This window comes from Brevundimonas sp. SS2672 (genome assembly GCF_059579685.1).
The window spans coordinates 3,134,291-3,188,373 of record NZ_CM184201.1 but is presented as its reverse complement, the minus strand read 5'-3'; the positions used below and the strand labels follow the sequence as shown (position 1 = coordinate 3,188,373).

At 69.1% G+C, this 54,083-nt stretch carries 57 protein-coding genes (2 of these 57 running past the window's edge); 22 read left to right on the top strand and 35 right to left on the bottom strand.

Annotation, left to right across the window (positions count from 1 at the left end; all coding sequences use genetic code 11):
* From dapB to dnaK, 3 genes are all read right to left on the bottom strand, one after another.
* Positions 1 to 172, bottom strand: the start of a protein-coding gene (dapB, locus tag AC52GN_RS16005) for a 4-hydroxy-tetrahydrodipicolinate reductase (RefSeq protein WP_291780125.1). 578 nt of this gene lie to the left of the window's left edge; 172 of the gene's 750 nt are visible here — the first part of the coding sequence; its start codon is at positions 170 to 172; its stop codon lies beyond the left edge, outside the window.
* Positions 169 to 1,377 (bottom strand): molecular chaperone DnaJ, encoded by a 1,209-nt coding sequence (dnaJ, locus tag AC52GN_RS16000; protein ID WP_291780128.1) that lies wholly within the window; start codon positions 1,375 to 1,377, stop codon positions 169 to 171. Before dnaJ ends, dapB begins: the two co-directional genes overlap by 4 nt.
* Positions 1,378 to 1,556: 179 nt before the next feature.
* A complete protein-coding gene (gene dnaK / locus AC52GN_RS15995; RefSeq protein WP_291780131.1) occupies positions 1,557 to 3,461 on the bottom strand; it encodes a molecular chaperone DnaK in 1,905 nt (634 codons plus the stop codon).
* A gap of 286 nt (positions 3,462 to 3,747) precedes the next feature.
* Between dnaK and AC52GN_RS15990 the strand changes: the two genes are divergently transcribed.
* Together AC52GN_RS15990 and AC52GN_RS15985 are read left to right on the top strand one after the other, a co-directional pair.
* Positions 3,748 to 4,395, top strand: a complete 648-nt coding sequence (locus AC52GN_RS15990; RefSeq protein ID WP_346519161.1) for an alpha-ketoglutarate-dependent dioxygenase AlkB — start codon at positions 3,748 to 3,750, stop codon at positions 4,393 to 4,395.
* 88 nt (positions 4,396 to 4,483) lie between these two features.
* A complete protein-coding gene (locus AC52GN_RS15985) occupies positions 4,484 to 5,389 on the top strand; it encodes a dienelactone hydrolase family protein (RefSeq protein WP_496527725.1) in 906 nt (301 codons plus the stop codon).
* Between the two features lie 173 nt (positions 5,390 to 5,562).
* Here AC52GN_RS15985 and grpE read toward each other — a convergent pair whose 3' ends face one another.
* Genes grpE through AC52GN_RS15970 form a run of 3 tightly spaced genes read right to left on the bottom strand, consistent with a single transcriptional unit; the run spans position 5,563 to position 7,819 of the window.
* Entirely contained in the window at positions 5,563 to 6,177 is a 615-nt protein-coding gene (grpE, locus tag AC52GN_RS15980) for a nucleotide exchange factor GrpE (RefSeq protein WP_430818925.1), read from the bottom strand.
* Positions 6,174 to 7,268, bottom strand: a complete 1,095-nt coding sequence (hrcA, locus tag AC52GN_RS15975; protein ID WP_496527724.1) for a heat-inducible transcriptional repressor HrcA — start codon at positions 7,266 to 7,268, stop codon at positions 6,174 to 6,176. Before hrcA ends, grpE begins: the two co-directional genes overlap by 4 nt.
* Positions 7,265 to 7,819, bottom strand: coding sequence for a GNAT family N-acetyltransferase (locus AC52GN_RS15970; RefSeq protein WP_496527723.1), 555 nt, complete (start codon positions 7,817 to 7,819; stop codon positions 7,265 to 7,267). Before AC52GN_RS15970 ends, hrcA begins: the two co-directional genes overlap by 4 nt.
* A gap of 44 nt (positions 7,820 to 7,863) precedes the next feature.
* On the opposite strand from AC52GN_RS15970, the gene rph reads away from it, so the two are divergent.
* Together rph and AC52GN_RS15960 are read left to right on the top strand one after the other, a co-directional pair.
* Complete coding sequence (rph, locus tag AC52GN_RS15965; protein WP_253120809.1) at positions 7,864 to 8,589, top strand: ribonuclease PH; 726 nt, start codon at positions 7,864 to 7,866, stop codon at positions 8,587 to 8,589.
* Between the two features lie 66 nt (positions 8,590 to 8,655).
* Positions 8,656 to 9,030, top strand: a complete 375-nt coding sequence (locus AC52GN_RS15960) for a hypothetical protein (RefSeq protein ID WP_496527722.1) — start codon at positions 8,656 to 8,658, stop codon at positions 9,028 to 9,030.
* A 283-nt stretch (positions 9,031 to 9,313) separates the two neighbouring features.
* Here AC52GN_RS15960 and pnp read toward each other — a convergent pair whose 3' ends face one another.
* The 6 genes from pnp to AC52GN_RS15930 all read right to left on the bottom strand — a co-directional run bounded on the left by pnp (position 9,314) and on the right by AC52GN_RS15930 (position 14,817).
* On the bottom strand, positions 9,314 to 11,542 hold the full coding sequence (pnp, locus tag AC52GN_RS15955; RefSeq protein WP_496527721.1) for a polyribonucleotide nucleotidyltransferase: 2,229 nt from the start codon (positions 11,540 to 11,542) through the stop codon (positions 9,314 to 9,316).
* 256 nt (positions 11,543 to 11,798) lie between these two features.
* Positions 11,799 to 12,068: a 30S ribosomal protein S15 gene (gene rpsO, locus AC52GN_RS15950; RefSeq protein ID WP_003166644.1), complete on the bottom strand. Its 270-nt coding sequence runs from the start codon at positions 12,066 to 12,068 to the stop codon at positions 11,799 to 11,801.
* A 12-nt stretch (positions 12,069 to 12,080) separates the two neighbouring features.
* Complete coding sequence (truB, locus tag AC52GN_RS15945) at positions 12,081 to 13,013, bottom strand: tRNA pseudouridine(55) synthase TruB (RefSeq protein ID WP_496527720.1); 933 nt, start codon at positions 13,011 to 13,013, stop codon at positions 12,081 to 12,083.
* Between the two features lie 3 nt (positions 13,014 to 13,016).
* Entirely contained in the window at positions 13,017 to 13,508 is a 492-nt protein-coding gene (gene rbfA, locus AC52GN_RS15940; RefSeq protein ID WP_496527719.1) for a 30S ribosome-binding factor RbfA, read from the bottom strand.
* Positions 13,509 to 13,574: 66 nt separating this feature from the next.
* Positions 13,575 to 14,279, bottom strand: a complete 705-nt coding sequence (locus tag AC52GN_RS15935) for a DUF2459 domain-containing protein (protein ID WP_496527718.1) — start codon at positions 14,277 to 14,279, stop codon at positions 13,575 to 13,577.
* Between the two features lie 7 nt (positions 14,280 to 14,286).
* Positions 14,287 to 14,817 carry a hypothetical protein gene (locus tag AC52GN_RS15930; protein ID WP_346519170.1) on the bottom strand — a complete coding sequence of 177 codons (531 nt, stop codon included), beginning with the start codon at positions 14,815 to 14,817 and terminating at the stop codon, positions 14,287 to 14,289.
* A 215-nt stretch (positions 14,818 to 15,032) separates the two neighbouring features.
* Between AC52GN_RS15930 and AC52GN_RS15925 the strand changes: the two genes are divergently transcribed.
* The gene (locus AC52GN_RS15925; RefSeq protein ID WP_496527717.1) at positions 15,033 to 15,779 is read left to right on the top strand and encodes an SAM-dependent methyltransferase; all 747 of its coding nucleotides are present in this window, start codon (positions 15,033 to 15,035) and stop codon (positions 15,777 to 15,779) included.
* 224 nt (positions 15,780 to 16,003) lie between these two features.
* Here AC52GN_RS15925 and infB read toward each other — a convergent pair whose 3' ends face one another.
* The 7 genes from infB to htpX all read right to left on the bottom strand — a co-directional run bounded on the left by infB (position 16,004) and on the right by htpX (position 24,527).
* A complete protein-coding gene (gene infB, locus AC52GN_RS15920) occupies positions 16,004 to 19,003 on the bottom strand; it encodes a translation initiation factor IF-2 (RefSeq protein WP_496527716.1) in 3,000 nt (999 codons plus the stop codon).
* Between the two features lie 112 nt (positions 19,004 to 19,115).
* Positions 19,116 to 19,790 (bottom strand): RNA-binding protein, encoded by a 675-nt coding sequence (locus AC52GN_RS15915; RefSeq protein WP_496527715.1) that lies wholly within the window; start codon positions 19,788 to 19,790, stop codon positions 19,116 to 19,118.
* An 18-nt stretch (positions 19,791 to 19,808) separates the two neighbouring features.
* On the bottom strand, positions 19,809 to 21,542 hold the full coding sequence (nusA, locus tag AC52GN_RS15910) for a transcription termination factor NusA (protein WP_496527714.1): 1,734 nt from the start codon (positions 21,540 to 21,542) through the stop codon (positions 19,809 to 19,811).
* Positions 21,542 to 22,150, bottom strand: coding sequence for a ribosome maturation factor RimP (gene rimP, locus AC52GN_RS15905; RefSeq protein ID WP_496527713.1), 609 nt, complete (start codon positions 22,148 to 22,150; stop codon positions 21,542 to 21,544). Before rimP ends, nusA begins: the two co-directional genes overlap by 1 nt.
* Before the next feature lie 114 nt (positions 22,151 to 22,264).
* Positions 22,265 to 22,630 carry a hypothetical protein gene (locus tag AC52GN_RS15900; RefSeq protein ID WP_496527712.1) on the bottom strand — a complete coding sequence of 122 codons (366 nt, stop codon included), beginning with the start codon at positions 22,628 to 22,630 and terminating at the stop codon, positions 22,265 to 22,267.
* Positions 22,631 to 22,772: 142 nt separating this feature from the next.
* A complete protein-coding gene (gene trmB, locus AC52GN_RS15895; RefSeq protein ID WP_496527711.1) occupies positions 22,773 to 23,501 on the bottom strand; it encodes a tRNA (guanosine(46)-N7)-methyltransferase TrmB in 729 nt (242 codons plus the stop codon).
* A 57-nt stretch (positions 23,502 to 23,558) separates the two neighbouring features.
* Entirely contained in the window at positions 23,559 to 24,527 is a 969-nt protein-coding gene (gene htpX, locus AC52GN_RS15890) for a zinc metalloprotease HtpX (RefSeq protein ID WP_496527710.1), read from the bottom strand.
* A 98-nt stretch (positions 24,528 to 24,625) separates the two neighbouring features.
* Between htpX and AC52GN_RS15885 the strand changes: the two genes are divergently transcribed.
* The gene (locus AC52GN_RS15885) at positions 24,626 to 24,868 is read left to right on the top strand and encodes a DUF1674 domain-containing protein (protein WP_496527709.1); all 243 of its coding nucleotides are present in this window, start codon (positions 24,626 to 24,628) and stop codon (positions 24,866 to 24,868) included.
* Between the two features lie 163 nt (positions 24,869 to 25,031).
* Positions 25,032 to 25,859 carry a hypothetical protein gene (locus tag AC52GN_RS15880; RefSeq protein WP_496527708.1) on the top strand — a complete coding sequence of 276 codons (828 nt, stop codon included), beginning with the start codon at positions 25,032 to 25,034 and terminating at the stop codon, positions 25,857 to 25,859.
* An 80-nt stretch (positions 25,860 to 25,939) separates the two neighbouring features.
* Here AC52GN_RS15880 and pyrF read toward each other — a convergent pair whose 3' ends face one another.
* Positions 25,940 to 26,674 (bottom strand): orotidine-5'-phosphate decarboxylase, encoded by a 735-nt coding sequence (gene pyrF / locus AC52GN_RS15875; protein ID WP_496527707.1) that lies wholly within the window; start codon positions 26,672 to 26,674, stop codon positions 25,940 to 25,942.
* A 97-nt stretch (positions 26,675 to 26,771) separates the two neighbouring features.
* Here pyrF and AC52GN_RS15870 point away from each other — a divergent pair, with 97 nt between their 5' ends.
* On the top strand, positions 26,772 to 27,470 hold the full coding sequence (locus tag AC52GN_RS15870; protein ID WP_291780206.1) for a MarC family protein: 699 nt from the start codon (positions 26,772 to 26,774) through the stop codon (positions 27,468 to 27,470).
* A gap of 3 nt (positions 27,471 to 27,473) precedes the next feature.
* Here AC52GN_RS15870 and AC52GN_RS15865 read toward each other — a convergent pair whose 3' ends face one another.
* The 4 genes from AC52GN_RS15865 to glpK all read right to left on the bottom strand — a co-directional run bounded on the left by AC52GN_RS15865 (position 27,474) and on the right by glpK (position 31,441).
* The gene (locus tag AC52GN_RS15865; protein WP_496527706.1) at positions 27,474 to 28,280 is read right to left on the bottom strand and encodes an SDR family NAD(P)-dependent oxidoreductase; all 807 of its coding nucleotides are present in this window, start codon (positions 28,278 to 28,280) and stop codon (positions 27,474 to 27,476) included.
* Positions 28,281 to 28,290: 10 nt separating this feature from the next.
* Complete coding sequence (locus AC52GN_RS15860; RefSeq protein WP_291780212.1) at positions 28,291 to 28,767, bottom strand: Rrf2 family transcriptional regulator; 477 nt, start codon at positions 28,765 to 28,767, stop codon at positions 28,291 to 28,293.
* 89 nt (positions 28,768 to 28,856) lie between these two features.
* The gene (locus AC52GN_RS15855; RefSeq protein WP_496527705.1) at positions 28,857 to 29,945 is read right to left on the bottom strand and encodes a phosphotransferase family protein; all 1,089 of its coding nucleotides are present in this window, start codon (positions 29,943 to 29,945) and stop codon (positions 28,857 to 28,859) included.
* Entirely contained in the window at positions 29,942 to 31,441 is a 1,500-nt protein-coding gene (gene glpK / locus AC52GN_RS15850; protein ID WP_496527704.1) for a glycerol kinase GlpK, read from the bottom strand. Before glpK ends, AC52GN_RS15855 begins: the two co-directional genes overlap by 4 nt.
* A gap of 57 nt (positions 31,442 to 31,498) precedes the next feature.
* Here glpK and AC52GN_RS15845 point away from each other — a divergent pair, with 57 nt between their 5' ends.
* Positions 31,499 to 32,473, top strand: a complete 975-nt coding sequence (locus tag AC52GN_RS15845; protein ID WP_496527703.1) for a threonine ammonia-lyase — start codon at positions 31,499 to 31,501, stop codon at positions 32,471 to 32,473.
* Positions 32,474 to 32,527: 54 nt separating this feature from the next.
* Positions 32,528 to 32,983, top strand: a complete 456-nt coding sequence (locus tag AC52GN_RS15840) for a MaoC family dehydratase (protein ID WP_496527702.1) — start codon at positions 32,528 to 32,530, stop codon at positions 32,981 to 32,983.
* A gap of 10 nt (positions 32,984 to 32,993) precedes the next feature.
* Here the strand turns inward: AC52GN_RS15840 and AC52GN_RS15835 are convergent, their stop codons facing one another.
* A complete protein-coding gene (locus AC52GN_RS15835; protein WP_452111967.1) occupies positions 32,994 to 33,923 on the bottom strand; it encodes a Gfo/Idh/MocA family oxidoreductase in 930 nt (309 codons plus the stop codon).
* Between the two features lie 5 nt (positions 33,924 to 33,928).
* Positions 33,929 to 35,089: a DegT/DnrJ/EryC1/StrS family aminotransferase gene (locus AC52GN_RS15830; RefSeq protein ID WP_496527701.1), complete on the bottom strand. Its 1,161-nt coding sequence runs from the start codon at positions 35,087 to 35,089 to the stop codon at positions 33,929 to 33,931.
* Positions 35,090 to 35,293: 204 nt separating this feature from the next.
* On the opposite strand from AC52GN_RS15830, the gene AC52GN_RS15825 reads away from it, so the two are divergent.
* From AC52GN_RS15825 to AC52GN_RS15815, 3 genes are read left to right on the top strand one after another with little or no spacing between them, the layout of a single operon-like run.
* Positions 35,294 to 36,400 (top strand): AGE family epimerase/isomerase, encoded by a 1,107-nt coding sequence (locus AC52GN_RS15825; RefSeq protein WP_496527700.1) that lies wholly within the window; start codon positions 35,294 to 35,296, stop codon positions 36,398 to 36,400.
* Positions 36,397 to 36,906, top strand: a complete 510-nt coding sequence (locus AC52GN_RS15820) for a D-glycero-alpha-D-manno-heptose-1,7-bisphosphate 7-phosphatase (RefSeq protein WP_496527699.1) — start codon at positions 36,397 to 36,399, stop codon at positions 36,904 to 36,906. Before AC52GN_RS15825 ends, AC52GN_RS15820 begins: the two co-directional genes overlap by 4 nt.
* 60 nt (positions 36,907 to 36,966) lie before the next feature.
* Positions 36,967 to 37,860 carry an alpha/beta fold hydrolase gene (locus AC52GN_RS15815; RefSeq protein WP_496527698.1) on the top strand — a complete coding sequence of 298 codons (894 nt, stop codon included), beginning with the start codon at positions 36,967 to 36,969 and terminating at the stop codon, positions 37,858 to 37,860.
* A 92-nt stretch (positions 37,861 to 37,952) separates the two neighbouring features.
* Here AC52GN_RS15815 and AC52GN_RS15810 read toward each other — a convergent pair whose 3' ends face one another.
* The 3 genes from AC52GN_RS15810 to AC52GN_RS15800 form a co-directional block, all read right to left on the bottom strand.
* Positions 37,953 to 38,177 carry an alkylphosphonate utilization protein gene (locus AC52GN_RS15810; protein WP_024354307.1) on the bottom strand — a complete coding sequence of 75 codons (225 nt, stop codon included), beginning with the start codon at positions 38,175 to 38,177 and terminating at the stop codon, positions 37,953 to 37,955.
* 63 nt (positions 38,178 to 38,240) lie between these two features.
* The gene (locus AC52GN_RS15805) at positions 38,241 to 38,846 is read right to left on the bottom strand and encodes a DUF4168 domain-containing protein (protein ID WP_496527697.1); all 606 of its coding nucleotides are present in this window, start codon (positions 38,844 to 38,846) and stop codon (positions 38,241 to 38,243) included.
* A gap of 156 nt (positions 38,847 to 39,002) precedes the next feature.
* Positions 39,003 to 41,048 carry an NAD(+) synthase gene (locus AC52GN_RS15800; RefSeq protein ID WP_496527696.1) on the bottom strand — a complete coding sequence of 682 codons (2,046 nt, stop codon included), beginning with the start codon at positions 41,046 to 41,048 and terminating at the stop codon, positions 39,003 to 39,005.
* Positions 41,049 to 41,235: 187 nt separating this feature from the next.
* Between AC52GN_RS15800 and ftsY the strand changes: the two genes are divergently transcribed.
* The 3 genes from ftsY (at position 41,236) to AC52GN_RS15785 (ending at position 43,800) form a co-directional block, all read left to right on the top strand.
* On the top strand, positions 41,236 to 42,171 hold the full coding sequence (ftsY, locus tag AC52GN_RS15795; protein ID WP_496527695.1) for a signal recognition particle-docking protein FtsY: 936 nt from the start codon (positions 41,236 to 41,238) through the stop codon (positions 42,169 to 42,171).
* Between the two features lie 3 nt (positions 42,172 to 42,174).
* Positions 42,175 to 42,819: an inner membrane-spanning protein YciB gene (locus AC52GN_RS15790; protein ID WP_343829958.1), complete on the top strand. Its 645-nt coding sequence runs from the start codon at positions 42,175 to 42,177 to the stop codon at positions 42,817 to 42,819.
* Positions 42,820 to 43,053: 234 nt separating this feature from the next.
* On the top strand, positions 43,054 to 43,800 hold the full coding sequence (locus AC52GN_RS15785; RefSeq protein WP_496527694.1) for a MarR family winged helix-turn-helix transcriptional regulator: 747 nt from the start codon (positions 43,054 to 43,056) through the stop codon (positions 43,798 to 43,800).
* A 72-nt stretch (positions 43,801 to 43,872) separates the two neighbouring features.
* On the opposite strand, the gene AC52GN_RS15780 is transcribed toward AC52GN_RS15785, so the two are convergent.
* The 5 genes from AC52GN_RS15780 to AC52GN_RS15760 form a co-directional block, all read right to left on the bottom strand.
* Positions 43,873 to 44,103 (bottom strand): hypothetical protein, encoded by a 231-nt coding sequence (locus AC52GN_RS15780; RefSeq protein WP_496527693.1) that lies wholly within the window; start codon positions 44,101 to 44,103, stop codon positions 43,873 to 43,875.
* Between the two features lie 69 nt (positions 44,104 to 44,172).
* On the bottom strand, positions 44,173 to 44,736 hold the full coding sequence (locus tag AC52GN_RS15775; RefSeq protein ID WP_496527692.1) for a DsbE family thiol:disulfide interchange protein: 564 nt from the start codon (positions 44,734 to 44,736) through the stop codon (positions 44,173 to 44,175).
* On the bottom strand, positions 44,733 to 44,885 hold the full coding sequence (gene ccmD, locus AC52GN_RS15770; RefSeq protein ID WP_003166605.1) for a heme exporter protein CcmD: 153 nt from the start codon (positions 44,883 to 44,885) through the stop codon (positions 44,733 to 44,735). The genes AC52GN_RS15775 and ccmD overlap by 4 nt, the downstream gene beginning before the upstream one ends.
* 12 nt (positions 44,886 to 44,897) lie before the next feature.
* Positions 44,898 to 45,617: a heme ABC transporter permease CcmC gene (ccmC, locus tag AC52GN_RS15765; protein WP_415288697.1), complete on the bottom strand. Its 720-nt coding sequence runs from the start codon at positions 45,615 to 45,617 to the stop codon at positions 44,898 to 44,900.
* A gap of 238 nt (positions 45,618 to 45,855) precedes the next feature.
* Positions 45,856 to 46,890 carry an adenosine kinase gene (locus tag AC52GN_RS15760; RefSeq protein WP_496527691.1) on the bottom strand — a complete coding sequence of 345 codons (1,035 nt, stop codon included), beginning with the start codon at positions 46,888 to 46,890 and terminating at the stop codon, positions 45,856 to 45,858.
* Between the two features lie 148 nt (positions 46,891 to 47,038).
* Here AC52GN_RS15760 and AC52GN_RS15755 point away from each other — a divergent pair, with 148 nt between their 5' ends.
* Positions 47,039 to 47,929, top strand: a complete 891-nt coding sequence (locus tag AC52GN_RS15755) for an ATP-grasp domain-containing protein (protein WP_496527690.1) — start codon at positions 47,039 to 47,041, stop codon at positions 47,927 to 47,929.
* 182 nt (positions 47,930 to 48,111) lie between these two features.
* On the opposite strand, the gene nth is transcribed toward AC52GN_RS15755, so the two are convergent.
* Positions 48,112 to 48,876 (bottom strand): endonuclease III, encoded by a 765-nt coding sequence (nth, locus tag AC52GN_RS15750; protein WP_496527689.1) that lies wholly within the window; start codon positions 48,874 to 48,876, stop codon positions 48,112 to 48,114.
* A 105-nt stretch (positions 48,877 to 48,981) separates the two neighbouring features.
* Between nth and AC52GN_RS15745 the strand changes: the two genes are divergently transcribed.
* The 5 genes from AC52GN_RS15745 to AC52GN_RS15725 form a co-directional block, all read left to right on the top strand.
* Positions 48,982 to 50,325, top strand: a complete 1,344-nt coding sequence (locus AC52GN_RS15745; RefSeq protein WP_496527688.1) for an amidohydrolase family protein — start codon at positions 48,982 to 48,984, stop codon at positions 50,323 to 50,325.
* A 95-nt stretch (positions 50,326 to 50,420) separates the two neighbouring features.
* Positions 50,421 to 51,542 carry an HlyD family secretion protein gene (locus AC52GN_RS15740; RefSeq protein WP_346519198.1) on the top strand — a complete coding sequence of 374 codons (1,122 nt, stop codon included), beginning with the start codon at positions 50,421 to 50,423 and terminating at the stop codon, positions 51,540 to 51,542.
* Positions 51,539 to 53,134 (top strand): DHA2 family efflux MFS transporter permease subunit, encoded by a 1,596-nt coding sequence (locus tag AC52GN_RS15735; protein WP_346485418.1) that lies wholly within the window; start codon positions 51,539 to 51,541, stop codon positions 53,132 to 53,134. Before AC52GN_RS15740 ends, AC52GN_RS15735 begins: the two co-directional genes overlap by 4 nt.
* Positions 53,134 to 53,733: a TetR/AcrR family transcriptional regulator gene (locus AC52GN_RS15730; RefSeq protein WP_496527687.1), complete on the top strand. Its 600-nt coding sequence runs from the start codon at positions 53,134 to 53,136 to the stop codon at positions 53,731 to 53,733. The genes AC52GN_RS15735 and AC52GN_RS15730 overlap by 1 nt, the downstream gene beginning before the upstream one ends.
* 84 nt (positions 53,734 to 53,817) lie before the next feature.
* Positions 53,818 to 54,083, top strand: partial view of a creatininase family protein gene (locus AC52GN_RS15725; protein ID WP_338577575.1) — the beginning only. The gene runs 514 nt beyond the window's last position; the window shows 266 of its 780 coding nt (coding positions 1–266); its start codon is at positions 53,818 to 53,820; its stop codon lies beyond the right edge, outside the window.

Genomic DNA, 54,083 nt, shown 5'->3' with positions numbered 1-54,083 from the left:
CCTCGGGCGTCGAGAAGTCGATGATGACGTCGCACAGCTTCAGGTCGACGGTCTCGCCGCGATCGAAACGGGCGGCGACCACCACATCCTCGCGGGCGTCCAGGACTTGCGAAACGGCGCGGCCCATGCGGCCCCGGGCGCCGGAGATGCCGGCGTGGAAGATGTCGCTCACGCGGTCTCTTTCGGATTATCGGCGTCGCCGCCCAGGATGTCGGCCCAGAAACGCTTGGCCTTGCCGGCGAAGCTGGTGTTGCGCGGGGTCTGGGTCTCGCCCAGCGACGCCGCCAGTTCGGTCAGCAGCTCCTTCTGGCGCGCGGTCAGCTCGGTCGGCGTCTCGACGAACAGTTCGACCACCAGGTCGCCGCGCCCGCGACCGTTCAGGTGCGGCATGCCCTTGCCCTTGATGCGGACGGTTTTGCCGGTCTGGGCGCCGGCGGGCACCTCGACCGGGGCCTTGCACTTGCCGTCGCAGGCGTCGGAGATCAGGCAGGGAGCGTCCACGACGCCGCCCAGGGCCGCCACCGTCATCGGCACCGGCACCGTGACCAGCAGGTCCAGGTTGTCGCGCTCGAACAGCTCATGGGGCTGCACCGACAGGAAGACATAGAGGTCGCCGCGCGGCCCGCCGCGCTGGCCCGCCTCGCCCTCGCCCGACAGGCGGATGCGCGAACCGTCGTCGACGCCCGCCGGAACCTTGAGGCTGAGCTTGCGGGTCTTGCGGACCTGGCCGTGGCCCCGGCAGGTGGTGCAGGGGTCGGCGATCATCTCGCCCGAGCCGCCGCAGCGGGGGCAGGTGCGCTCGACCTGGAAGAAGCCGTTGGCCTGGCGCACGCGCCCGGCGCCGCCGCAGGTGTTGCAGATGGTCGGCTTGGTGCCCGCCTTGGCGCCCGAGCCGTCGCAGACCTCGCAGGACATCAGGGTCGGGATGGCGATCTCGACCTCGGCGCCCTGATAGGCCTGCTCCAGGGTGATCTCGAGATCGTAGCGCAGGTCCGAGCCGCGGCGCGGCCCGTGGTTCTGGCGTCCGCCGCCGCCCCGGCCGCCGAAGGCGTCCCCGAAGGCGTCGCCGAAGACCTGGGAGAAGATGTCGTTGATGTCGTGGAAGCCGGCGCCGCCCTGGCCGAAGGGATTGCCCCCGCCCGCGCCGCCGCCGTTCACGCCCGCATGGCCGAAACGATCATAGGCCGCGCGCTTCTGGTCGTCGGACAGGACAGTGTAGGCCTCGGAGATCTCCTTGAAACGGGCCACGGACTCTTCGGAGCCGCCGTTGCGGTCCGGGTGGTGCTCCATCGCCAGCTTGCGATAGGCGCTCTTGAGCGCGGCCGCATCGACCGTCCGCTCGACCCCCAGAATCTCGTAATAGTCACGTTGCGCCATCAGGCGTTCGTCCTCTTACTTCCCGCCGCTTCAGGCCTCTCTTGCAGCGGAGGCGCTCCGTTCGCGGATGACCGACGGCCTGCCTGATGACATGGGCGCCCGGTCGAATGATGCAAGTTTCATGAAACGGCCCCGCCTGCCGTCTGGCAAGCGGGGCCGAACATCCGTCAGACGCCGGTTCAGGCGTCCTTCTTCTCGTCCGTGTCCGAGACTTCCTCGAACTCGGCGTCGACCACGCCGTCGTCGGCCGGTTGGCCTTCGGCGCCGTCGGCGTCGCCCTGCTGGGCGGCGTACATCGCCTCGCCCAGCTTCATCGAAGCCTGAGCCAGGGTGTTGGTCTTCTCGCGGATGGCCTCGGGCTCCGTGCCTTCACGGGCCGACTTCAGGTCGTCCAGAGCCGACTGGATAGTCGTCTTGGTCGCCTCGTCGATCTTGTCGCCGTGCTCGGACAAGGCCTTCTCGGTCGAGTGGATCAGGCTGTCGGCGCCGTTCTGGGCCTCGACCAGTTCCTTGCGGGCCTTGTCGGCCGCGGCGTTGGCCTCGGCTTCCTTGACCATCTTGTCGATGTCCGCGTCCGACAGGCCGCCGTTGGCCTGAATGCGGATCGACTGCTCCTTGTTGGTCGCCTTGTCCTTGGCGGTGACGTGGACGATGCCGTTGGCGTCGATGTCGAAGGCGACCTCGATCTGCGGCATGCCGCGCGGCGCCGGCGGAATGCCCATCAGGTCGAACTGACCCAGCACCTTGTTGTCAGCGGCCATAGGACGCTCGCCCTGGAAGACGCGGATCGTCACGGCCGACTGATTGTCGTCAGCGGTCGAGAAGGTCTGGGCCTTCTTGGTCGGGATGGTCGTGTTGCGCTCGATCAGCGGGGTGAACACGCCGCCCAGGGTCTCGATGCCCAGGGTCAGCGGGGTCACGTCCAGAAGCAGCACGTCCTTGACGTCGCCTTGCAGCACGCCCGCCTGAACGGCGGCGCCCAGGGCCACGACCTCGTCCGGGTTCACGCCCTTGTGCGGCTCCTTGCCGAAGAATTTCTTCACGGCTTCCTGCACGGCGGGCATGCGGGTCATGCCGCCGACCAGAACCACTTCATCGATATCCGCCGCCTTCAGGCCGGCGTCGGCCAGGGCCTTCTTGCACGGCTCGATGGTGCGGGCGACCAGGTCCTCGACCAGGGCTTCCAGCTTGGCGCGCGACAGCTTGATGTTCAGGTGCAGCGGGCCCGACTGGTTCATGGTGATGAACGGCAGGTTGACCTCGTACTGGGTGGTCGAGGACAGTTCCTTCTTGGCCTTTTCGGCCTCTTCCTTCAGGCGCTGCAGGGCCAGCTTGTCCTGGCGCAGGTCGACGCCCTGCTCCTTCTTGAACTCGTCGGCCAGGTAGTCGACCAGGCGCAGGTCGAAGTCCTCGCCGCCCAGGAAGGTGTCGCCGTTGGTCGACTTCACCTCGAAGACGCCGTCGCCGATCTCCAGGATGGAGACGTCGAAGGTGCCGCCGCCCAGGTCATAGACGGCGATCTTCTGACCGTCGTTCTTCTCCAGCCCATAGGCCAGGGCCGCCGCAGTCGGCTCGTTGATGATGCGCAGGACTTCCAGACCGGCGATCTTGCCGGCGTCCTTGGTCGCCTGACGCTGGGCGTCGTTGAAATAGGCGGGAACGGTGATGACGGCCTGGGTGACCTTGTCGCCCAGATAGGCCTCGGCGGCCTCCTTCATCTTGCCCAGGGTGAAGGCCGAGACCTGCTGGGGCGAATAGTCCTTGCCGTGGGCCTGGACCCAGGCGTCGCCGGTCGGGCCCTTGACGATCTCGAAGGGCACCATGCCCTTGTCCTTGGCCACCACCGGGTCGTCATAGTTGCGGCCGATCAGGCGCTTGATGGCGAAGAAGGTGTTGGCGGGGTTGGTCACCGCCTGACGGCGCGCCGGCTGGCCGACGAGGATTTCGCCGCCGTCCTGAATGGCGACCACCGACGGGGTGGTGCGGGCGCCTTCGGCGTTCTCGATGACCTTGGGGTTCTTGCCGTCCATGACGGCGACGCACGAGTTGGTCGTGCCGAGGTCGATGCCGATGATCTTGGCCATGGGCTTGTCTTTTTCACTCCTTGCGGCGGGCGATGCGGCGGCCTCGTAACATCAAGCGCCGCGCGTGACCGCCCCCAGTTGGGCTTTTGAGATTGTGCCTCGCCGGACGACGCCCGGTTCGGCGGTGGATGGGGTCGGCGGACAAACCCCTAACGAAAAGGGGGTTATCGCCGGATTGGCTCGGATATGGGAAAGACCGCAGGGGCTGCAAGGCCTTCCGCCCGGTTCCGCACCGATTCCGCGCCTTATGGCGGACAAGACGGCGCGGCGCCGCTAAATTCGGCCGATGTTCCCGCCAAACGATCCGCAAGCGTCCAAAGAAAGACCGAGGGAAGCCCCGACCGCCCTGCCCGGGTTTCGCCTGTGGCCCGGCCTGCTGGACGGCGCAGAACAGGCCGCATTGCTGGCCGAGGTGCGGCAGGGGCTGGAGACGGCGCCCCTCTATCGCCCGCTCACCCCGGGCGGGCGGCCCTTTTCGGTGCGGATGAGCAATTTCGGCGCCCTGGGCTGGGTGTCGGACCGTCAGGGCTATCGCTACCAGCCGACCCACCCGGCGACCGGCGCGCCGTGGCCCGCCATTCCGGCCCGGCTGTTGAGCCTGTGGGACGCCCTGACCGGCTGGCCGGGCCCGCCCGACGCCTGCCTGGTCAACCTCTATCAGGACGCGGCGAAGATGGGCCTGCACCAGGACCGGGACGAGCGCGACCTGACGGCGCCGGTGCTGTCGATCTCCCTGGGCGACACGGCGGTGTTCCGCATCGGCCCGGCCGAAGGCGGCGCGACCGCCAGCGTGCGCCTGGCCTCCGGCGACGTCTGCGCCCTGACCGGCCCGGCGCGGCTGGCGCGCCACGGGATCGACCGGCTGCTGACCGGTTCGTCGCGGCTGCTGCCCGGCGGCGGGCGGGTCAACCTGACGCTGCGGGTCGCGGGCTGACGAGGGCCGGTTGGCCGGAAAGACTCGACGGGACGGGGAAAGCCGAGGCACTGTCGTCGCTTCCACAGCGCCGACCCGGAGACCCGAGATGACCCTGATCACCCGGCCCGAGGGCCTGAGCCTCGACCAGATCGCCCCCAGCCGCCGCAGCCTGGGCGTGGCGACGGCGGGCGGGCTGTTCTTCGCCGCCTACGCCCCCGCCGCCCTCAGCCAGTCGGCCCAGCCCATCGCCACCGACGCGGCGGGCCTGATCGCGCAGGACGCTGCCTATCCGGCGCCCGACGGCTTCGCCCTGCCCGCCTATGTCGCCCGGCCCGAAGGCGCCGGCCCCTTCCCCATCGTCATCGTCGTGTCCGAGATCTTCGGCGTGCACGAATACATCCGCGACGTCTGCCGCCGTCTGGCCAAGGCGGGTTATGCGGCGATCGCGCCCGCCTTCTTCGTCCGCGTCCAGGATCCCGCCCCGCTCAGCGACATGCAGGCGATCCAGCGCATCGTCGCCGCCGCCGGCTACGACCAGGTGATGGGCGACATCGGCGCTACGCTGGACTGGATCGGCGCCCAGTCCTGGGCCAAGGCCGACAAGGTCGGGATCACCGGCTTCTGCTGGGGCGGCAAGGTGGTGTGGCAGGCCATGGCCCGCTTCCCGACGCTGGACGCCGGGGTCGCCTGGTACGGCCGCCTGTCCCCCGCCGCCAACGCCACCGAAGAACAGAAGACGGCGGGCCGCCCCTGGCCCATCGACCTGGCGGGCGAACTCAAGGCGCCGGTGCTGGGCCTTTACGGCGGCCAGGACGGCGGCATTCCCAATGATACGGTCAAGGCGATGACCGACGCCCTGGCCGCGGCGGGCCGTACCGACAGCCAGATCATCCTCTATGACGACGCCCCGCACGGCTTCCACGCCGACTATCGCGCCTCCTATCGCGAGGCGGACGCGAAGGACGGCTGGCGACGGTTGCTCGAACTGTTCGGCTCGAGATTGAAGAGCTGACCTCTCCACCCGCTCACCCCGGCGTCCGCCGGGGCCCAGTCCTTTGGCCGCAAGCGCGGTGCGGGAAGCTCTCACTGGATCCCGGCGTCCGCCGGGATGAGCGGCACTATAGGCAAAGGAAAACGGCCCGACGCGTCTGCGCCGGGCCGTCGTCGTTTCAGCGCGCGAAAGCCTCAGGCCTTGGCGTCGAAATTCCCGCCGGTCGTGTTCGAATCGGCGTAGGCGCCGCCGGCCGCCGGGCCCGAGCCCTTGGCCGCGACCACCACCATGGCCGCGCGCACGGTGCGGCCGAACAGGGCGTAGCCCGGCTGCAGCGTCTGGATGACGGCGCCGCCCGGCACGGTGTCCGACGGCTGCTCCATCATCGCCTGATGCAGGTGCGGATCGAAGGCGTCGCCCGGCGCCGGATCGACGCGGGTCAGGCCGTTGGCTTCGAAGGCCGACAGCAGGGACTTCTGCGTCAGCTCCAGCCCCGTGACCATGGCCGCCGCCGGACCGTCCGCATCCTTGGGCGCCGCCGCCAGGCCGCGCTCCAGGGTGTCAGCCACGCCCAGAAGATCCTTGGCGAAGCGCTGGATAGCGTAGGCGCGGGCGTCGTTCTGCTGCGTCTCGGCGCGGCGCTTGACGTTCTCGGCCTCGGCCACGGCCCGCAGGGCGCGGTCCTTCCACTGGTCGCGCTCCGCGATCAGGGCGTCGACCACGGCGTTTTCATCGCCTTCAGGCGCACCCTCGCCCTCGTGGATGTCCTGCTCGAGTTGGTCCCGGGTCTCGTCGTTGATGTCGTTCACGTCTCTTGTCCGTCCAGAATCCGGCCCAGCACCCGGGCGGTATAGTCCACCAACGGTATGACACGGGCGTAGTTCAACCGCGCGGGCCCGATGACGCCGATGGCGCCCAGCACCCGCTGCCGGCCCGACATATAGGGCGCCGCGATCACGGCGGAACCCGAAAGCGAAAAGAGTCGTGTTTCCGCGCCGATATAGATGCGCACGCCCTGGGCTGCGCCGACGTCGTCCAGCAGGCCGATCAGCTGTTCCTTCTGCTCCAGATCGTCGAACAGGACGCGCACCCGCTCCAGATCCTCGGCCGCGCGGGCGTCCTGCAACAGATTGCCGCGCCCGCGCACGATCAGGTTGCGGTCGTGGCCCCCGCCGCCCGCGCCTCCGCTCCAGGCTGCCAGCCCGTCCTCGACGAGGCGGGCGGCGGCAGCGTCCAGATCACGCCGCGCGGCCTCCATCTCGGCCTTCATCTCATGCCGAGCCTCGGCCAGCGGGCGCCCCTTCAACCGGGCGCTCAGAAAGTTCGACGCCTCCTGCAGGGTCGAGGGCGTCACGCCGGGCGCCAGGTTCATCAGCCGGTTCTCGACCACCCCGTCGTCGGCTACCAGCACCGCCAGCGCCTGCCCCCCGCCCAGGGCCACGAACTCGACATGGCGCACCCCGGCCTCGCGCACCGGGCTGGCGACGATGCCCGCCCCGCCCGCCAGGCCCGACAGCAGGGACGAGGCCGCATCCAGCGCCTCCTCCACGTTGCGGCCGCCGCCCTTGGCGCCCATCACCGCCAGCCGGGCGTCGATCTCGCGTCGCTCCTCCTGACCGATGTCGCCGACTTCCAGGAGACCGTCCACGAACAGCCTCAGCCCCGCATGGGTCGGCGCCCGCCCGGCCGAGGCGTGCGGCGAGGCCAGCAGCCCCGCCTGCGTCAGCGCCTGCATGGTGTTGCGGATCGAGGCGGGCGACAGGTCCAGCCCGGCGCGCGACAGGGTGTGCGACCCCACCGGCTCGCCCGTCTCCAGATAGGTTTCGACCACCCGGCGGAAGATGTCGCGCGCCCGTGCGTCCAGCGTCGCCAGACCCGGCGAGGGATGCAGCAGGCTCATGCCGCCGCCCTCCGCGCCGCCCAGTCCGCGCGGGTCAGGCGATGGACCAGACAGTCGTCCGTCCCGTTGAAGACGCGCCGCCCCTCCGGCCGGAAGCCCAGCCGCTGATAGAAGCGATGCGCCTGGGCGTTGGAGTTGAGCGGATCGATCACCACCGCCTCGACCAGCGGCCGGGCGAAACAGGCGTCCAGCGCCTGGGTCATCATCTGCGTGCCATGGCCCCGGTTCAGGGCGTCGGCCTCGCCGATCCAGATATCGAGAGCGCGCAGGTTCGGCTCGATCTCGCCCCAGTAGCCGTTGGGCTCGTCCGCCGGGTCGATATCCAGCATGGCCCCGATCGGACGGCCGTCGACCTCGGCGATGAAGTAGCGGAAGACGTCGGACTGCGCGGCCAGCTCCCCGTCCCAGTCGGCCGCCTCATGATGGTCGGGGTCGTCGGTCAGGCAGGCGACGACATGCGGCGCCTTGTCCCAGCGCATCAGGATCGCGGCGTCGGCGGCCACGGCCGGACGAAGACGCACGACAGACGGGTCAGGGCGGGACAGGCTCATGGTTTCAGGATAAGCACGCGCCATCCCGCTTCCAAGGAATTCCCATGCGCCCGTCCGAACGCACCCCCGAACAACTCCGCACCGTCACGCTGGAAACCGGCGTCAACCGCTACGCCGAGGGCTCCTGCCTGGTGTCCTTCGGCCACACCAAGGTGCTGGTGACGGCCTCGATCGAGGAGAAGGTGCCGGGCTGGATGCGCAACAGCGGCCAGGGCTGGGTCACGGCCGAATACGGCATGTTGCCCCGCGCCACCCACACGCGCGGCCGCCGCGAAGCCGCCGCCGGCAAGCAGTCGGGCCGCACCCAGGAAATCCAGCGCCTGATCGGCCGCAGCTTGCGCGCCGTGGTCGACCTGAAGGCGCTGGGCGAGCGTCAGGTGCTGATCGACTGCGACGTGATCCAGGCCGACGGCGGCACACGCACCGCCTCCATCACCGGCGCCTGGGTGGCGATGGCTTCGGCGCTCAACTACCTTAAGGACGAGGGCGTGCTGACGACCGACCCCATCCTGGATCAGGTGGCGGCCGTGTCCTGCGGCGTGTTCAACGACCTGCCGGTGCTGGACCTCGACTATGAGGAGGACTCCACCGCCGAGGCCGATTCCAACTTCGTCCTGACCGGCGCGGGCCAGATCGTCGAGATCCAGGCTACCGGCGAGAAGCGCGGCTTCAGCCGGGCCGAGTTCGACCGCCTGTTCGAACTGGCGGAAATCGGCTGCACCGAACTGTTCGCTCTGCAGCGCGCCGCCGTCGAGGCCGCCCGCCGATAAGGCTTTTCGCGGAGCCGGATCGGGACCATCGTCGTTGCATAGGCGAACCCCGATCCGGAGCCCCGCATGACCCGACCGCCCCTTCTGGCCTGCCTGATCCTCGGCGGCCTGCTCGCCGCCTGCCAGCCGCGTCCTGAACCGGCGGCGTCAGCCCCAGCCTCCACGCCATCGCCTTCTCCGGCCCGCGAGCCCGAGGCCCGCCTGCCCGAAGGCCCGGACATGGCGCCTCAGCCGGTTCCGCTCGACGAACGCCCCTGCCTTGAGACCCTGGGCGAAGCGGCCTCCGCCCGCCTGGTTCAGCGCTGCATCGCCGTCAGTCCCGCGACACGCCCGCCTTGCAACGCCGCCAATCCCTGCGACCTGATCCAGGGCGAGATCGATCGCAGTTGCGCGATGTGGACCCGCGACGGCGAAACCCCGCCGAAAGAGTGCGCCAACTAGCCACCCTCTCCCGATGGGAGAGGGCTTGAGCCTCCAAGAGCCGAAGGTGATTGGCTAAGGCGAAAGGGTGAGGGTTCGCGGGTGAAGTCGGCCGCAGGCCGTGGCGCGACGGCTGACGCCGACGGACAGGACAAGCCCCTCACCCTTTCGCGCAAAGAACGATCGCTACGCTCTCGTGCGCTCAAGCCCTCTCCCGCCGGGAGAGGGTTTCATAGCGCCCAAGAAAAAACCCCGGCGGATCGTTCCGCCGGGGCCTTCTTCATCTCAGCGATGACGCCGAGGCTTAGTCGCGACGGCGACGGCCGCGGTCGCCGCCGTTACGGTCGCCCTTGGGACGGCCGCCGGTGTCTTCCGACAGCGGGGCTTCACCGCGTTCAGCGCGTTCGGCGTTGATCTTGTCGGTGATGTCCTCGCCGGTCTCCTGATCAACGACCTTCATCGACAGCTTGGTCTTGCCGCGATCGTCGAAGCCCAGGAACTTGACCTTGACCTCCTGGCCTTCCGACAGGACGTCGGCCGGGTTGGCGACGCGCTCCAGAGCGATCTGGGACACGTGGACCAGACCGTCCTTGGCGCCGAAGAAGTTCACAAAGGCGCCGAAATCGACGACCTTCACGACCTTGCCCGAGTAGATCGTGCCGACTTCCGGTTCCGAGGCGATGGACTGGATCCAGGCCTTGGCGGCTTCGATCTTTTCCTGCTCGTTGGCGGCGATCTTGATGGTGCCGTCGTCGCCGATGTCGACCTTGGCGCCGGTCTTCTCGACGATTTCGCGGATGACCTTGCCGCCCGAACCGATCACTTCGCGGATCTTGTCGACCGCGATCTTGATGGATTCGATCTTGGGCGCGAACTCGCCCAACTCGGCGCGCGGCGCCTCCATGGCCTTCGACATTTCGTCCAGGATGTGCAGACGGCCGGCCGAAGCCTGCGTCAGGGCCTGCTGCATGATCTCCTTGGTGATGCCGGCGACCTTGATGTCCATCTGAAGGCTGGTGATGCCTTCCGAGGTGCCCGCGACCTTGAAGTCCATGTCGCCCAGGTGGTCTTCGTCGCCCAGAATGTCCGACAGGATGGCGAACTCGCCCGACGGCTCCAGGATCAGACCCATGGCGATGCCCGAGACCGGACGGGCCAGCGGCACGCCGGCGTCCATCAGGGCCAGCGACGAACCGCAGACCGTGGCCATCGAGGACGAGCCGTTGGACTCGGTGATCTCCGACACCAGACGGATGGTGTAGGGGAAGTCTTCGCGCGACGGCAGCATCGGGCGGATGGCGCGCCAGGCCAGCTTGCCGTGACCGATTTCGCGACGGCCCGGCGAGCCCATGCGGCCCGCTTCACCGACCGAATAGGGCGGGAAGTTGTAGTGCAGCAGGAAGGACTCCTTGTAGGTGCCCGTCAGGCTGTCGATGTACTGCTCGTCCTCGCCGGTGCCGAGCGTGGCGACGACCAGGGCCTGGGTTTCGCCGCGCGTGAACAGCGACGAACCGTGGGTGCGCGGCAGGACGCCGACTTCCGAGACGATGGCGCGGACCTTGTCCAGGGCGCGGCCGTCGACGCGGTGGCTGTTCTCGATGATGTCACGGCGCAGGACGTCGGCTTCGCATTCCTTGAACGCAGCCGAGAACTTGGACGAGTCGACGCCTTCCGGCTTCTCGTCGGTCTTCACCAGGGCCTCGGCGGCCTTCTTCTTGGCGGCGTCGACGCCCGAGCGGCGCTCATACTTGCCCGGGTGGGCGTAGGCGGCCTTGATGTCTTCGCCGACCAGTTTCTTGATCGAGGCGACGACGTCCGAGTGGTCTTCAGCCTGGAAGTCGAACGGCTCCTTGGCGGCGTGTTCGGCCAGGTCGATGATGGCGTCGATGACCGGCTGCATGCCCGCGTGCGCGAACATCAGGGCCTCGAGCATCTTGTCTTCCGACAGCTCCTTGGCTTCGGATTCGACCATCATCAGGGCGTCCTGCGTGCCCGCGACGACCAGGTCCAGGGCGCTTTCACCCATCTGATCGATCGCCGGGTTCAGCACCAGCTCGCCGTCGATCATGCCGACGCGCGCGGCGCCGATCGGGCCCATGAAGGGCACGCCCGAGATGGTCAGGGCGGCCGAGGCGGCGACCATGCCCAGGATGTCGGGGTCGTTCTCAAGGTCGTGCTGCAGCACGGTGACGATGACCTGGGTCTCGTTCTTGAAGCCCTTGACGAACAGGGGGCGGATCGGGCGGTCGATCAGGCGGGAGACCAGGGTCTCCTTCTCGGTCGGACGGCCTTCACGCTTGAAGTAGCCGCCCGGGATCTTGCCGGCGGCGAACGTCTTCTCTTGATAGTTGACGGTCAGGGGGAAGAAATCCAGGCCCGGCTTGGGTTGGCGGCCATAGACGACGGTCGCCAGGACCACGGTCTCGCCGTAGGTCGCCAGCACGGCGCCGTCAGCCTGACGGGCGATGCGGCCGGTTTCCAGCGTCAGCGGGCGTCCGGCCCACTCGATCGTCTTGCGTTTGATGTCGAACATTATTCTTCTTTCGTCTCCCGCGGGCGTATTCCCGTCGGGGGTGTGCGGAGCGGCAGGCCGTTCAGTCCTGCGGTCCCCATGAGCCAGGCCGCGTCATCGCGGCCGGACGGGTGATTGAGGACCGGATTTCAGGCCCTCGCGTCGGTTGCGCCGGTAAGACCCGCGGCGCGCGGGAAGCCTACTTCTAATAGCGGAACGAGGCGCGGACGTGTCCGCCCGCGCCTCGTGGAATTATCCGATCCGCAACCGGGGCGCCTTAACGACGCAGGCCCAGCTTGGCAATCAGCGCCTGATAGCGGGCGCTGTCGGTCTTGTTCAGGTGGTCCAGAAGGCGACGACGCTGCGAAACCTGCTTCAGCAGGCCACGACGCGAGTGGTTGTCCTTCTTGTGGGTCTTGAAGTGCTCGGTCAGGTTGGCGATGCGTTCCGTCAGGATCGCGACCTGGACTTCCGCCGAACCGGTGTCGCCCGTCGAGCGAGCGTTGTCGGCGATGACTTCAGCTTTACGTTGAGCCGTAATCGACATCAGAGTTCTCCGTTATGGGAGGTTGAAAACACGATCGGGTTCAAGCCGACCGGCCCTGAGATTGCCGAGCGCGACCAATGTTTTGCCCTCGAAGACCGAAACCAGCCGCGAACCGGCGGTGAGCCGGGCCTTGAGCGTTTCAATCTGTCGGGGGAGCAGAACGATCGGCCGTCCCTGCCTCAGAGAGAGGGCGTCCTGATCCGTCACGGCCAACTCCGGGATGTCGTCCAGAGCGGTCGAAACGGGCAGCAAGCACTCAAAGGCGGCGCCCTTATGCGCCAACTCTTCCAGAAAATCCAGCGTTACGGCGTTGTCGACCGAGAACGGCCCCACCCGCTCGCGCCGCAGGTCCGAGACATGGCCCTCGGCGCCCAGCATGATCGCCAGGTCGCGCGCCAGGGATCGGACATAGACGCCCTTGCCCGTCCGCATCGTGATCTCGACGTGATCGGCGTCCGGCGCGGCCGTCACAGCCGCCTCATGAATGGTCACGCGGCGGGACTGTAGCTCGACCTCGACCCCCGCCCGCGCCAGATCATAGGCGCGCTCGCCGTTGACACGCACGGCGGAAAAGGCGGGCGGCGTCTGGTCGATCTCGCCGACGAAGGAAGGCAGGGCCGCCGTCACCGCCTCAACCGAAGGCCGCACGTCCGAGCGGGCGATGATCTCGCCTTCGCGGTCGATGCTGTCGGTGGAAATGCCCCAGTGGATGGTGAAGCGATAGACCTTCTGCGCCTCCATCATGAAGGGCACCGTCTTGGTCGCCTCGCCCAGCGCGATGGGCAGTATGCCCGAGGCCAGCGGATCCAGCGTCCCCGCATGGCCCGCCTTCTGGGCGTTGAACAGGCGACGAATCTTCGTCACCGCCTCGGTCGAGCCCATCTCATAGGGCTTGTCCAGACACACCCAGCCGTTGACGAGATCGCCCTTCTTGCGTCGCGCCATAACTCAGTCTTTCTCTGGGCCTGCCGCGCCTTGCGCTGCTTGAGGCCCGTCATCCTCATCGTCAGCGTGTTCGATGTCGGCGCGCACGCGTGGATCGTTGAACAGACGGTCCATGTGGCTGGCCGTATCGAAGCTCTCGTCGTGGCGGAATTTCAGGTCCGGCGTGAACTTCATGTCGATGCGGCGGCCCAGCTGACCGCGCAGGAATTTGGCGTGTTCGTTCAGCGCCTTGATGATGGCGCTCTCGTGCCCGGCCGTTTCGGCCGCCTCGACGCCCGCGCCCAAAGGCTCGACGAAACAGGTGGCGTGGCGCAGGTCCGGGCTCATCCGCACCTCGGTCACGGTGACGGAGACGCCGACCAGGGCCTCGTCATGAATCTCGTGCTCGCGCATCACATCGACCAGGGCGTGGCGGATCAGTTCGCCGGCGCGCAGCTGGCGCTGCGACGGTCCCAACGGACCGCTGGCGTTGCGGGTGTGTTGCTTGCGGGCCATCTCGGGCTCCTCCTGTTCGCGCCGCCGGGGATCGGACGCCGGCTCTGAAACGCGAAGGGGCGGGGTCTAGTCGCCCGCGACGCCCAAGTCCAGTTCCGCCGCGCGCTGTTCGGCGGTTCGCGCCGCCCGCATCACCGCGCCCGAGGTCAGGCTGCGGGCCATCGGCATGGGCAGGCCGCCCGCGTTCAGCACCTCGGCCGTCCAGTGGTTGCACAGATGCCCGACCCAAAAGGTCTCGCCGCTGGCGTAGAAAACGGCGTCGTCGCCGTCCCTCTGCGCCGAAACCACAGCCCGCCCCCCGTCATCCAGCCGCAACGACGCCGCGACCCGCGCCCGCAAGGCGGCGAAGCCTTCCGGCGACAGGGCCAGCGTCGCCCTCTCTGTCTCGGGCGACAGCGCCGGATCGACCATAGCCGGGTCCAGCATCACCACGGACGGATTGCCGCCCGGCTTGAAGAAGGCTCTCGCTCCGTCGGGCAGGCGATCGCTGATCGGCCCCTGTTCGACATAGAAGACCGCGTCGCCCCAGCCGATCCGCACCCAGTCGCCGGGCGGCAGGGCGCGCACCGCGCGCGCCAGCGCATCGTCCCCGGCCGCCAGCGCCGCGCGCGGGGCCGCGAGGTCGGTGTGAAAGCCGTTGTCGAGCAGATGGACCACGATCGCCCCCTGCCCTTCCTGCGGCGGGAACAGCTTCGGATCGCCCGCTCGTTGTGCGGTCCACAGACCCGCCAGCAACCCCAGAAGAACGGCGAGGCTCCAACGGGTCAGCACGTGCGCCTCAGTTGTTCCCGAAGGCCGCCGGAACATCGCGCGCGGGCGAAGAGCCCTGCATCGTCGCCCATTCGCCGCGATAGCTGTAGTTCAGGCTGACGCAGTGGCGGTATTGGCCGTCGGCCCAGCGCCCGACCGTCTCGATCGTCAAGGGATGGCCCGCGCGCACCCGTCCAACCACGATCCAGGCCTCGTCGGAGCCAGGGCACAGGGCGCGCGACAGGGCGCGGCCGTCGCCGTCGGCCGTGATGCTGTAGACGCCGCCGTCCGCCGCGCCCTGCGGCAGGGCGCGCCGCACCTGATCGGGACCGCCCCGCTCGAACCGGGCCGAGCCGCGCGAGGTCGAGGAGAAGAGGTTCTTCACCGAGGTCGCGCCGAACCAGCCGCGCTCCACCTCCAGCGTCACCCCGCGCGTCAGGGCCTGGGTGGCGCGATCGCTGGCGTCGAAGGACAGGAAGCGCGTGTCGGCCAGGGCGGGCGTGGCCGCGCTGGAGGCTGTGAAGGCGATCAGGAGCAGAGACAGTCCAGGACGTGACATTGGCGGCCTTTTTTTCGACGCCCCCCGACGCGACGCCCGACTCCTAAAGCCAACCGCGCGCCAGATGAAGCCTTCAATGCGATCCGGCGGACGGCGTGGCGGCCGCACCATCCGGGCCTGTGTCTGGCGGGGCGGACGCCGATCCGGCATGATGTTCGCCCGGACGCCGGCGGCGCACCCGGCGTCTGCTCCCCCTCCTTCATGATCCGAGAGCCGTGTTCAAAGACCCCTTCGACATCGACAACTACGCCCAGGACCCGGACCACTATCTCGCCGTGCCCTTCGTTCCGACCGAGGAGGACACCGTAGCGGCCATGCTGGCCCTGGCGGGCGTCGGACCGAAGGATCGGCTCTATGATCTGGGCTGCGGCGACGGCCGCATCGTCATCGCCGCCGCGCGCGACCGCGACGCCCACGGCATCGGCGTCGACATCGACCCCATGCGGATCGCCGACGCCATGGAGTACGCCGGCTGGGCCGGAGTCGAACACATGGTCGACTTCATCGAGGAAGACCTGTTCAGCGTCGATGTCCGCGAGGCCACTGTGGTCAGCCTCTATCTGCTGCAATCGATCAACGTCGAACTGCGCCCGCGTCTGCTCAGCCAGCTGAAGCCCGGCGCCCGCATCGTCTCCCACGCCTTCGACATGGGCGACTGGCCGGCGGATGAAAAGATCAGGGTCGCCGACGGCTACATCTACAAATGGACGGTTCCGGCTCCGGTCGCCGGGCGCTGGGACTGGACCCGCGCAGACGGAACGACCTGCCGGCTTGAGCTGGAGCAGACCTATCAGCAGGTCACGGGCCAGGCCTGGCTGGGCGAGGTTGAGGTCAGCCTCGTCGCCGCTGACCTGACCGGCGAAAGGCTGGAGATTGAGCTTCAGGCCGACGACGCGGCGCCGGTGCAGCGCTTCATCCTGACCTTCGCCGACGGCGCGTTGAAATCCGCCGTCGAAGACTGAGCTTACCTACCCGCTCATCCCGGCGGACGCCGGGATCCAGTTCTTTGGCCACTAGCTCGCGGTCGATCCCCCGCCTTGGCAAGGGCGGATGTGAGGCTCTCACTGGATCCCGGCGTCCGCCGGGATGAGCGGGATTAGAAGTCAGCGTTCTCCCCCAAACACAAAGGGCGCGGCTTCTTTCGAAACCGCGCCCTTCATGTTTCAGGCCGTGAGGCTCAGGCGTCCTAGTCCAGGGTGCGCTTGATCTCTTCGACGGTGAAGCACTCGATGTAGTCGCCTTCCTTGATGTCCTGGAAGCCGGCGAACTGCATGCCGCATTCCTGACCCGAAGGCACTTCGTTGACCTCGTCCTTGAAGCGCTTGAGCGTGTTGAGCACGCCCAGCTCCAGCACCACCACGTCGTCGCGGATGATGCGGACGCGCGCGCCCTTGCGGACCACGCCCTCGGTGACGCGGCAGCCCGCGACCCGGCCGACCTTGGTGATGTCGAACGTCTGCAGCACCTTGGCGTTGCCCAGGAAGGTTTCGCGCTGGAGCGGCGCCAGCATGCCCGAAAGCACGCCCTTAATGTCGTTCAGCAGGTCGTAGATGATCGAGTAGTAGCGGATCTCGACGCCTTCACGCTCGGCCAGTTCGCGCGCCTGCTTCGACGCACGGACGTTGAAGCCCAGGATCGGCGCCCCGGCCGACTTGGCCAGGTTGACGTCGCTCTCGGTGATGCCGCCGGCGCCGTGCATGACCACGCGGGCCCGCACTTCGTCGTTGCCCATCTTCTCCAGCGAGGTGGTGATGGCCTCGGCCGTACCCTGCACGTCCGACTTGATGAGGACCGGCAGCTCGCTGATCTTCTTCGACCCGAGCTTGGCCATCATGTCGGCCAGCGACAGGCTGCCGCCGGAGACCTGACCCTTTTCACGCTTCACGCGCTGACGGTATTCGGTCAGTTCGCGAGCGCGGGCCTCGCTCTCCACCACGGCGAAGACGTCGCCCGGCGTCGGAGCTTCCGACAGGCCCAGGATCTCGACCGGCACCGAAGGACCGGCTTCGCTCAGCTGGGCGTTGCGCTCGTCCAGCAGGGCGCGCGCCTTGCCCCAGGCGGAGCCGGCCACGACGATGTCGCCGCGCTTCAGCGTGCCGCGCTTGACCAGGACGGTCGCGACCGGACCGCGGCCCTTGTCCAGCTGGGCCTCGATGACCACGCCCTCGGCCGAACGATCGGCGTTGGCGCGCAGGTCCATGACTTCCGCCTGCAGCAGGATGGCGTCGGTCAGGCCGGTCAGGTTGATCTTCTCCTTGGCCGACAGCTCGATGATCTGCGTGTCGCCGCCCAGGGATTCCGCGATCACCTCATACTGCAGCAGTTCGTTGACGACCTTCTGCGGGTTGGCGTCGGGCTTATCGACCTTGTTGACCGCCACGATGATCGGCGAACCGGCCGCCTTGGCGTGCTGGATGGCCTCGACCGTCTGCGGCATGACGCCGTCGTCGGCCGCCACCACCAGGACGACGATGTCGGTGACGTTGGCGCCGCGCGCCCGCATCGCCGAGAAGGCCGCGTGGCCCGGCGTGTCCAGGAAGGTGATGCGCTGACCGTCGGCCAGGCGCACCTGATAGGCGCCGATGTGCTGGGTGATGCCGCCGGCTTCGCCCGCCGCCACGTCCGTGGTGCGCAGGGCGTCCAGCAGCGAGGTCTTGCCGTGGTCGACGTGGCCCATGATGGCCACAACCGGGGCGCGCAGCTCGCCGGAATCGGCGTCGTCGGCCTCGGCGATGAAGCCTTCCTCGACGTCGGATTCGGACACGCGCTTGACCGCCATGCCGTATTCCTCGGCCACCAGTTCGGCGGTGTCGGAATCGATCACGTCGTTGATCTTCATCATCAGGCCCTGACGCATCAGGAACTTGATGATGTCGACGCCGCGCACGGCCATGCGGTTAGCCAGTTCGCCGACGGTGATGGTGTCGGGAATGACCACTTCACGCGGACGGTTGGGCGTTTCGGTCGAGCCGCCGCGGCGCTTTTCCTTCTCGCGTTCGCGAGCGCGGCGCACCGAAGCCAGCGAGCGCATGCGCTCGACGGCGTCCTCGTCGCCTCCCGCCACCGAGTGGATGGTCAGGCGGCCTTCGCGGCGCTTGGGCTCGCCGCGCGTGCGGCTGACGGCCTTGCCCGGCGCATTGTCGGCGAAACGCTTGTCGCGGTCATCCTCGCGACCGCCCGGACGGGCGAAGCCGCCGCCGGCGCGGCTGGGACGGGCCACCTCGGGCTGGGCCGGGGGTTGGTTGGGGGCCGGACGCGCGCCGGGACGGGCCGCGCCGGGCGCGCCGGTGCGGGCGCCGGGGGCCGGACGTGGATTCAGCGCCGAATAGCGGACGGTCTGGGCCGGACGCGCGGGACGTTCGCCGCCCTCGCGGCCGCCTTCGCGCGGCGCCTGTTCGCGGGCCTGCGGACGCTCGCCGCCGCCCATGGCCTGTTCGCGGGCCGAACGGCCGCCGAAGGCCGGACGCTCCAGCGGCGCTCGGCCGGTCGGAATCTTGGGCGCGCGCTGGCCGAAGTTGACGGCGGGACGCTTGGGCGCGGCCGGAGCGGCGGGCTTGGCCGGCTCGGGCTTGGCCTCGACCTTCGGGGCCTCGACCTTGGGCGCTTCAGCCTTCGGCGCTTCCACCTTGGGCGCGGCCGGCTTGGCCGGCGCAGGCGCCGGAGCGGCGGCGCTCAGCTTGGCGGCCTCGACGCGCGCAGCCTCGGCCGCAGCCTTGGCGGCGGCGGCTTCAGCGGCGGCCTTGGCGGCGGCGGCCTCGACGGCGGCGGCCTGCTCGCGCTCGGCGGCCTCGGCGGCGGCCTTGGCGGCGACAGCCTTGCGTTCGCGCTCAGCGGCCTGCTGGGTCGCCAGGGCGATAGCCCGGCGACGGGCCTCCTGCTCCTCGGCCGACAGGCCTCCGCCCGCCGGCTGACGCGGCGCAGCCGAACGCGGCGCTCCGCCTTCAGGGCGCGGACGCGCGACATCGAAGCCCTGCGGGCGCTGATGCCCGCCCTGGGGGCCGGCGCGGCGCTTGGTCTCGACGACGACGGTCTTGGAGCGGCCGTGGCTGAAGCTCTGTTTCACCGTGCCGGTCGAGACCGAACCCGTCGCGCGCGGCTTCAGGCTCAGCGGAGCGCGCGGCCCCGTCTGCGAAGGCGCGTTGGCAGGAGTCTTGCCGTCGTTGGAATTGTTGTTTTCGTCGCTCATCCGGTCGCTTTACTCAGGGCGGAGAATTCCGCCTTCGTCTCTCTCAATCACCCATAGCAGAATGCGGCCCCGCCTCCGTTGTTTCGGAAACAGGCCCGCAGCCGCTCAAACCCTAAGGCTCTCCTTCCGGAGCCACGCTCCGGTCGTCCTCTGCGCCGTGTTCGGGCCCCGCCCGGTTCCAGCTCTGGGGACAGAGAGGTCGAAATCCCGCCAGCCGCTGAACCTCCAGAGTCCAGCGATCGGCCCGCCCGCCTTGCAGCAGGACGGCGTGTATCGCATTTTCCAGCCCAAGGGCCAAACTCAAATCGTCCGCGCTGAAAGCCCCGCAGATTTCGGGAGCGGGCGAGGCGTGTCTGGAGAGGGCCAGAAGCTTGCCGCGCCCGTCGGCCGAGCCGTCGGCGGCTTCGATCAGCCATGCGGCGCGGCCGCTGCGGATCGCCGCAGCGCATTTCTCGAAGCCAGAGATAAGCACGCCTTCACGCCGGGCAAGGCCCAGCTGGTCCAGACAGCGCCGAACCAGCAGGCTTTCGACCAGATCGGGCAGGTCGGCGGCGGGCTTCAGCGGCGCCTTGGCCGCGCGGGCGAACAGGTTCTTCTTGATCGCCGCCTCCAGCGAGGCGCGATCGGCCGACACCCACAGGCCCCGACCCGGCAGCTTGCGCGCCAGGTCGGGAACCACCGCGCCGTCCGGGCCGGCCACGAAACGGATCAGGCGAGATTCATCGAGGGCCTGGCGCGACGCCAGGTCCTGACGATCCCTATCGATCAACGTCTCGGACGACCTCATGGACGGCTGCGGCTCCCATCACATGTCGCGGGACTGGTCGTCGAGGTCGTCCGAAGCGACCTCCGCGTCAGCCTCGGCGACGACCTCTTCCTGGCCTTCGCCGTCGAGCTCGCCTTCGCCCTCGCCCTCATACGCCTCTTCCTCGACGTATTCCGGCTGGGGCAGTTCCGAAGCGTCGATCCAGCCGGCGGCCACGCGGGCCTGCAGGATCAGCATTTCGGCGTCTTCCTGGCTCAGGTTGAAGCTTTCCAGCACGCCCGGAACCTTGACCCGCTCGCCGCCGCGCACTTCGTAGCCGCCGCGGATCTCGTCGGTGGCCAGGTCGGCCAGGTCCTCGACCGTCTTCACCCCGCCTTCGCCCAGGGCGACGGCGATGGCGGCGGTCACGCCCGGCACGTCCAGAACGCCGTCCTCGACGCCCAGGGCCACGCGCTTGGCGTCCAGTTCGGCGGCCTGACGCTCCAGGTGCTCGCGGGCGCGGGTCTGCAGCTCTTCGGCGGTATCCTCGTCGAAGCCTTCGATCTCGGAGATCTCATAGGGCTCGACGAAGGCCAGGTCCTCGACCGTGGCGAAGCCTTCGGTGACCAGCAGCTGAGCGATGGTCTCGTCCACGTCCAGGGCTTCCTGGAACAGGGAGGTGCGCTCGGCGAACTCGCGCTGACGGCGCTCGGAGTCCTGGGCTTCGGTGATGATGTCGATCTGCCAGCCGGTCAGCTGCGAGGCCAGACGGACGTTCTGGCCGCGACGGCCGATGGCCAGCGACAGCTGTTCGTCAGGCACCACCACCTCGACGCGGTCGGCCTCTTCGTCCAGCACCACCTTGGAGACTTCGGCCGGAGCCAGGGCGTTGACGATGAAGGTCGGCTCGTCCTCGTTCCACTGGATGATGTCGATCTTCTCGCCCTGCAGCTCGGCGACGACCGCCTGCACGCGCGAACCGCGCATGCCGACGCAGGCGCCGACCGGATCGATCGAGGAGTCGTTCGACAGCACGGCCATCTTGGCGCGAGAACCGGCGTCGCGGGCGGCGGCGCGGATCTCGATCACGCCGTCATAGACCTCCGGCACTTCCTGGGCGAACAGCTTGGCCATGAAGCCGGGGTGGGCGCGCGACAGCATGACCTGCGGGCCCTTGGCCTCCGGGCGCACGTCATAGATGTAGGTGCGGACGCGGTCGCCGATATTGAACACCTCGCGCGGGATCGACTGGTCGCGGCGCATGATGCCTTCGCCACGGCCCAGGTCGACGATGGTGTTGCCGTATTCGACGCGCTTGACCGTGCCGTTGACGATCTCGCCGACGCGGTCCTTGAACTCTTCGTACTGGTTGGCGCGCTCGGCCTCGCGGACCTTTCCGGTCACGACCTGGCGAGCCATCTGGGTCTGGACGCGGCCGAACTCGAACGGCGGCAGGACCTCGACGTACTCCTTGCCGACCTCGGCCTCGGGGTCGCGCTTCAGGGCGTCGCGCAGACGCACCATGGCGCTGTCGTTGAACTCTTCCAGCTCGTCTTCCGGCTGCCAGTCGTCGGCGACGATGGTGACGTGGCGGGTCAGGCTCAGCTCGCCGGTCTTGTGGTCGATCTTGGCGCGGATGTCGTGGTGCGCGCCATAGCGCGACTTGGCGCCCTTCTGGATCGCTTCCTCGATCGCCTCGATGACGATCTCCCGGTCGATGCTCTTCTCGCGCGCGACAGCGTCGGCGATGGAGAGCAGTTCCAGGCGGTTGGCGGAGATTCCGGTCACGGCCATCAGGCGTCGTCCTTGGTGGAGTCTGGGTTGGATTGTTCAGGCTCGGGCGCGCCCCCAGACGTATCTTGGGGCAGGCCGTCGTCTTCGGGTTCGCCGCGCGCTGCGCGCAGGGCGGCGCCGCGCTTCAGCAGTTCGTCGGTCAGCACCAGCTTGGCGTCGGCCAGCCAGGCGAAGGGGATCAGGGCGGTCTCGTCCTCGCCCTCCAGATCGATGGCGACGTCCTCGCCCTCGGTTCCGGCCAGCAGGCCCTTGAAGCGCTTGCGGCCCTCGACCATCCGGTCGGTCTCGAGGCGCGCCTCAAGCCCCTCGAACAGGTCGAAGTCGATCAGGCGCGTCAGCGGCCGGTCGATGCCGGGCGAAGAGACTTCCAGCAGATACTCGCCCGCGATCGGGTCGGCGGCGTCCAGCACCTCGGACACGGCGCGCGACAGGCGGGCGCATTCCTCGACCGAGATGTCGTGGTCGGCCTGGCGCTCGGCCATGATCTGCAGCCGACGCCGCAGCGTCCCGCCCATCAGGCGCACGCGCACGACCGCCAGCCCCAGGCTCTCGGCCACAGGGTCGATCAGCTCCAGCAGAGCGCGGTCTTCGGCGGTCTTGGCCCGCAAGCGGATACTCCAGAAAACAAAAGCGACGGACCGTCCGGGCCGCCGCTTGAAACGACGCCGTTGGACGCCGGTCTAACGATGTGAGCGGTCATATAGGCGAAAGCGGGGGCCGTGTCAGCCCCCTGCCGACACCCTCGCCGTTCGCCGCCTCGACAGCCAGCGATAAAGCGCCCCTACAGCGAACCCCGCCAGAATAATGCAGGCCGGCGCGGCCCAGCCGTCCATCCCCAGCGCGTCCTTGCCGGCTTCGACAACTTTCCAGGGCGCGAAAAAGCCCAGCGCTTCCAGTCCTAGCGCCGCCGCCCCCAGCGAAGCCGCTACATAGGCCGACGCCGCCAGAGCGCCCGCTACGCTCCACGCAGTCACCGACGCCGTCGACAGGAAGCGCTCAGCCAAAATGCAGCCGAAGCTCCCGAACAGAAGTGATGGGATGAGGCCGTAAAACAGCACAAACATCCAGACGAACGGCGACAACATCATCAATGTATCCGGGACGCCCGCCAGACGCCTCGCCAGGCCGTAAAAGATCGCCGACAACACTGGAGCGAGCACGACGCAGAGCAGAAGCTGGGGCCAGTGGGGATCAGCCGTTCCAGACACTGACCGCCCCTCGCCCATCGCTTTAACTCCGCACGAACTCGAGGAAGACCGGCGTCGTGTCGCCCAGCTTCTTTTCCTCATAGCGGGTGACGACGTGGTCTTCGGGCGCGGCGAACCAGTCGGCGCCCGTCTCGATGCGCGTCAGACCCGGCGTGCGCGCCAGCCGCTCCAGCGCCCAGTCGGCGTAGTCCAGCCAGTCAGTGACGAAGCGCACCCGGCCGCCCGGCTTCAGCAGGCGGGCGATCTCCACCGCTGTCTCGTCCTGCAGGAAGCGGCGCTTGTTGTGGCGCGCCTTATGCCAGGGGTCGGGGAACAGGATCATCACCCGGTCCAGCGAAGCGTCCGGCAGGGCCGCCATCACCGCGCGGGCGTCGTCGGCGTGCAGGCGCACGTTCTCAAGCCCGCCCTCCTCGACGTGACGCAGGGCCGAGGCCACGCCGTTCAGAAAGGGCTCGCAGCCGATCATCACCGCCTCGGGATGACGCGCCGCCTGGGCCGCCAGATGCTCGCCGCCGCCGAAGCCGATCTCCAGCCACGCCGCTTTCGCATCCGGCATCAGGGCCAGCGGGTCGATCGGCCCCTTGGCCGGATCCGGCACGGCGATGCGCGGCATCAGGGTGTCGAACAGGGCCGCCTGCTTCGCCTTGATCGGCCGCGACTTGATGCGTCCGAAGGAGCGCAGCGGGCCATGCGCCCGAGCCCACTCGGGGCGGTCGGCGTCGGACGGCTTGGGGTCGGTCTCGTCGGTCATGGCGCGCGCTCTAGCGGCTTAAGCCCGCGCACGCAAAGCCCCGTCCTTGCGGAGGGCTCAGCCCCACGGCCCGCGCGGGGACGCCGCAGGGCCGTCGTCGGTCGTCGGCACGCTGGTCCGAGCCGGCGTGGAGGCGAAGGCCGGCGCCGGACGCACGCGCCCGCCCATGCCCATCTTCGCGCCCAGCTCCATCAGGGCGCGCACGCGGTTGCCGGTGGCCGGGTGGGTCGAGAACAGATTGTCCGCCCCCTTGCCGTTCAGCGGATTGATGATGAACATATGGGCCGTGGCCGGATTGCGCTCGGCCGGGGCGTTCACCGCCCCGCGCGCATAGGCCTCGATCTTCTGCAGGGCCGAGGCCAGGGCCTGCGGGTCGTTGGCGATCTCGGCGCCGACGCGGTCGGCCTCGTATTCGCGCGTGCGGCTGATGGCCATCTGCACCAGGCCCGCCGCCATCGGCGCCAGCAGCATCAGGGCGATAGTCCCGATCATGCCGCCCGGCCGTTCGCGATCATCGCCGCCGCCGAAGAACAGGGCGAAGTTGGCCAGCATGGCGATGGCGCCCGCCACCGTCGCCGTGACCGTCATGGTCAGGGTGTCGCGGTTCTTCACATGGGCCAGTTCATGCGCCATCACGCCGCGGATTTCGTCGCGCGTCAGCATGTCCAGCAGGCCCGTCGTCGCCGCCACGGCCGCGTTCTGGGGATTGCGCCCCGTGGCGAAGGCGTTCGGCTGATCGTTCGGGATGATGGTGATGTTGGGCTGCGGCAGGCCCGCATCCTGCGCCATCTGTTTCACATCGGCGACATAGGCGCGCACCACGGCGTTGGGGTGGGTCTCGTCCACCGGCTGGGCGCGGTACATCTTCAGGACGATCTTGTCCGCGTTCCAATAGGAAAACAGATTCATCCCCGCCGCCACGACCAGGGCGACGGCCATGCCGGTCGCGCCGCCGATCAGATAGCCGATCCCCATGAACAGGGCGGTCATCACGGCCAGCAGGGCGAAGGTCTTCAGATGGTTCATGCGGGCGTTCGGACGAGCTAACGGGCTTCAGGGGGTGGCGTGTTCGGCCTGAACGTCTATTTGAGCCGCAGTATCCCCGCTCTCAAGGCAGGCGACCTGTGACCGAACAGCCCACCCCCCGATCGAGATCCTCCCCTGAGGAAGTCTTCAACACGGACGTGCCCCACGCCACGCCCGAGCGCCCGCTGAGCGAGGCCGCCCGCCGCGCCCTGCTGGAAGCGGCCGAGCGCCGCGCCGCTGAGGCGGCCGACGCCCTTCCCCATGAGGTCGGCGGCCGCAAGGGTCCCGAGCCGACCCGCTTCGGCGACTGGGAGAAGAAGGGGCTGGCGGTGGACTTTTAGAGCGCTATCGCTCGCCGCGCGGCGGCTCGCTGCTTGAGCTTGATCGGCGCCATCGCTGGGCGTGCGGCGGCGCTCTTCCCGCTCCGGTTCCCTTGATGGGAGAATAATGAACGCTCCGGCGAGATCCGCATTAACCTTTGCGGCCGAAACAAGGAGCGCAGCCATGAAGGCTCTATTCTACGCCGCCGCCGGCGCGGCGGTCCTCATCGCCGGCGCCGCCGAGGCCCATCAGGCCGGCGCCCGTTACAACGCCGCCGCCGGCTACGCCCGCGGTCCCGTGGTGCAGAGCCGCGCCCAGACCTGGTACAGCGACACCGGCTGGCAGGGCGGCTACGGCCCGATCGAGAGCTACGGCTATGGTTACGGCTACGGCGGCGCCGGGGTTCGCCCGCCGGTCGTGATCGCCCCGTCGCAACCGCCGATCCAGCACGGCGGCTACGCCTATTCCGGCGTCACCCGCTCCATGCCCTTCGGCTATCCGGTCGACGGCTACGGCCGCTACCCCTGGGCCCGCTACGGCTATGGCGGCTACGGCGGCCAGTACAGCGGCGGTCAGTACGGCGGCGGCTATCAGCAAGGCTATTATCAGGGCGGTTACGGCCAGGACTGCGGCCGCTGCGGTCCCCCGCCCCAACCGGTGCGCTACCGCTCCGAGCCGATCTACGTCAGCCAGCCCCCGGTCTATGTCTCGCAGCCGCCCGTCTACGTGGAATCGCCGCCGGTCTATGTGCAGCCGGCCCCCGTCTACGTCGAACCGGCCCGCGTGCATGTCTCGCCGCCGCCGGTCCATGTCGCGCCCGCCGACGTGCGCATCGCCCCGGCCCAGGTCGAGGTCGCTCGCCCTGACGTCTATGTCGAGCCGCCGCGCGTCGAAACGGCCCCGCCGGTGGTCAATTTCGAGCAGGGCTACTACGCCGTGCCGCCTGCCCCGCCGCCTCCGCCGTCGCCCACCGAACGGCCTTACCGTCAGGAACGCGGCGAACGCGGCTGATACGACAAGGGCGGCGCCTCCGGACGCCGCCCTTTCTGTTTCACGTGAAGCACGATCCCTTGCGGATCAGGAGCTTGCTCTCAAATCAGGGCGATCTCCTGCGTGATCGCCTGGGCCGCCGCGCGCGGATCGGCGACAGCCGTGATCGGTCGGCCGATGACCAGATGGGTGGCGCCGGCTTCCAGAGCGCCGGCCGGGGTCGCCGCGCGCGCCTGATCGTCCATCGCCGCCCCCGCGGGCCGCACGCCCGGCGTCACGATCAGAAAATCCTCGCGCCCCGCCGCCCGGGCGATCGCACGCGCCCCGCCCGCTTCATGCGGGCTGGAGACCACGCCGTGAATTCCCGCCTCCAGCGCCTGACGCACCCGCTGCTCCACCAGCTCCCCCGCCGACAGGCTGTGATCGTCCGCCTTGAGATCCTCGTCCGTCAGGCTGGTCAGGACGGTGACGCCCAGGATCTTCAGATCCGATCCCGCCGCGCCGCGCGCCGCCGCCGCCATCACCTGGGGCCGGGCGTGGACGGTCAGCAGGTCGCAGCCTGCGTTCGCCAGCACCGCCGCCGCCTTCTCCACCGTCGCGCCGATGTCGTGCAGCTTCCAGTCCAGAAACACCTGGGCGCCCGACGCCTTCAGCTCGCGCGCCAGACCCATGCCGTCCGAGGCGAACAGCTGCAGCCCCACCTTGTAGAAGCCCACGGCGTCGCCGATCCGCTCGACCAGGGCGCGCGCCTCATCGGTCGTCGGCACGTCCAGGGCGCAGATGACGCGCGGGTCGAAGGGGCGATTGGCCAGGTCAACAGAATGGACTTCGGACATTTCCGGCTCTCGGCGGCTTGCAGGCGCGCGCGGATGCCCCGATAGGTGGGGCGAGGTGTCGCGGTCGCGCGGCGGGTTTTCAGGGCAAGGGGAAGCAATGAACGCGGTCGATCTGGGGGTCAACCTGTTCGTGGCGCTGTTCGCCTTGCTGGACCCCATCGGCAACGTGCCGATCTTCGCGGCGGCCACGGCGGGCGCCTCCCTGCGCCAGCGGATTTCGGTCTCGGCCATGATCTGCCTGTTCGCCGTCGTCTTCCTCGGCTTTTTCTTCTTCACCGGCCTGGGGCTGCTGCAGTTCTTCGGCATTTCGCTCGCCGCCTTCCGCATCGCCGGCGGCATCCTGCTGCTGCTGCTGGGCCTCGACATGGCGCGCGAAGACTTCCTCGCCATCTTCGCCGACGCCGACGCCGCGACGGACGCCAAGGATGTTCGCGGCTACGCCAAACGCCGCTTCAAGCGGCTGATCGTGCCCTTCGCCATTCCCCTGATGATCGGCCCAGGCGCCATCTCCGCCATCATCATCCAGGCGGGCGAGGCGGCCAAGCTGGGTCTGGCCGGCACCGTGGCCTCCCTGATCGCCATGGGGGCCGCCTGCGTCGTGACCTTCCTGTGCTTCTCGGCCACCGGCCCGATCAGCCGCCTGTTGGGCGACGTCGGCATGGCCATCGTGGTGCGGGTGCTAGGCCTGATCCTGTGCGCCCTGGCGATCCAGTTCATCCTGATGGGTCTGGGCGAGGCCCTGCCGGGGATGTTCAGCGCGGGCGTCACCACCCCCTACCCCTCCGGCGGGCACTAACCCTCAGAGGCGGTCCAGCCGCCTGGCGTGGCCGCCGACCATCTTCAGCGCCAGGGCGTCAGGCAGCAGCCCGCCCAGCGCCGCCAGGACGTTGTTGGCGACGCCCGGCGTCACGCGCGGCCGGTTCGCCTCGACCGCGTCCCAGCCGATGCGGGCCACGCGGTCGGCGTCCATCCACATCCATTTGGGATAGGCGGCCGAGACCTGCGCGCGCGAGCCGTTGACGTCGTGGAATTCGGTGTAGGTGTAGCCGGGGCACAGGGCGGTGACGTTCACCCCCGTCCCCTGCGTCTCCAGCCACAGCCCCTGCGACGCCTTGATCAGGAAACTCTTGATCGGGCCGTACAGGGTGTCGCCGCCCGTCGCCGGCATCTGCCCCGCCAGGGAGGCCACGTTCAGCACCCGGCCCCAGCCGCGCGCGACCATGTCCGGCAGCGCCAGACGCGACAGCTCGACCGGCGCGGTCAGCATGACCCGGATCATGGCGGCGTGGTTGGCCGGATCGGTGGCGAGGAAGCCGGTGGTGCGGCTGAAGCCGGCGTTGTTGACCAGACCGTCGACGCGCAGGCCGCGCGCCGCGATCGCGTCGAACAATCGCGCAGGCGCATTCGGCTCGGCCAGATCGGCGACGACGGCGGTCGCATCGACGCCGTGCGCAGCGGCCAGATCCTCGGCCAGGGCCTGGAGCGGCCCCTCGCGGCGGGCGGTCAGGATCAGGTCATAACCTCGCGCCGCGCAGACGCGCGCCAGGGCCGCGCCGATGCCGGCCGAGGCCCCGGTGATCAGGATGGTGCGGCGCCCCTCCCCCAAGGCCGCCTCGTCAGGCCGCGTCGGCGTTGGGACAGGCCGGATGCGGCGCAAAGGCCCGCAGCACCTCGGGGTCCTCTTCCAGCAGGTCGGCGATGGTGATCTTCGACAGGGCCGCGCCCGCCGCCTGATCGGCCGCCGTCAGGGCCTTGGCCACCTGGCGCGGAATATGTTCGCCGACCGGACAGCCCTTGGCCCCGGCGGGCGGCGATCCCAGATGGGCGCAGCCGTTCACCGCCCTCAGCACCTCGTCCAGGCAGATGGTTTCGGGCCGCCGCAGCAGCCACGACCCGCCGGACGCGCCAGGGCGCGTCGCGATCAGGCCCGCCTTGGCCAGCAGGGCGGTCACCCGGCGGATCACCACCGGATTGGTCGGCACCGAGGCGGCCAGGACGGCGCTCGGCTCGGCCTCGGTCGCCGCATAGGCGCCCTTGTGGGCCAGGTAAGCCAGGGCGTGGGCGGCGACGGGAAAACGTTGGCTGTCAGACATCAGGGTTCATGCTCCAGACCGATAGGTAGGCCTTCCGCACCCGTTTCACAAATCAATCCGCAACAAAAACTGTTTTATTAAGACTCCGCTCAGGCGCCCGCCTTCCGCGCAAAGCCCCAGGCGGCGTCCGAAAGCGGGCCGACCTGGGCCGCCATGGCCCGTGCATGGGCGCTGGCGGCGGTCCCGTCGCGCACCCGTCCGGCGATGCCCTGACAGATGGCCGCCAGCCGAAACAGGTTGTAGGCGAACAGCCAGTCCAGGTTCGTCGGCGCCGCCGTCCCGGTCTTCTGCGCATAGCGTTCGACCGTCTCCGCGACCGAGGGAATCCCCAGAGCCTCCAGGTCCGCTCCGGCCAGGCCGTTGCGCAAGGTCGCCGGAATGACCCAGGCGATCAGCAGATAGGAGAAGTCCGCCATCGGGTCGCCCAGGGTCGACAGCTCCCAGTCCAGCACCGCGCGCACCTTCGCCTCGGCCGGATTGAGGATCAGATTGTCGAGGCGGAAGTCCCCGTGCACGATCCGCGTCGGCCCCTCCGGCGGCAGGCTCTCGGGCAGGAAGGCGATCAGCCGGTCCATGGCCCCGATCGGTTCGATCTCCGAGGCGCGATACTGCTTGGTCCAGCGCCCCACCTGGCGGGCGAAATAATTCCCCGCCTTGCCGTAGTCCGCCAGGCCGACGGCGTCGGGCTCCAGTCGGTGCAGGGCCGCCAGCGTATCGACCTGGGCGTCATAGATGGCGCGGCGCTCCGGCGGGGTCAGGCCCGGCAGCTTCAGGTCCCAGAAGATGCGGCCCTCGACCTTCTCCATGACGTAGAAGACGGAACCGATGACGCCATCGTCCGTGCACAGAGCATAGGGTCGCGCGACCGGAAAATCCTGGGCGTGCAGGGCCGAGATCACCGCGAACTCCCGATCCACCGCGTGGGCGCTGGCCAGCAGCGCGCCCGGCGGCTTACGGCGCAGGACATAGGTCCGGCCCGGCGTGGTCAGCTCATAGGTCGGGTTGGACTGGCCGCCCTTGAACTGGCGCAGGGTCAGCGGCCCGGCGTAGCCCTCGACGTTCGCCGCCAGCCAGGCGTCCAACGTCGCCTCGTCCAGCCGATGACGGTCGTCCACCTCGCGCGTGCCCGAAAAGGCCGCCTGAGCGTCCAATGTCTGAGCGTCCATGGCCTCGGTCATTCCCCCTCCTCCGGCTGGGCGGCGATGATGGCGGCCCTGACCGCGCCGCGCCAGCCCCTGAGCAGCCGCGCCCGCTCCTCGGCCCCCATGCGCGGGGTCCAGACGGCGGGCGCCTCGGCAGGGGCGGTCCACAGCGCCTCGGTCAGGCCGACGCCATAGGCCGCCAGCCGCGCCGCGCCCATGGCCGTCATCTCCTGGAAGGCCGGGCGCTCGACCTCGACCTCGCAGATGTCGGCGACGAACTGCATGGCGAAGGCGTTGGCGGTGACGCCGCCGTCGACCTTGAGTCGCTTCAGCGGCGGCGCTCCGTCCTTCGTCAGGGCGTCCAGCAGGTCGCGAGTCTGATAGGCCAGGCTCTCCAGCGCGGCGCGGACCATGTGCGCCGGGCCGCTGTCGCGGGTCAGGCCGACGACGGTTCCGCGCGCCTCCGGCTCCCACCAGGGCGCGCCGAGGCCAGTAAAGCCAGGGACCAGATAGACCCCTCCGTTGTCCGTCAGCGACTGGGCCACGGCCTCGGACTGGCGCGAATCCGACAGCACCTTCAGCCCGTCGCGCAGCCACTGGATCGCCGACCCGGCCGAGAAGATGGACCCCTCCAGCGCATAGGCCGCCTCACCGCCTGCCGCATAGCCCAGCGTCCCCAGCAGCCGCGAGGTCGAGGCCACGGGCGCCGCCCCGACATTGGCCACCAGAAAGGCGCCGGTGCCATAGGTGATCTTGGCGTCCCCCGCCGTCAGAGCCCCATGCCCGACCAGCGCCGCGTGCTGATCGCCCGCCGAACCGTGAATGGGCAGGGCGCGTCCCAGCAGGGAGGGATCGGCCTCGCCCAGCAGGGCGTCGCAGTCGCGGATTTCCGGCAGGGCCTGCATCGGCACGCCGAACAGGTCGCACAGGTCCGGGCGCCATGTGCGGGTCGTCAGGTCCATCAGGCTAGTGCGGCTGGCGTTGGTGGCGTCGGTGACATGGCTTTGGCCGCCGGTCAGCTTCCAGATCAGCCAGGCGTCGATCGTGCCCAGCTTCACCTCGCCGCGCGCCGCCCGTTCGCGCGCGCCGGGCACGGCGTCCAGCAGCCAGGCGTATTTGGACGCCGAGAAATAGGGGTCGAGGATCAGGCCCGTCGCCGCCTGAACCATGGCCTCATGCCCTGCCGCCGCCAGCTTGCCCGTCGCCTCGGCCGTGCGCCGGTCCTGCCAGACGATAGCGCGGTGCAAGGGCTCGCCGGTCGCTGCGTCCCAGATCACCGAAGTCTCGCGCTGGTTGGTGATGCCGATGGCGGCGAAACGGCCGACGCCGCCCGCCTTGCGCACCACCTCGCGACAGGTCTGCAGCGTCGCGCGCCAGATCTCGGCCGCGTCATGCTCGACCCAGCCGGAGTGCGGAAAATGCTGCGCCAGCTCGATCTGGCTGACGGCGACCGCATGAAAGGCCCCCTCGGGCGAGACTTCAAACGCGACCGCCCGTGTCGAGGTCGTGCCCTGGTCGATGGCGAGGATCATATTTGCTTGCATGATGTGAGTTATGCAGAGCCTGCGCCGCGACGTAAGAGGGAAGCCATGCATACGCCCAGCTTTGAAGGCGTCGTCGACGCCGCCCGCCAGATCGCCCCCGCCGCCGTCCGCACGCCGCTGATCGAGCATCCGGCCCTGAACGAAGCCGTCGGCGGCCGTGTGCTGATGAAGACCGAGACCTTTCAGGTGGCGGGCGCCTTCAAGTTCCGCGGCGCCTATAACCGCGTCAGCCGCCTGACCGAGGAAGAGAAGACGCGCGGCGTCGTGGCCTATTCATCCGGCAACCACGCGCAAGGGGTGGCGGCGGCCGCCAAGGCCATCGGCACGCCCGCCGTCATCGTCATGCCGTCCGACAGCCCGACGGTGAAGGTCGAGGGCGTGCGCGCCTTCGGCGGCGAGGTCCGCTTCTACGACCGCTGGACCGAGAGCCGCGAGGCCATCGGCGCCGAGATCGCGGCCGAGCGCGGCTCGGTGCTGGTCCCGCCGTTCGACGATCCCTTCATCATCGAGGGCCAGGGCACGGTCGGGCTGGAGATGCTGGAGCAGGCGGGCGTGCCGATGGACCAGCTGCTGTGCGGCGCCTCGGGCGGCGGACTGATCGCCGGGATCAATCTGGTCATGGCCGAACAGAGCCCCGACACCCGCGTCATCGTGGTCGAGCCCGACGCCTTCGACGACACCCGCCGCTCGCTGGAGGCGGGCCAGCGCACCGCCCATCCGCAGGGGTCGCCGTCGATCTGCGACGCCCTGATGGCGCCCATGCCGGGCGAGCTGACCTGGCCGATCAACCGCCGCCTCGCAGGCGCTGCGACCGTCACCGACGCCGAGGTGGCCGAAGCCATGCGCTTCGCCTTCCGCTGGCTGAAGCTGGTCATCGAGCCGGGCGGCGCCGTGTCCCTGGCCGCCCTGCTCTCGGGCAAGATCGAGGCAAGGGGCCTGACGACCGGCATCGTCCTGTCGGGCGGCAACGTCGACCCCGGCCTGTTCAGCACGATCATCGAGGGACGCTTCGAGGGGTAGGCCTTGCCTCCGCTCCCTGCCTGCGCAAGGCTGGCGCAAACGGGAGGGCGTCACATGACCAAGGCCAGCAAACTACAGTCCCTGATCGGACAGGAGGTCGGCGTCAGCCGCTGGTTCGCGCTGGATCAGGCGCGCATCGACGCCTTCGCCGGTCTGACCGAGGACGAGCAGTTCATTCACATCGATCCCGAGCGCGCCAAGGCGACGCCCTTCGGCGGGACCATCGCGCACGGCTTCCTGACCCTCAGCCTCGCCTCGGCGATGAGCATGGACGCGATCGCCCCGCTGGATGATCTGGTCATGGGGGTGAACTACGGCTTCGACCGCCTGCGCTTTCTCGCCCCGGCGCCGTCGGGATCGCGCGTGCGCGGCCGCTTCAAACTGCTGTCGGCCGAGGACAAGGGGGACGGCCGCTGGCTGCTGAAGCACGAACTGACCGTCGAGATCGAAGGCGGCGACAAACCCGCCCTGATCGCCGAATGGCTGACGATGCAGGTGGTGAAGGCCTAAAGCCTTTCGCTCACTCCCCCAGACACCTCAGCGCCACTTCCAGATTGCGCAGGCCGTCTTCGCCGCTGACCGCCGCCGTCTCGCCGGTGCGGATGGCGTGGATGAAGGCCTCGTGCTCTTTCTTGAGCGGCTCGGCGGGCCAGGCGTTCAGCATCCGCGTGGAGTATGAGCCGTCCGGCTGCTGGCCGAAGAATTCCGTCACCTGGCGGGTGATCAGATCGGCGACGATGAAGCGGCTCTTGGTCGCCACCTGCAGGACGCGGGTCTTGTAGGGCGTGACCCAGTTGGTGGTGATGTGGGCGATCACCCCATTGTCCATGCGGAACTGCAGCAGGGCCGAATCCTCGCGTGAGGCGTGGGTGTGGCCCAGCAGCGACTGGACCTCGGTCATCTCAGACCCCGTCAGGTGGCGGATGATGTCGATGTCGTGCACGGCCAGGTCGATGACCACCCCGACCTCGCCCATGCGCGGCGGGAAGGGGCCGACGCGGGTGATCTGGATGGAGATGATCTCATCGCCGTCGATGGCGCGCTTGACCGTCTCGACCGCCGGGTTGAAGCGCTCGACATGGCCGACCATCAGCACGCGGTCATTGGCCTTGGCCGCATCGATCATGGCCTGGGCGTCGGCCAGCGTGGCCGCGATCGGCTTTTCCACCAGCACATGCACGCCGGCGTTCAGCAGGGCCACGCCGAGTTCGGCGTGATAGCGGTTCGGCGTGGCGATGACGGCGGCGTCCAGACCGGCGGCCACGAAGGCCTCGGCCGTCGTCACGGCGGTCGCGCCATAGGCGGCGGCCACGCCCTCGGCCGTCACGGCGTCGGGATCGAAGACGGTCGTCAGCTCGACGTCGCGCAATTCGGACAGGACGCGCGCATGGTTGCGGCCCATGACGCCGGCGCCCGCGACGCCGATCTTGAGGGGGGTCTGCTGGGGCATGAGGATCAGGCCTTGAAGCTGGCGACGGCGGCGATGATGCGGTCTTGCGTCTGGGCGTCCAGATCGGCGTGCATCGGCAGGCTGACGACCACGTCCTTCAACCGCTCGGTGACAGGCAGGCCGCCCGCCCCGCGCGGATAGTGCTCATAGGCGGGCTGAAGGTGCAGCGGGATCGGATAATAGACCGCCGTCGGCACACCTTGATCCTTCAGGTGTGCGGCCAGACCATCGCGATCTGAATGCTCGACCGTATATTGCGCCCAGTTGGAGACATTGCCCGCCGGGACGTCCGGAACCTTGGCGACGTGGGGACGAAGGCCTTCATTATAGCGGGCGGCGGCGGCGTTGCGCCATTCGATCTCCTGGGCGAAGACCTTTAGCTTCTCGATCAGGACGGCGGCCTGGATGGTGTCCAGACGGCTGTTCAGGCCGATGCGCATGTTCAGATATTTGGGGTCGTGGTCGAAGGTGCGGTCCTTCAGGTCGACGCCGACCGCCTTGCCGTGAACGCGGATGGAATCCATCAGCTGGGCCAGCTCGTCGTCGTTCGTCAGCACCGCCCCGCCGTCGCCGTAGCAGCCCAGAGGCTTGGCCGGGAAGAAGCTGGTGGTGGTCACATCGGCCCATTTCAGCGGATGCGCGCCGTCGATGGTGCAGCCGAAGCCCTGCGCCGAGTCCGAGATCAGCTTCAGGCCATGCTTGTCGCAGATCGCCTTGATCGCCGGATAGTCGGCGGGCTGGCCGAACAGATCGACGGCGATGACCACGCGCGGGGTCAGGCGGCCCTCGGCCTTGATCCCTTCGATGGCGCGTTCCAGCGCGGCCGGATCCATGTTGTAGGTGTTTTCGTCCACATCAACGAAGACCGGCTCGGCGTCAAACCAGGGCACGACCTCGGCCGTGGCGGCGAAGGTGAAGCTGGGGACGAAGACGGCGTCCCCGCGCCCGATGCCCCAGGCCATCAGCGGCAAGGCCAGGGCGTCGGTGCCGTTGGCGCAGCCCAGGGCGTGTTTCGCCTTGCCGAAAGCGGCCAGATCGGCCTCGAACTGGCGCACCTGCGGGCCCATGACCCAGGCGCCGCCGACAACGGCCTCCTGAACGGCGGCCTCGATCTTGCCGCCGAGGCGCAGGCGCTGGGCCTGAAGGTCGATGAAGGGGATGGTCATTGCGATGTCGCTCTCTCGATGGGGCCGGCGCAGCGGGGAATCGTCTTCCGGGGCGCGGACGCGAAGGCGGGTCGTCTGTGTCAGCCTGCGTCCTAGCAAAGCGGCGGGGTGCTGAACAAACCCCCCGGAGTCACTTCGCGTTGCCGGATGCAACGAAAACCATGGCTTGGCAAAGACGGCGACCCTGCCTAAGCCCGGACCGTCATGACCTTGCCGAATGCACAATCCCGAGTCCGCGACTGGCTGTTCGGCCAGGCTCTGCCGCTATGGGCGACGGCGGGCGTCGACGCCGAGGGCCGCTTCTATGAGAAGCTGGATTTCGACGGTCGGCCGGTCACCGGCCTGCCGCGCCGCACACGCGTCCAGGCGCGACAGGTCTATGTCTTCGCCGAAGCGGCTTCGCTCGGCTGGATAGAAGGCGAGGCTCTGGCGCGGCGCGGGCTCGAGGTTCTGATCCGCGACAATCAGCGCGACGACGGTCTTTGGGTTCGTGCGGCCGACGACGCGGGCGCCGTCCTGGACCCGACGCCGGACCTCTATGACCTGGCTTTCGTCCTGTTCGGGCTGGCGGCCGCCCATCGCGTGCTGAAGGACGAACGCGCCCTGCCCCTGGCCCTGGCGACCCTGGCGGCGACGGAAGGCAGCCTGGCCGATCCCGTCCACGGCGGCTGGCAGGAGGCCCTCCCGCCGGTCCTGCCCCGACGCCAGAACCCGCACATGCACCTGCTGGAGGCCCTGCTGTTCTGGCAGGCGACCGCCCCGAACCCTGTCTGGGAAGACGCCGCGCGACGCATCCTGGACCTGTTCGCCACGCGTTTCTTCGACGCCCGCTTGGGCGTCCTCGGCGAATATTTCGCCGCCGACTGGTCCGTCGCCCCCGGCGCCCTGGGCGAGGCGGCCGAACCGGGTCACCATATGGAGTGGGTCTGGCTGCTGGATCAGGCCCATCGCCTGGGCCTGCCCGGACATGCCGACAAGGCCGATGTCCTGTTCCACGTCGCCCTGGAGCGGGGCTTCGACGCCGAGGGCCACGCCGTGCGCGAGATCGGACGGGAGGCGGGACTTCTGGACTCCGGCCGCCGCCTGTGGTGCCAGACCGAGACCCTGCGCGCCTTGCGGCTGCGCGGCGAGGTCGAACGCGCCGACGCCCTGCTGGACGGAGTCTTCGCCACCTATCTGGCCACGACCACCCCCGGCCTGTGGGTCGATAGTTACGACGCCGCCGGGCGCTCTCAGGACGCCGCCGTCCCCGCCTCGACCTTCTACCATCTGATGACGGCCTTCTCGGCCCTGCTGACCGAAACGGTATGACCCCGCGTCCCGCCGCCTTCCTCGACCGCGACGGCGTGCTGATCGTCGACAGCGGCTATCCGCACCGACCCGATCAACTGGTGCTGATCCCCGGCGCCGCTGAGGCGGTGAAGCGGCTGAACGACGCCGGCTACACGACCGTCATCGTCACCAATCAGTCGGGCGTGGCGCGCGGCATGTTCAGCGAAGAGACCATGCACGGCTTCAACCGCCTGCTGGTCGAGCGCCTGGCCGAAGGCGGCGGGCGCATCGACGCCGTCTACGCCTGCCCCTTCCATTCCGAGGCCGTAGACGCGCGCTATCGGCACCCGGACCATCCGGACCGCAAGCCCAATCCCGGCATGTTGCTAAAGGCCGCAGCCGAGCACGGCCTGGACCTGGGCCGGTCCCTGATGATCGGCGATCAGCCGTCGGACATGGAGGCCGCGCGGCGGGCGGGCGTGGCGGGCCATCGCTTCACCGACGGCGATCTGGATCAATTCGTGCGCGATCTGCTGCCGAGCTGATCGCTATTCTTCATCCGATGAATTAACGTCAGTCGAAACGGAGCTGTTCGGAGACGTCTCATGCCGATGACCACCCCGCTGGCCGACCGCCATGTCGAGCGGCGCTGGACCTCGCCGGACGGCCTGAGCCTCTACGCCCGCGACTACGCCCCGGCCGAGGGCCCGGCGCGCTTGCCCGTCATCGCCATCCACGGCCTGACGCGCAACAGCGCCGATTTCGGCGTCATCGCCGGCCTCATCGCCCACAGCGGCCGCCGCGTCCTGGCCGTCGACGTGCGCGGACGCGGCCGGTCGGACCGGGCGCCCGATCCCATGACCTATACGCCGGACGTCTATGCGAAGGATGTCGTGGCGCTGATGGAGCAGGCGGGGATCGAGAAGGCGGTCTTCCTCGGCACCTCCATGGGCGGGCTGATCACCCTGGCGCTGACGGCGCTGAAGCCCAAGGCCATCGCCGCCGCCATCCTAAACGACGTCGGCCCCGAGGTTGCGGCCGAGGGCCTGGCCCGCATCGCCGCCTATACCGGCCAGCCGGTCGTGATCGAGAGCTGGGACGATGCGACGGCCTACGCCCGACGCATCAATGAGGCGGCCTTCCCCCATTATTCGGACGCCGACTGGGCCGCCTTCGCCCGCCGCATCTTCCGCGAGGTGACCGAAGGCGCGCCGGTGCTGGACTACGATCCCGACATCTCGGCGCCGATCAAGGCGGCGGGGTCCAAGGCCCTGGTTCCCAATCTGTGGCCCTCGTTCCGAGCGCTGGCGCGCCGGAAGCCGACGTTGCTGGTGCGCGGCGGAACATCGGACCTGCTCAGCCTCGCCATCGCCGACAGGATGAGGAAGGCCGCCCCCGCCATGGCCTATGCCGAGGTCCCCGGCGTCGGGCACGCGCCCATGCTGGACGAACCCGAAGCGCGGTCGGCCATCTTCGAATCCCTGGCGGGGGTGGGCTGAGGCGCGGGAACCGAACCTCAAGCGGAGGCAGCGCTCGGTAGGCCCGTTTCAATGGGCCTCAAGTAGCGCGAAGCGCGGTAGGCCCTCTTAAATTACGCCTTCTTCACGAACTCCGTGCGCAGGACCAGTCCGCGCACCTTTTCGACATTGGCTTCGATTTCTTCGGGGTCGCCGGTCAGGCGGATGTTCTTGACCATCGTCCCGCGCTTCAGCGTCACCCCGCCCGAGCCCTTGACCTTCAGGTCCTTGATCAGGGTCACGCTGTCGCCGTCCGACAGGATGTTGCCGTTGGTGTCCTTGGTGACGTCGTCGCTCATGATCGGTCCTGTCTGAAATGGAGAGAGGGCCGCCGCATCCGCGACGGCCCGTCCCCCATGGGCCTATTCGCCCTGACGGGCCTGGGCAAGGGCGATGCGCGCCTGAAGGTGCTCGTCCTGGGCCGTAGCGGCGGAAATGGCGTTGAAACGCTCGATGTCGAGACCCGAATTCTGGATAGCGGCGGCCATCTGGGCCTGCTGCTCCTCATTCGGCTGTGCGCCGTTCAGGGCGCGGGCGATGCCCGAGATCTCCGCCATGGCGACAGCGAACTGACCGGCTTCCGCATCGGTGACGCCGGCGCCGACCGAGCCCGGCGCGGACGGGGCGGCGCCGGCCACGGCGGCGCGCGCCTGCAGCACCGGATCGGCCGAGATGGCGGCCGAAATGGCGTTGAAGCGCTCGACGGCCAGGCCCGAGTTCTGCACGGCGCCGGCCATCTGGGCCTGCTGCTCCTCGGTGGGCGTTCCGTTCTGGACGGAGGCGGCCACGCTCTGGACCGTCTTCATGGCGGCGGCGAACTGGGCCAGTTCGGCGTCGGTGGGATCCCCGGCTGCGGCTGGCGCAGCGGCGGGCGCCGGTTCAGCGGCGTCCTGCGCCAGAGCGGGCGCGGCGGTCAGGAACAGGGCGGCCAGAATGGCGGTCGGGGCGGCGGCCGTTGCAAAACGCATGGCGTATCCTTCTTCAATCCCGAACGCTCAGCCCTAGGCTGACCCGGACAGGTCCGGGCTCTCCCGCACGACCGGGGTGTGTCAGGCTCACAGGGGGCGGGGAGAAGAAAACGCTACCCCGTCGGGTGCGGATGCGTAAACCCCAGACCCGTCGTTTCAACCATCAGGGGTATTGGCGTCCAGTTCGTCCAGCCACACCCGCGCCGAGGAATCCGACGGCGCCCGCCAGTCGCCGCGCGGCGACAGCGACCCGCCCGTGACCACCTTCGGCCCGTTCGGCACGGCCGAGCGCTTGAACTGGCTGGTCTGGAAGAAGCGGATCAGGAACTTCCGCAGCCACCCCTTGATGGTCGCCAGGTCGTAGGCGACGCGCTCGCCCTCCGGCAGGCCGACCGGCCAGGCGCCCGTCGCTGCATCGCCCCAGGCCTGATGCGCCAGATAGGCCACCTTCGACGGCTTCAGGCCGAAGCGGCTGATATAGAACAGGAAGAAGTCGTTCAGCGCATAGGGGCCGACGATGCTCTGCGTCGACTGGATCGCCCCGTCGGCGCCCGCCGGCACCAGCTCGGGCGAGATCTCGGTAGCCAAAATGGCGTGCAGGGTCGGAACCGCCGCCTCCCCCACCAGGCCGCGCTCGGCCACCCAGCGGATCAGATGCTGGATCAGGGTCTTCGCCACCCCGCCGTTGACGTTGTAGTGGCTCATGTGGTCGCCGACGCCATAGGTGCACCAGCCTAGCGCCAGTTCCGACAGGTCGCCGGTGCCGAGCACGAAGCCGTGGTTCTGATTGGCCAGACGGAACAGATAGTCGGTGCGCAGGCCCGCCTGGACGTTCTCGAAGGTGATGTCATGCACCGGCTTCCCGTCCGCGAAGGCGTGGCCGATGTCGCGCAGCATCTGTTCGGCGGCGGGGCGGATGTCGATCTCGGCCCCCGTCACGCCCAGCGCTTTCATCAGCGCCCAAGCGTTGGATTTGGTGCCGTCGGAGGTGGCGAACCCCGGCATGGTGAAGGCCAGGATGCCGCTGCGCGGCAGCTCCAACCGATCGAAGGCGCGGCAGGCCACCAGCAGGGCCTGGGTCGAATCCAGCCCGCCCGAGACGCCGATCACCAGCGTCTTCGACCCCGTCGCCGTCATCCGCCGCATCAGGCCCTGAACCTGGATATTGAAGGCCTCGAAGCAATCCTGATCCAGACGCGCGCCGTCGTCCGGCACGAAGGGGAAGCGGTCCAGCGGACGGATCAGGGCGTCGGTCGGCCCCTCCCCCGCCTCGAACGGAACCACGGTCGCGGCCTCGCCTTCCAGCCGGGCGCAGTCGGCGAAGGTGCCGTTGCGCAGACGGTCCAGCCCGATGCGGTCCACGTCCACGTCGGCGACCATCAGATGGCTGTGCAGGGCGAAGCGCTCGCCCTCGGCCAGCCGCGCGCCCAGTTCATGAATGGTCGCCTGACCATCCCACGCCAGATCGGTCGTGCTCTCGCCCCAGCCCGAGGCGGCGAAGACATAAGCCGACAGGGTGCGCGCCGACTGGCTGGCGCACAGCAGGGCGCGTTCGTCCGCCTTGCCGATGACGATGTTGGAGGCTGACAGGTTGCACAGGATGCGCGCGCCTGCGAGCGCCGCCCGCGTCGACGGCGGCTGCGGTGCCCAGAAGTCCTCGCAGATCTCGACCGCGAAGACAAAGCCGGGGCGGTTCGTCGCCTCGAAGATCAGGCCCGGCGCGAAATCGACGCTCGTGCCGTTCAGCAAGACGGCGTCCTCGCTGCGGCTGGCGGCGGGCGCGAACCAGCGCTTCTCATAATATTCGCGGTAGTTGGGCAGATAGGTCTTCGGGACCACGCCCAGCACCTCGCCCCCGCCCAGCACGACGGCGCAGTTGAACAGGGCGTCGCCGTTGCGGATCGGCGCGCCGATCACGGCGATCACGCCCGCCTCGTCCGCCACCTCGGCCAGATGCGCGATCTGGCGCTCGACCTCTTCCAGCAGGGCCGCCTGCATGTGCAGGTCGTCGATGGCGTAGGCGCTCAAGGACAGTTCGGGGAAGACCAGCAGGTCCGCGCCCGCCTCGCCCGCCTGACGGATCAGTTGTTCGTGCTCCTCGGCGTTGGCGGCCGGGTCAGCGACATGAACCACCGGGGTCGCGGCGGCGACGCGCACGAAGCCGTGGGCGCGCGGGGCGTGGAAGGGATGCGTCTTCGCCATCAATATTTCCGCTCATCCCGGCGGACGCCGGGATCCAGTGAGAGCCGCAGGCACTGACCCTACAGCCTACGGGATCAATATAGGGTTGCGCGATGAAGCCAAAGCATTGGATCCCGGCGTCCGCCGGGATGAGCGGGTGAAATGATCGCACGTGACCTGAGAACCGCCGTCGGCTAAGGCTCACCCCATGAGCGATACGCCCAAAAAAGGCTGGTTCCAGCGGCTGAGCCAAGGCCTGTCCCGGTCTTCGAAACAGATGACCGATCAGGTCGTCTCGACCTTCGTCAAGGAGCCCCTCTCGGAAGAGGCGCTGGAGCGGCTGGAGGAGCATCTGATCGAGAGCGATCTGGGCCCCGCCGCCTCGGCCCGCATCGTCGAGCGGTTCCGATCCTTACGTTTCGGCAAGACCTCCGACGAGCGCGAGGTCAAGGAGGCCCTGGCCGAAGCCGTGGCCGCCGAACTGACCCCGCGTCAGGCGACCTTCGATCCGCTGTCGGGGCCCAAGCCCTACGTCGTCCTGTTCGTCGGCGTGAACGGCTCAGGCAAGACAACGACCCTGGGCAAGATCGCCTCGGACCTGACGGCCAAGGGCGCCAAGGTGATGATCGTCGCCGGCGACACCTTCCGCGCCGCCGCCCGCGAGCAGCTCAAGGTCTGGGCCGACCGCGCGGGCGCCCATTTCGAAAGCCGCCGCGACGGCGCCGACGCCGCTGGGCTCGCCTTCGACGCCTTCACCAAGGCGAAGGAAGAGGGCTTCGACGTCGTGCTGATCGACACGGCCGGGCGGTTGCAGAACAAGTCGACCCTGATGGACGAACTGCTGAAGATCGTGCGCGTTCTGAAGAAGGTCGATGCGGACGCCCCGCACGAGACCCTGCTGGTGCTGGACGCCACCGTGGGCCGCAATGCGCTGGAGCAGGAAAAGATCTTCGGCCGCACCGCCTATGTCTCGGGCGTGGTGATGACCAAGCTGGACGGCACCGCGCGCGGCGGCGTCCTGGTGCCCGTGGCCCAGGCCTCGGACGCCCCGATCAAGCTGATCGGCGTCGGCGAGGGGGTCGAGGACCTGCAACCCTTCGACGCCCGCGCGTTTTCCCGATCCCTGGTCGGGCTTGAGGACTGATCCATGACTGAAGCGACCGAAACCAAGCGCCCGCAGTGGATTCGTCAGGCCGTCGACTTCGGCGCCCTGGTCGCCTTCATGGCCGCCTATTTCATCACCCGCGACATGATCAAGGCGACCTGGGTTCTGGTCATCGCCTCGATGATCGCCCTGGCGGTAGGCTTCATCCTGGAACGGCGCCTGGCGCCCATGCCGCTGATCACCGGCGGCTTCGCCCTGGTGTTCGGGATCCTGACCATCGTCACCGACGACGACCTGTTCGTGAAGCTGAAGCTGACGGTGCAGAACGGCCTGCTGGCCGCTGTCCTGCTGGGCTCGCTGCCGCTGAAGAAATACCCGTTCAAGGCCCTGCTGGGCTCGGCCATCAAGGTGACGGACGAGGCCTGGCGCAAGCTGACCTTCCGCTACGGCCTCTACTTCCTGGCCGTCGCCATCGCCAACGAAGTGTTCCGCAGCCCGACCGCCGTCACCGCCATCTGGTCGGCCTTGAACCTGGGGACGCCCGATCCCAACGGCGTCTGGACGGCCTTCCGCGGCGTGCTGTGGATCGCGGCCTCCATCTTCGGCCTGTCGCAGGTGCCGCTGATCCTGAAGAACATGACCAAGGACGAGGAACGCGGCCCCGTCTCCCCCGACACGGGCCTCTAGGCCAGAAGCGCGCAGCATAGCGCGACCTTGTCGACGTCCCGCCTATCGGGCCTCAAGTCGGGCGAAGCCCGATAGGCCCCAACAACGGCCTCAAGCAGCGCGAAGCGCGATAGGCCCCAGAATAAATGTCTTCAAACCGTCAGCGTTTGCGTCGTCAAAGCGTTAAGCCGGACTGTTAGCTGTCGCAGCATCATCCGGCCACGGCCGGTATCGGGCTGTTCGGGAACGAAGACGATGATCAAGTCGGGCAAGCAGGCGAAAATCAAGGGCGGGCTGGCGGAATCGCCCAGCCACCTCATGCACCGGGCGCTGCAGCTGGCGCTGGACATCTACGCCGAGGAAGCCGGGCCGGACGGCCTGACCCAGCGCCAGTTCGCCGTGCTGGAGGCCGTGGCCGCCCGCTCGGGCCTGACGCAGACCGACCTGGTCAAGGCCACCGGCATCGACCGCTCGACCCTGGCCGACCTGGTGGCGCGCATGACGACCAAGGGCCTGCTGGAGCGGGAACGCTCGACGCTCGACGCCCGCGCCAAGGCCGTGCGCCTGTCGCCCGCGGGCGAGGCCGCCTTGCTGGCCGCCCGCCCGCGCGTCGAGGCCGCCGACAAGCGGATCATGGGCCTGCTGCCCAAGTCCAAACGCGACAGCTTCCTGGACCTTTTGTGCAGCCTGTCCGACGCCGCCGACGCCGCCCCCGAGCAGGCCCGCGCCGAAATCAAGGCGGCGAAGAAGGCCGCCAAGGAAGCCAAGAAGGCGGAGAAGGCCGCGCGCAAAAGCGACGGCAAGGCCGACGGACGCGGCAAGAAGAAGAAAGAGGCGAGCCGGTCGTGGAGCAACCGCAGACCGACGATGCAGCCGACGCCGTCGTGGTCCCGCTCAAGGGCGCCGCTGAGAGCTAAGTTCTTCCCTTTCCGCTCATCCCGGCGGACGCCGGGATCCAGTAAGAACCACGCGCGCTACGGAAAAAGTCGGCTGGTCGGCTAGGGCGGAGATATTTGCAGCCAAAGCACTGGATCCCGGCGTCCGCCGGGATGAGCGGTAAATTCTGACCGCACCCTAAACCCGAATGTCGAGCAGGGAGCCGGGGCGTTGCAGGCGCGATGTCGGCGTCGCCTGTTCGACCGGCGCAGAAACCGCCGCAGCGGGTCGCGCCGCCTCCTCGGACGCAACCGGCGCCGCCAGCCCCATGGCCTGGCGGAAGAAGGCCGACTGGGCCGTTCTCACGGCATGGGCCGCACCGCCCGCCTGGGGCGGAAAGGCCGGCCGCTCGGACGAAATGGCGGACATGGCATGAGGATGCCCGCGCTTCGTCTAGATATGGTTAACGCACGATTCACCCTGTTTCGGGCGATCGCCTCAGCGCGCGGGGGCGTTCAGAGCGTCGGTCAGCGCCTTCAGGTCGGCGTCGGTCAGCACCGGCCCCGACGACTTGGCCACGATGGTTCCGAAGGCGTCGACGGCGAAGCTTTCCGGCACGCCTGACACGCCCAGGTCCAGCCCGGCCCGGCCCTCACGATCCACCAGCACCAGGCGGTAGGGGTCGCCCAGCTCCTGCAGGAAGGCGTCGGTGGCGACCGGATCGTCCTTGTAGGCCACACCGACCACCGCGACGCCCTGTTCCTTCAGCTTCATCAGCTGCGGATGCTCCAGACGGCACGGCGCGCACCAGCTGGCGAAGACATTGACGATCATCGGCTTGCCCACGCCCGCCGTCTTCAGGTCCAGCAGGTCGGCGCTCGCCTTGCCGTCGACCAGAATGGGCAGGACCGTCGTCTCCGGGATCGGCTGGCCGACCAGGGCGTCGGGGCGATAGGTCGGCCCGGCGGCGGGATCGCCCGCCATCCGGCCCATCTGGGTCATCAGAAAGACCGCCAGGGCGACCAGGACCACGATGGGAAGAAGAGCCAGCCAGCGCTTCATTTGCGCGCGGCCTCCAGCCGGGCCAGCTCGCGCTTCCAGCGGCGGGCCGCGATCAGGGCGCGGGCCGACAGGGCGGCCAGGACCACGGCGCTGATCCCCCAGGCGGGCCAGACGAAGGCGCCGTAGGGGCTCATGTCCAGATCAAGCACGAGGAAACTCCATCAGGCTTCCAGCGCCGCGCGGGCGCGAAGGGTCAGAACGCGGCGCCGCCGTACCTCGGTGCGGATCGACGTCAGCCAGATCGCCCCGAACAGCACCGCATAGGCCGCCATCATGGTAAGCAGCGCGGGCAGGAAGACCGGATCGACGCTGGTCCCGCCGGAGCGCAGCAGGGAGGCGGGCTGGTGCAGGGTGTTCCACCAGTCGACCGAGAATTTGACGATCGGCAGGTTGATCAGGCCGACCAGACCCAGCACCGCCGCCGCCCGCGCCGCCTTGGCTTCGTCGTCGATCGAGGCGCGCAGGGCCATGTAGCCGAGGTAGAAGAGGAACAGCACCAGCACGCTGGTCAGGCGCGCGTCCCACACCCACCACGTGCCCCACATCGGCTGGCCCCACAGGGAGCCGGTGACGAGCGCCAGCGCCGTGAAGGCCGCGCCCGGCACCGCCGCCGCCCGCGCCGCCGCATCGGCCAGCGGATGGCGGAACACCAGGGCGAAGAAGCTGGACACGCCCAGCGCCCCATAGGCCATCAGGCCCAGGCTAGCGGCCGGAACGTGAATGAACATGATGCGGACGGTGTCCCCCTGCTGATAATCGGCGGGCGCGGTGAAGCTGAACCAGGTCCCGAGCAGCAGCAGGCCGAGCGCGCAGATCCACAGCACCGGGACCAGGGGGCCGGTGAAGCGCATGAAGCGGTCGGGATTGGCGAGGCCGAACATGGTCCGCCGATTACGCGGCCCAGCGCCCCACGGCAAGCGGGCGCGGCGTCCGACCCTTTGTCGCGGCTCTTCTCTTTCTTTCCGTCATCCTCGGGCTTGTCCCGAGGACCCAGTGCGGAGCCATCCCTGTCGGTGAGCCGCTTTCACGCCTATGCTGGAACAGCCTGTCGTCCCGCATCGCCGGACCATGGGCCCTCGGGACAAGCCCGAGGGTGACGATGTTGGAGCCCCGCGCCTCCTAAAGGCTCAGGCCGTGCCGGGCCGCCAGGTCCTTCAGCCCGACCATCGGGCGCGGACCCCAGTGGCCGATGACCTCCGACGCCGCCAGCGAGCCCAGCGCCCCGGCCTGGGCCAGGCCGAGGCCGCGCGACAGGCCCAGCAGCACGCCTGCGGCGTACTGATCGCCGGCGCCGGTGGTGTCGACGACCTTCTCGACCGGATAGGCTTCGACCTCGACCCGCTCGGCTCCGCGGAACAGCACCGAACCGGCGCCGCCGCGCGTTACGGCCGCCACCTCGACGATGCGGCCCAGGTGGGCGGCGCCGTAGTCGAAATTCTCGGTCTCGAACAGGGCGTGCAGCTCGGCCTCATTGGCCAGGACGATGTCCGCCGAGGTCTCGATGAACTCCAGCAGCTCGGCGCGCCAGCGATGCACGACGAAGCTGTCCGACAGGGTGATGGCGACCTTGCGGCCCGCCGCATGGGCGGCGGCGGCGGCGGCCTCGAAGGCGGCGCGGGCCGGAGCCGGATCGAACAGATAGCCTTCCAGATAGACGATGGCGCTGTCGCCGATGACGGCGGCGTCGACGTCCGCCGTAGTCAGCTGGTTGGCGGCGCCCAGGAAGGTGCACATGGTGCGCTGGCCGTCCGGCGTGACGTTGATCAGGCAACGGCCGGTGCCGAAACCCTTGCCGGCGCCGTCGTCCAGCGCGGGGGTGTCGAAGTGGACGCCGACGGCGCGGATGTCGTGGCTGAAGACCTCGCCCAGCGTATCCTTGGCCACCTTGCCGATATAGGCCGCGCGGCCGCCGAACGAGCCGACGCCCGCCACGGTGTTGCCCGCCGAACCGCCGGACGCCTCGACCCCCGCCGCCATGGCGTCATACAGGGCCGCGCTCTGATCCTCGTCGACCAGTTGCATCGAGCCGGGAACCAGGCCCTTGGCCTCCAGGAAGGCCGGTTCGCACGGCGCCAGGACGTCGACGATGGCGTTGCCCAGGGCGCAGACGTCGAAGCGGGCGTTTTGGGCGAAGGCGGGCAGGGCTTGGGTCATGCGCGCCCCATAGCGGGCGAGGCGGCCGCGCGCCAGTGCGCCGGCCTCGCCGTCGTGCGAAAAGCGGCCCTTCACGCCGATCGGACGGCGGCCTAAAGCCGTCGGACCTGTTGCAGACGGCCCTCGTCGGGCCTTTCGGAGCCGCGCCATGACCGACGTCGCCGTCCTGACCCCCGATCCGGCCGATCCTACCTATTCGACCCTGTGGCCCGGCGTGCTGGACCGGCTGGGCGAGGCGCTGGCGACGGCGGGGATAACGGCCCGCCCCACCCCATGGACCGACCATGTCGAGAACGCCCGCGCCCTGATGGACTATCCGCTGGTCCTGCCCCTGCTGGTCTGGGGCTATCATCAGGATCACGACCGCTGGCTCCAGGCCTGCACGACCTGGGCCGAGGCGGGCGCGCCCCTGGCCAATCCGGCCGAGACCCTGCGCTGGAACGCCGACAAGCGCTATCTGGCCCGCCTGTCGGAAAAGGGCGTCGCCGTCCCGCAGACGATCTTCGCCGACCACGTCGACGCTGCGGTTCTGGAAGCCGCCTTCGCCGCGACCGGCGCCGAAGCCCTGATCGTCAAGCCGACCGTCTCGGGCGGCGCCTGGCGCACCCTGCGGGTGACGGCGGGCGATCCGCTGGACATGGCCCTGGCTGACGCCCCCGTCGGCGGCACGATGATCCAGCCCTACCTCAAGGCCATCGAGACGGAGGGCGAGACCTCCCTGCTTTATTTCGGCGGCGAGCTGAGCCATGTGGTGAACAAGCGCCCCGGCGCGGCGGGGGAGTTCCGCATCCAGACCCAGTACGGCGGCCGCTATCAGGCGCTGGACGTCGCGCCGCAGGGCGCGCTGGATCTGGCCGAGCGCACCCTGGCCGCCATCGGCGAGGACCTGCTCTACGCCCGCATCGACATGACGCTGAACGCCGACGGCGACTGGGTGCTGATGGAGGCGGAACTGATCGAGCCGGACTTCTACCTGGCCGCCGCGCCGCAGGCGGGCGCCCGCTTCGGCCAGGCGGTGCGAGCCCGACTGGAGCGCTAGGCGCCCGCTCGCTCCTTCTCTCCTTCGTCATCCTCTGGCCGAGCGAAGCTCGGACCAGGGGAGGCGCCGAAGGCGACCTTCCCGCGAGCGTCGCTTCTGCCTCTTTCGCGCTCACGCGCGCCGCTGGGTCCACCGGTCTCGCTCCGCTCGCCGGAGGATGACGAAAGAGGAAGAAGGCGCCCTCACACCCCCATGAAGCTGGCGCGCGACGGGCACAGGTCGGAGATCACGCAGGCGCCGCATTTCGGCCGCTGCGCCAGACAGGTGTAGCGGCCGTGCAGGATCAGCCAGTGGTGCGCCTTGGGCAGCCAGGCCTCGGGCACCACCTGGTGCAGTTGCGCCTCCACCTTGTCCGGCGTCGCCGCATTGGCCAGCCCCAGCCGATGCGAGACGCGGAAGACGTGGGTGTCCACCGCAATGGCCGGCTCGATCCCCAGTTCGTTCAGCACCACGCTGGCGGTCTTGCGCCCCACGCCCGGCAGGGCCTGCAGGTCGGCGCGGTTCAGCGGAACCTCGCCGCCGTGCTTCTCGACCAGCATCCGCGCGGCGGCGATGACGTTCTTCGCCTTGGTGCGATACAGGCCGATGGAGGCGATCAGGGGGATCAGCCCCTCCTCGCCCAGGGCCAGCATCTTCTGCGGCGTGTCGGCGATGGCGAACAGGGCCTTGGTCGCCTTGTTCACCCCTACGTCCGTCGCCTGAGCCGACAGGGCGACCGCCACCACCAGGGTGTAGGGATTGACGAAGTCCAGCTCGGTCTTCGGATCGGGCATGACGCCCGACAGACGGACGAAGATCTCCTCCACCCGGTCCTCGTCCGGCGGCCAACGGATGATCGCCCCCACGGGCGCCGTCTTCGGCTGGCGCGAGCGCTTGCCTGGGGGCGGAGTCAGAGCGGCCTTCTGAACGGCCTTCTTCTGGCGGGAGGCGGATTTCAACGGAGCCATGCCTCCGCTTCGCCTTCCGCGGGCGCGTCGTCAACGGGGGACGATCCGCTTGACGCCAGGGCCGCCTTCGCACAAGCCCGGACTGAGGGACAGGGGAAGACGGCCATGATCCAGTTTTCGCGCGCGCTGATAGGGGCGGTCTTTTTGGCGACAGCCGCGTCGGCGTCGGCCCAGACGCCCCCTGTCGACAATCGGATCATCGCCTATCATGGCGCGGTCCTGATCGACGGCACGGGTGCCGCGCCGCGTAACGGAACCACCATCCTCGTCCAGGGCGAGCGCATCCTGGCGATCCAGCCGGACGCCGACGCCACGCCTCAGGGGGCCGAACGGATCGATGTCTCCGGCCTTCATGTTCTGCCGGGTCTGATCGACAGCCATGTGCATATCGCCACGCCGCCGAACGCAGAGGAGGCGCACGCCCACATGCGGCGCTGGCTCTACTCAGGCGTCACCGCCGTGCGCGGCATGGCGGACGACCTGCGCTCCGTCGGCGAATTGGCGCGCCAGGCGCGGGTGGGAGAGGTTCCGTCGCCCGACATCTATTACGCAGCCCTCATGGCGGGCGAAGGCTTCTTCAACGACCCGCGCACCCAGGCGGTGACGGCGGGCGAGATTCCCGGCCAGACGCCCTGGATGCAGGCGATCACCACCGAGACGGACCTGCCCCTAGCCGTCGCCATGGCGCGCGGAACCTCAGCGTCCGGGATCAAGATCTACGCCGACCTGCCGGCCGAACGCATCGCCGCGGTCACGGCCGAAGCCCATCGCCAGGGCGTTCCGGTGTGGACCCACGCCATGGTCTATCCGGCGACGCCGCAGGAGGTGATCGACGCTCGCCCCGACGTCATGTCCCACGCCTGCATCCTGGCCCATCAGGCTCAGGCGCCGGCCGACCGTCCCCAGAGCTACGCCAGCCGCACGCCGATCGACCGCGCTCCCTTCCTGAACGGCGACAATCCCGTGGTGCAGGGCCTGCTGAACCAGATGCGCGACAAGGGGATCATCCTGGACGCCACCGTCTGGGTCTACGCCGATCAGGATCGCGCCATCGCCGACCGGCCGGGCGCCCGCCAGCCCATCTGCTCCGGCCCCATGGTCTTCGCCCTGACCCGACAGGCCTATCGCACCGGCGTCGCCATCGCCGCCGGCACGGACGGCGAGACGCCGGACGTCGATCCCTGGCCCGCCTTGCTTGAGGAGATGGAGTTGCTGCAGAACGCCGTCGGCATGACGCCGGGCGATGTCATCGTCGCCGCCACCGCCACCGCCGCCCGCGCCCTGAATCAGGAGGCCGATATGGGGACGCTGGCGCCGGGCAAGCTGGCCAATATGATCTTCGTGGCCGGCGACCCGTCCGCCGACGTGGCCAATCTGCGCCGCCTGGTCCTCACGGTGAAACGGGGGCGGCGTTTCGACCGCGCCGATTTCACCCCGGCTCAGGATTAGGCCCCCAACCTGCGACCTTTTTACGCAGTTCGCCCTTGTATTCTGGACATCGCCGTCCATTTTACGCCCCGAAATCGAAGCGAGCTGTCTCCTCCATGGCCCTCCCCGCCCCGCTCAAGAAGCGCCTGCCCCTGATCGTCGCCGGCGTGGTCGGCGTGGGCCTCATCGTCGGGGGGCTCGTCTGGTGGCAGGGCAAGCAGCGCTGGGAGGGCACCGACAACGCCTTCGTCCAGGCCGACACCGTGGCCGTCAGCCCGCGCATCGGCGGCGAGGTGGTCGAAGTCCTGGTCAAGGACAACCAGCGCGTCGAGGCGGGCCAGGTTCTGGTCCGACTGGATGATGCGGACGCCCGCGCCGCCCTGGCCCAGGCCGAAGCCAATCTGGCGGCCCTGACCGCCGCCGTGGCCAATGTCGACGCCCGCGCCCAGCAGGAGCAGGCGACCATCGCCGCCCGCGCCGCCGCCGTGACCCAGGCCCAGGCCCAGGCGAACCTGGCCCGCGCCGAGGTCGACCGCTACGGCAAGCTGGCCGATCAGGGCTGGGTGTCGCAGCAGCGCATCGAGACCCAGCGCGCCACGGCCGAGACCGCCCGCGCCTCGGTCGCCCAGGCCCAGGCCGACCTGACCGCCCAACAGCGCACCGCCGCCGTCCTCGGCTCGACGCGCGAACAGAGCGTGGCCGCCGTCGAACAGGCCCGCGCCCTGGTCGATCAGGCCAGACTGACCCTGGACCGCACCCTGATCCGCGCCCCCGTGGCCGGCGTCGTCGGCGCGCGCGGCGTGCGCATCGGACAGGTGGTGCAGGCAGGCGGCCCCCTGATGTCGGTGGTGCCGCTGCAGGACGTCTATGTCGTCGCCAACTTCAAGGAGACCCAGGTCGGACGGATGCGGCTGGGCCAGGAGGTCGAGATCAAGGCCGACGCCTTCCCCGGTCGGTCGCTGCACGGCCGTATCGACAGCTTCGCCCCGGCCACCGGCTCGGAATTCGCCCTGATCCCGGTCGAGAACGCCACCGGCAACTTCACCAAGATCACCCAGCGCGTGCCCGTTCGCATCGTCGTCCAGCGCGACGCCTCGGGCCGCCCCATCGTCCTGCGGCCCGGCCTGTCGGTCGAGGTCAAGGTCGACCTGAAGAGCCAGGGCGGCGCCGCCTTCGCCGAGGCCCATCCGGGCGAGACGGCCCTGGCTATGGCCGCCAATGCGAGCCTCGCCCGGTGACGGACGCCGCGGCTCCCCCCGCGCCAGCCTCTGCGGCGGGGCCCGCCGCCCCCGCGATCAACTGGACCGCCCTGCTGCTCGGCTTCGCCGGCATGGTCATCGGCCAGTTCATGGCCATTCTCGACATCCAGATCGTCGCCGCCTCCCTGCCGCAGATTCAGGCGGGCGTCGGCGCCTCGGCCGATGAGATCAGCTGGATCCAGACCGCCTATCTGATCCCCGAGGTCGTGATGATCCCCCTGTCGGGCTATCTGTCGCGGCTGTGGGGGACGCGGATCGTCTTCATGGCCTCCTGCACCGGCTTCCTGATCATGAGCGTGATGGTCGGGCTGTCGTCGTCGATCGAGATGATGATCCTGTTCCGCGCCCTTCAGGGGTTCGTCGGCGGAGCCATGATTCCCACCGTCTTCGCCGTCGCCTTCACCGCCTTCCCGCCCGAGCGGCGCGTGACCGCCAGCGTCATCATGGGGCTGATCGTCACCCTGGCCCCGACCGTCGGCCCGACCCTGGGCGGGCATCTAACCGAGCAGTTGAGCTGGCACTGGCTGTTCTTCATCAACGTCTTCCCCGGCGTGATCGTCCTGTTCCTGGTCGGGCGCTACGCCCATTTCGACAAGGGCGACGCCAGCCTGGCCAAGGGGTTCGACTGGTGGGGCCTGGGCCTGATGGCCGCCTTCCTGATGAGCCTGCAGTTCGTGCTGGAGGAAGGCGCCAAGGAAAACTGGTTCGAGGACGACAACATCCTGCTGCTCAGCGTCATCGCCGCGATCTGCGGCCCGGCCTTCATCTGGCGCTCGCTGACCTACCGCAATCCGATCGTGGAGTTGCGCGCCTTCGGCAACCGCAACTTCGTGGTGGGGGTGCTGATGACCTTCATCGTCGGCGCGGCCCTGTTCGGCGGCACCTTCCTGTTGCCGCTGTTTCTCGGCCGGGTGCGCGAGTATTCGGCGGCCGAGGTCGGCACCACCATGATCGTGTCGGGCCTGGCCATGTTCGCCACCGCCCCCTTCGCCGGGCGGCTGGTGCGGCTGGTCGACGCCCGCATCCTGATGTTCGTCGGCTTCATCCTGGCGGCCTGGGGCATGTGGGACGCCCGCCTGGTCACCGACGAATGGGGGTTCTGGGAATTCGCCGGCGTCCAGGCCATGCGCGGCTGCGGCGTCATGATCGCCATGATCGCTTCGCAGCAGGTGACGATGGCCACCCTGCCGCCGCACATGGTCAAGAACGCCTCGGGCCTGGTCAATCTGGCCCGCAACGTCGGCGGCGCCTTCGGCCTGGCCACGCTGAACACCGCCCTGACCCACAACACCGCCCTGCACATGGTCGAACTGACCAGCGCCATCGACCAGACCCATCAGGGGATGCGCGCCATGATCGCCGGCCTGACCGAGCGCTTCTCGGGCTCGATCGACCCCCAGGCCTCCGCGATGAAGGCCGTGTACGGCCTGTTGCAGAAGCAGGCGACGACGATGGCCTTCGGCGACGCCTTCGCCCTGCTGGCCGTCGGCTGCGCCTGCGCGGCCTTCCTGACCCTGTTGTCCCAACCGGTGAAGAGCGTCCCTTCGCCCGAAGCCTCCGAGATTCACTGATGCCCCGCGCCCTCGGCCAGATCGACGAATACAAGAGCCGCGCCATCCTGCGCGCCGCCGCCGAACTGTTCAGGGAGAAGGGAGCCAAGGTCTCCATGGCCGAGGTCGCGCGGCGCGCCGGCGTGTCCAAACAGACCCTCTACAACCGCTACCCGACCAAGACGGCCATCGCCCGCGACCTGGCGGCGCAACGCTCCGAGGAGACCGTCGCCCCGCTCGCCTCGAACCTGGATGTCGAAACCGCCCTGGCGGCCCTGGCCGAGACCCTGATCCGTCGCGTCTGCATCGAGGGCCGCGGCGTCGCCCTGCGCGGCATGGCCCTGGCCTCGCCGGAGGCCCCTGAGCTGGCGCGCGCCGTCTATGACGCCGGTCCCGGCCAGAACCTGCGCCGCCTGGCCGTCTGGCTGGAGGAGCAGGACCGCCTGGGCCGCCTGTCCACGCCCGATCCCGTCGTCGCCGCCGAGATGTTCACCGGCATGGTCCTGGGCCACGGCCACCTGCGCTCGGTCCTGGGCCTGCCCCATCCCGCGATCGACGACATCCCCGCCCGCGCCCGCGAGGCCGCCCGGCGTTTCGTCCGCGCCTTCGCGCCGGAATAGACGCGCGCCCAAGTTGGCCCTGGGGGCGGATCAGCGTAAAGCCGCCCCCCAATCCCCTCACCTTCCGTCCGCCGGAGCTTTTCCATGCTGATCCACCTGTCGTCCTGGCCCGAGATCGACGCGCGCCTGAAGTCCGGCGCCCTGCTGTCCAAGACGGTGATCGTGCCGATCGGCTCGAACGAACAGCATGGACCGACCGGCCTGCTGGGCACCGACTGGCTGTGCCCCGAGATCATCGCCCACGCGGCGGAGAAGGGCGACGACAGCCTGGTGGTCACGCCGACCTTCAACATCGGCATGGCCCAGCACCACCTGGCGTTTCCCGGCACCATCACCCTGCGCCCGTCGAC

Excerpts from the sequence above, each read along its gene's own strand:
- dnaJ (WP_291780128.1), bottom strand. The coding sequence starts at position 1,377 with ATGGCGCAACGTGACTATTACGAGATTCTGGGGGTCGAGCGGACGGTC.
- dnaK (WP_291780131.1), bottom strand. The coding sequence starts at position 3,461 with ATGGCCAAGATCATCGGCATCGACCTCGGCACGACCAACTCGTGCGTC.
- AC52GN_RS15990 (WP_346519161.1), top strand. The coding sequence starts at position 3,748 with ATGTTCCCGCCAAACGATCCGCAAGCGTCCAAAGAAAGACCGAGGGAA.
- AC52GN_RS15985 (WP_496527725.1), top strand. The coding sequence starts at position 4,484 with ATGACCCTGATCACCCGGCCCGAGGGCCTGAGCCTCGACCAGATCGCC.
- hrcA (WP_496527724.1), bottom strand. The coding sequence starts at position 7,268 with ATGAGCCTGCTGCATCCCTCGCCGGGTCTGGCGACGCTGGACGCACGG.
- AC52GN_RS15970 (WP_496527723.1), bottom strand. The coding sequence starts at position 7,819 with ATGAGCCTGTCCCGCCCTGACCCGTCTGTCGTGCGTCTTCGTCCGGCC.
- rph (WP_253120809.1), top strand. The coding sequence starts at position 7,864 with ATGCGCCCGTCCGAACGCACCCCCGAACAACTCCGCACCGTCACGCTG.
- AC52GN_RS15960 (WP_496527722.1), top strand. The coding sequence starts at position 8,656 with ATGACCCGACCGCCCCTTCTGGCCTGCCTGATCCTCGGCGGCCTGCTC.
- pnp (WP_496527721.1), bottom strand. The coding sequence starts at position 11,542 with ATGTTCGACATCAAACGCAAGACGATCGAGTGGGCCGGACGCCCGCTG.
- rpsO (WP_003166644.1), bottom strand. The coding sequence starts at position 12,068 with ATGTCGATTACGGCTCAACGTAAAGCTGAAGTCATCGCCGACAACGCT.
- truB (WP_496527720.1), bottom strand. The coding sequence starts at position 13,013 with ATGGCGCGACGCAAGAAGGGCGATCTCGTCAACGGCTGGGTGTGTCTG.
- rbfA (WP_496527719.1), bottom strand. The coding sequence starts at position 13,508 with ATGGCCCGCAAGCAACACACCCGCAACGCCAGCGGTCCGTTGGGACCG.
- AC52GN_RS15930 (WP_346519170.1), bottom strand. The coding sequence starts at position 14,817 with ATGTCACGTCCTGGACTGTCTCTGCTCCTGATCGCCTTCACAGCCTCC.
- infB (WP_496527716.1), bottom strand. The coding sequence starts at position 19,003 with ATGAGCGACGAAAACAACAATTCCAACGACGGCAAGACTCCTGCCAAC.
- AC52GN_RS15915 (WP_496527715.1), bottom strand. The coding sequence starts at position 19,790 with ATGAGGTCGTCCGAGACGTTGATCGATAGGGATCGTCAGGACCTGGCG.
- nusA (WP_496527714.1), bottom strand. The coding sequence starts at position 21,542 with ATGGCCGTGACCGGAATCTCCGCCAACCGCCTGGAACTGCTCTCCATC.
- AC52GN_RS15900 (WP_496527712.1), bottom strand. The coding sequence starts at position 22,630 with ATGATGTTGTCGCCGTTCGTCTGGATGTTTGTGCTGTTTTACGGCCTC.
- trmB (WP_496527711.1), bottom strand. The coding sequence starts at position 23,501 with ATGACCGACGAGACCGACCCCAAGCCGTCCGACGCCGACCGCCCCGAG.
- htpX (WP_496527710.1), bottom strand. The coding sequence starts at position 24,527 with ATGAACCATCTGAAGACCTTCGCCCTGCTGGCCGTGATGACCGCCCTG.
- AC52GN_RS15880 (WP_496527708.1), top strand. The coding sequence starts at position 25,032 with ATGAAGGCTCTATTCTACGCCGCCGCCGGCGCGGCGGTCCTCATCGCC.
- pyrF (WP_496527707.1), bottom strand. The coding sequence starts at position 26,674 with ATGTCCGAAGTCCATTCTGTTGACCTGGCCAATCGCCCCTTCGACCCG.
- AC52GN_RS15870 (WP_291780206.1), top strand. The coding sequence starts at position 26,772 with ATGAACGCGGTCGATCTGGGGGTCAACCTGTTCGTGGCGCTGTTCGCC.
- AC52GN_RS15860 (WP_291780212.1), bottom strand. The coding sequence starts at position 28,767 with ATGTCTGACAGCCAACGTTTTCCCGTCGCCGCCCACGCCCTGGCTTAC.
- AC52GN_RS15855 (WP_496527705.1), bottom strand. The coding sequence starts at position 29,945 with ATGACCGAGGCCATGGACGCTCAGACATTGGACGCTCAGGCGGCCTTT.
- glpK (WP_496527704.1), bottom strand. The coding sequence starts at position 31,441 with ATGATCCTCGCCATCGACCAGGGCACGACCTCGACACGGGCGGTCGCG.
- AC52GN_RS15845 (WP_496527703.1), top strand. The coding sequence starts at position 31,499 with ATGCATACGCCCAGCTTTGAAGGCGTCGTCGACGCCGCCCGCCAGATC.
- AC52GN_RS15840 (WP_496527702.1), top strand. The coding sequence starts at position 32,528 with ATGACCAAGGCCAGCAAACTACAGTCCCTGATCGGACAGGAGGTCGGC.
- AC52GN_RS15835 (WP_452111967.1), bottom strand. The coding sequence starts at position 33,923 with ATGCCCCAGCAGACCCCCCTCAAGATCGGCGTCGCGGGCGCCGGCGTC.
- AC52GN_RS15830 (WP_496527701.1), bottom strand. The coding sequence starts at position 35,089 with ATGACCATCCCCTTCATCGACCTTCAGGCCCAGCGCCTGCGCCTCGGC.
- AC52GN_RS15825 (WP_496527700.1), top strand. The coding sequence starts at position 35,294 with ATGACCTTGCCGAATGCACAATCCCGAGTCCGCGACTGGCTGTTCGGC.
- AC52GN_RS15820 (WP_496527699.1), top strand. The coding sequence starts at position 36,397 with ATGACCCCGCGTCCCGCCGCCTTCCTCGACCGCGACGGCGTGCTGATC.
- AC52GN_RS15815 (WP_496527698.1), top strand. The coding sequence starts at position 36,967 with ATGCCGATGACCACCCCGCTGGCCGACCGCCATGTCGAGCGGCGCTGG.
- AC52GN_RS15810 (WP_024354307.1), bottom strand. The coding sequence starts at position 38,177 with ATGAGCGACGACGTCACCAAGGACACCAACGGCAACATCCTGTCGGAC.
- AC52GN_RS15805 (WP_496527697.1), bottom strand. The coding sequence starts at position 38,846 with ATGCGTTTTGCAACGGCCGCCGCCCCGACCGCCATTCTGGCCGCCCTG.
- AC52GN_RS15800 (WP_496527696.1), bottom strand. The coding sequence starts at position 41,048 with ATGGCGAAGACGCATCCCTTCCACGCCCCGCGCGCCCACGGCTTCGTG.
- ftsY (WP_496527695.1), top strand. The coding sequence starts at position 41,236 with ATGAGCGATACGCCCAAAAAAGGCTGGTTCCAGCGGCTGAGCCAAGGC.
- AC52GN_RS15790 (WP_343829958.1), top strand. The coding sequence starts at position 42,175 with ATGACTGAAGCGACCGAAACCAAGCGCCCGCAGTGGATTCGTCAGGCC.
- AC52GN_RS15785 (WP_496527694.1), top strand. The coding sequence starts at position 43,054 with ATGATCAAGTCGGGCAAGCAGGCGAAAATCAAGGGCGGGCTGGCGGAA.
- AC52GN_RS15780 (WP_496527693.1), bottom strand. The coding sequence starts at position 44,103 with ATGTCCGCCATTTCGTCCGAGCGGCCGGCCTTTCCGCCCCAGGCGGGC.
- AC52GN_RS15775 (WP_496527692.1), bottom strand. The coding sequence starts at position 44,736 with ATGAAGCGCTGGCTGGCTCTTCTTCCCATCGTGGTCCTGGTCGCCCTG.
- ccmC (WP_415288697.1), bottom strand. The coding sequence starts at position 45,617 with ATGTTCGGCCTCGCCAATCCCGACCGCTTCATGCGCTTCACCGGCCCC.
- AC52GN_RS15760 (WP_496527691.1), bottom strand. The coding sequence starts at position 46,890 with ATGACCCAAGCCCTGCCCGCCTTCGCCCAAAACGCCCGCTTCGACGTC.
- AC52GN_RS15755 (WP_496527690.1), top strand. The coding sequence starts at position 47,039 with ATGACCGACGTCGCCGTCCTGACCCCCGATCCGGCCGATCCTACCTAT.
- nth (WP_496527689.1), bottom strand. The coding sequence starts at position 48,876 with ATGGCTCCGTTGAAATCCGCCTCCCGCCAGAAGAAGGCCGTTCAGAAG.
- AC52GN_RS15745 (WP_496527688.1), top strand. The coding sequence starts at position 48,982 with ATGATCCAGTTTTCGCGCGCGCTGATAGGGGCGGTCTTTTTGGCGACA.
- AC52GN_RS15740 (WP_346519198.1), top strand. The coding sequence starts at position 50,421 with ATGGCCCTCCCCGCCCCGCTCAAGAAGCGCCTGCCCCTGATCGTCGCC.
- AC52GN_RS15730 (WP_496527687.1), top strand. The coding sequence starts at position 53,134 with ATGCCCCGCGCCCTCGGCCAGATCGACGAATACAAGAGCCGCGCCATC.